Origin of the sequence: Faecalibacillus faecis (assembly GCF_003024675.1) — a bacterium.
Taxonomy (GTDB): Bacteria; Bacillota_I; Bacilli_A; order Erysipelotrichales; family Coprobacillaceae; genus Faecalibacillus; species Faecalibacillus faecis.
The window spans coordinates 1-57,671 of record NZ_PYLP01000001.1; the positions used below are offsets into that span (position 1 = coordinate 1).

The 57,671-nt window shown below is 29.4% G+C and carries 58 protein-coding genes, 7 tRNA genes and 1 CRISPR repeat array (1 of these 66 running past the window's edge); of the genes, 43 read left to right on the plus strand and 22 right to left on the minus strand.

Going from position 1 to position 57,671, the window contains the following annotated elements; genetic code table 11:
• Nucleotides 1-7: 7 nt before the first annotated feature.
• The 6 genes from C7U55_RS00005 to C7U55_RS00030 form a co-directional block, all read right to left on the minus strand.
• Nucleotides 8-83 (minus strand) — tRNA-Phe (locus C7U55_RS00005).
• A 6-nt stretch (nt 84-89) separates the two neighbouring features.
• Nucleotides 90-166 (minus strand) — tRNA-Asp (locus tag C7U55_RS00010).
• A gap of 4 nt (nt 167-170) precedes the next feature.
• A tRNA-Met gene (locus tag C7U55_RS00015) sits at nt 171-247 on the minus strand.
• Between the two features lie 18 nt (nt 248-265).
• Nucleotides 266-358 (minus strand) — tRNA-Ser (locus C7U55_RS00020).
• A gap of 67 nt (nt 359-425) precedes the next feature.
• Nucleotides 426-501: transfer RNA gene (locus tag C7U55_RS00025), tRNA-Ala, on the minus strand.
• 10 nt (nt 502-511) lie between these two features.
• A tRNA-Pro gene (locus C7U55_RS00030) sits at nt 512-588 on the minus strand.
• A gap of 144 nt (nt 589-732) precedes the next feature.
• Between C7U55_RS00030 and C7U55_RS00035 the strand changes: the two genes are divergently transcribed.
• Nucleotides 733-1,716, plus strand: a complete 984-nt coding sequence (locus tag C7U55_RS00035) for an HD domain-containing protein (protein WP_106986784.1) — start codon at nt 733-735, stop codon at nt 1,714-1,716.
• 48 nt (nt 1,717-1,764) lie between these two features.
• On the opposite strand, the gene C7U55_RS00040 is transcribed toward C7U55_RS00035, so the two are convergent.
• The 3 genes from C7U55_RS00040 to C7U55_RS00050 are packed head-to-tail and all read right to left on the minus strand — an operon-like array spanning nt 1,765 to nt 2,739.
• Nucleotides 1,765-2,373 (minus strand): manganese catalase family protein, encoded by a 609-nt coding sequence (locus tag C7U55_RS00040; RefSeq protein ID WP_106986785.1) that lies wholly within the window; start codon nt 2,371-2,373, stop codon nt 1,765-1,767.
• Nucleotides 2,331-2,612, minus strand: a complete 282-nt coding sequence (locus C7U55_RS00045) for a spore coat protein CotJB (RefSeq protein WP_106986786.1) — start codon at nt 2,610-2,612, stop codon at nt 2,331-2,333. The genes C7U55_RS00040 and C7U55_RS00045 overlap by 43 nt, the downstream gene beginning before the upstream one ends.
• A complete protein-coding gene (locus tag C7U55_RS00050) occupies nt 2,605-2,739 on the minus strand; it encodes a spore coat associated protein CotJA (RefSeq protein WP_106986787.1) in 135 nt (44 codons plus the stop codon). Before C7U55_RS00050 ends, C7U55_RS00045 begins: the two co-directional genes overlap by 8 nt.
• 107 nt (nt 2,740-2,846) lie before the next feature.
• Between C7U55_RS00050 and C7U55_RS00055 the strand changes: the two genes are divergently transcribed.
• The 4 genes from C7U55_RS00055 to C7U55_RS00070 all read left to right on the plus strand — a co-directional run bounded on the left by C7U55_RS00055 (nt 2,847) and on the right by C7U55_RS00070 (nt 5,903).
• Nucleotides 2,847-2,920 (plus strand) — tRNA-Trp (locus tag C7U55_RS00055).
• 128 nt (nt 2,921-3,048) lie between these two features.
• Complete coding sequence (locus C7U55_RS00060; protein ID WP_106986788.1) at nt 3,049-3,927, plus strand: LysR family transcriptional regulator; 879 nt, start codon at nt 3,049-3,051, stop codon at nt 3,925-3,927.
• 86 nt (nt 3,928-4,013) lie between these two features.
• Nucleotides 4,014-4,955 carry an NAD(P)H-binding protein gene (locus C7U55_RS00065; RefSeq protein ID WP_106986789.1) on the plus strand — a complete coding sequence of 314 codons (942 nt, stop codon included), beginning with the start codon at nt 4,014-4,016 and terminating at the stop codon, nt 4,953-4,955.
• Between the two features lie 9 nt (nt 4,956-4,964).
• Nucleotides 4,965-5,903: an NAD(P)H-binding protein gene (locus C7U55_RS00070; RefSeq protein ID WP_106986790.1), complete on the plus strand. Its 939-nt coding sequence runs from the start codon at nt 4,965-4,967 to the stop codon at nt 5,901-5,903.
• A gap of 63 nt (nt 5,904-5,966) precedes the next feature.
• On the opposite strand, the gene C7U55_RS00075 is transcribed toward C7U55_RS00070, so the two are convergent.
• The 5 genes from C7U55_RS00075 to C7U55_RS00095 form a co-directional block, all read right to left on the minus strand.
• Nucleotides 5,967-6,443 (minus strand): VanZ family protein, encoded by a 477-nt coding sequence (locus C7U55_RS00075; protein ID WP_162297374.1) that lies wholly within the window; start codon nt 6,441-6,443, stop codon nt 5,967-5,969.
• 49 nt (nt 6,444-6,492) lie between these two features.
• The gene (locus C7U55_RS00080) at nt 6,493-7,893 is read right to left on the minus strand and encodes a hypothetical protein (protein WP_106986792.1); all 1,401 of its coding nucleotides are present in this window, start codon (nt 7,891-7,893) and stop codon (nt 6,493-6,495) included.
• Nucleotides 7,886-8,773 carry an ABC transporter ATP-binding protein gene (locus C7U55_RS00085; protein WP_106986793.1) on the minus strand — a complete coding sequence of 296 codons (888 nt, stop codon included), beginning with the start codon at nt 8,771-8,773 and terminating at the stop codon, nt 7,886-7,888. The genes C7U55_RS00080 and C7U55_RS00085 overlap by 8 nt, the downstream gene beginning before the upstream one ends.
• On the minus strand, nt 8,770-9,138 hold the full coding sequence (locus tag C7U55_RS00090) for a GntR family transcriptional regulator (protein WP_032091623.1): 369 nt from the start codon (nt 9,136-9,138) through the stop codon (nt 8,770-8,772). Before C7U55_RS00090 ends, C7U55_RS00085 begins: the two co-directional genes overlap by 4 nt.
• 90 nt (nt 9,139-9,228) lie before the next feature.
• A complete protein-coding gene (locus C7U55_RS00095; protein ID WP_106986794.1) occupies nt 9,229-10,041 on the minus strand; it encodes an AAA family ATPase in 813 nt (270 codons plus the stop codon).
• 161 nt (nt 10,042-10,202) lie between these two features.
• Here C7U55_RS00095 and C7U55_RS00100 point away from each other — a divergent pair, with 161 nt between their 5' ends.
• The 32 genes from C7U55_RS00100 to C7U55_RS00255 all read left to right on the plus strand — a co-directional run bounded on the left by C7U55_RS00100 (nt 10,203) and on the right by C7U55_RS00255 (nt 45,144).
• A complete protein-coding gene (locus C7U55_RS00100) occupies nt 10,203-10,712 on the plus strand; it encodes an AAA family ATPase (RefSeq protein WP_106986795.1) in 510 nt (169 codons plus the stop codon).
• Nucleotides 10,705-10,998 (plus strand): Dabb family protein, encoded by a 294-nt coding sequence (locus C7U55_RS00105; RefSeq protein WP_162297375.1) that lies wholly within the window; start codon nt 10,705-10,707, stop codon nt 10,996-10,998. The genes C7U55_RS00100 and C7U55_RS00105 overlap by 8 nt, the downstream gene beginning before the upstream one ends.
• On the plus strand, nt 10,995-11,504 hold the full coding sequence (locus tag C7U55_RS00110; RefSeq protein ID WP_106986797.1) for a GrpB family protein: 510 nt from the start codon (nt 10,995-10,997) through the stop codon (nt 11,502-11,504). The genes C7U55_RS00105 and C7U55_RS00110 overlap by 4 nt, the downstream gene beginning before the upstream one ends.
• Nucleotides 11,505-11,507: 3 nt before the next feature.
• Complete coding sequence (locus C7U55_RS00115) at nt 11,508-11,906, plus strand: hypothetical protein (protein ID WP_106986798.1); 399 nt, start codon at nt 11,508-11,510, stop codon at nt 11,904-11,906.
• A gap of 9 nt (nt 11,907-11,915) precedes the next feature.
• Nucleotides 11,916-12,452, plus strand: a complete 537-nt coding sequence (locus C7U55_RS00120; protein WP_106986799.1) for a phosphohydrolase — start codon at nt 11,916-11,918, stop codon at nt 12,450-12,452.
• Nucleotides 12,453-12,526: 74 nt separating this feature from the next.
• On the plus strand, nt 12,527-13,441 hold the full coding sequence (locus C7U55_RS00125) for a hypothetical protein (RefSeq protein ID WP_106986800.1): 915 nt from the start codon (nt 12,527-12,529) through the stop codon (nt 13,439-13,441).
• 152 nt (nt 13,442-13,593) lie between these two features.
• Nucleotides 13,594-14,448: a zinc dependent phospholipase C family protein gene (locus C7U55_RS14160; protein WP_318025899.1), complete on the plus strand. Its 855-nt coding sequence runs from the start codon at nt 13,594-13,596 to the stop codon at nt 14,446-14,448.
• Nucleotides 14,449-14,492: 44 nt separating this feature from the next.
• On the plus strand, nt 14,493-15,428 hold the full coding sequence (locus C7U55_RS00135) for an MFS transporter (protein ID WP_318025901.1): 936 nt from the start codon (nt 14,493-14,495) through the stop codon (nt 15,426-15,428).
• 60 nt (nt 15,429-15,488) lie between these two features.
• Entirely contained in the window at nt 15,489-15,788 is a 300-nt protein-coding gene (locus C7U55_RS00140) for a helix-turn-helix domain-containing protein (RefSeq protein WP_158565552.1), read from the plus strand.
• 70 nt (nt 15,789-15,858) lie between these two features.
• Nucleotides 15,859-18,345: a heavy metal translocating P-type ATPase gene (locus C7U55_RS00145; RefSeq protein WP_106986802.1), complete on the plus strand. Its 2,487-nt coding sequence runs from the start codon at nt 15,859-15,861 to the stop codon at nt 18,343-18,345.
• A 2-nt stretch (nt 18,346-18,347) separates the two neighbouring features.
• Nucleotides 18,348-18,611: a metal-sensing transcriptional repressor gene (locus tag C7U55_RS00150; protein ID WP_048923456.1), complete on the plus strand. Its 264-nt coding sequence runs from the start codon at nt 18,348-18,350 to the stop codon at nt 18,609-18,611.
• A 328-nt stretch (nt 18,612-18,939) separates the two neighbouring features.
• The gene (gene cas9 / locus C7U55_RS00155) at nt 18,940-22,947 is read left to right on the plus strand and encodes a type II CRISPR RNA-guided endonuclease Cas9 (RefSeq protein ID WP_162297376.1); all 4,008 of its coding nucleotides are present in this window, start codon (nt 18,940-18,942) and stop codon (nt 22,945-22,947) included.
• Nucleotides 22,944-23,813 (plus strand): type II CRISPR-associated endonuclease Cas1, encoded by an 870-nt coding sequence (gene cas1 / locus C7U55_RS00160; protein ID WP_106986804.1) that lies wholly within the window; start codon nt 22,944-22,946, stop codon nt 23,811-23,813. Before cas9 ends, cas1 begins: the two co-directional genes overlap by 4 nt.
• Before the next feature lie 4 nt (nt 23,814-23,817).
• Nucleotides 23,818-24,123 (plus strand): CRISPR-associated endonuclease Cas2, encoded by a 306-nt coding sequence (cas2, locus tag C7U55_RS00165; protein WP_106986805.1) that lies wholly within the window; start codon nt 23,818-23,820, stop codon nt 24,121-24,123.
• Nucleotides 24,120-24,797: a type II-A CRISPR-associated protein Csn2 gene (csn2, locus tag C7U55_RS00170; protein ID WP_106986806.1), complete on the plus strand. Its 678-nt coding sequence runs from the start codon at nt 24,120-24,122 to the stop codon at nt 24,795-24,797. Before cas2 ends, csn2 begins: the two co-directional genes overlap by 4 nt.
• 34 nt (nt 24,798-24,831) lie before the next feature.
• Nucleotides 24,832-25,659: a CRISPR direct-repeat array (repeat unit 36 nt; unit sequence GTTTTATAGTTGTGTTATTTTGAATGATTACAAAAC).
• Nucleotides 25,660-25,946: 287 nt separating this feature from the next.
• Entirely contained in the window at nt 25,947-27,548 is a 1,602-nt protein-coding gene (locus C7U55_RS00175; RefSeq protein ID WP_106986807.1) for an ABC-F family ATP-binding cassette domain-containing protein, read from the plus strand.
• A 378-nt stretch (nt 27,549-27,926) separates the two neighbouring features.
• Nucleotides 27,927-28,757: a diaminopimelate epimerase gene (gene dapF / locus C7U55_RS00180; protein ID WP_106986808.1), complete on the plus strand. Its 831-nt coding sequence runs from the start codon at nt 27,927-27,929 to the stop codon at nt 28,755-28,757.
• Nucleotides 28,758-28,767: 10 nt separating this feature from the next.
• Nucleotides 28,768-29,472 (plus strand): 2,3,4,5-tetrahydropyridine-2,6-dicarboxylate N-acetyltransferase, encoded by a 705-nt coding sequence (dapD, locus tag C7U55_RS00185; protein WP_022002193.1) that lies wholly within the window; start codon nt 28,768-28,770, stop codon nt 29,470-29,472.
• 9 nt (nt 29,473-29,481) lie between these two features.
• Nucleotides 29,482-30,612, plus strand: a complete 1,131-nt coding sequence (locus C7U55_RS00190) for a M20 metallopeptidase family protein (protein WP_106986809.1) — start codon at nt 29,482-29,484, stop codon at nt 30,610-30,612.
• Between the two features lie 2 nt (nt 30,613-30,614).
• The gene (locus tag C7U55_RS00195; protein ID WP_106986810.1) at nt 30,615-31,796 is read left to right on the plus strand and encodes an aspartate aminotransferase family protein; all 1,182 of its coding nucleotides are present in this window, start codon (nt 30,615-30,617) and stop codon (nt 31,794-31,796) included.
• 63 nt (nt 31,797-31,859) lie between these two features.
• Entirely contained in the window at nt 31,860-33,905 is a 2,046-nt protein-coding gene (locus tag C7U55_RS00200) for a cysteine peptidase family C39 domain-containing protein (protein WP_106986811.1), read from the plus strand.
• Complete coding sequence (ybeY, locus tag C7U55_RS00205; RefSeq protein ID WP_048923442.1) at nt 33,895-34,356, plus strand: rRNA maturation RNase YbeY; 462 nt, start codon at nt 33,895-33,897, stop codon at nt 34,354-34,356. The genes C7U55_RS00200 and ybeY overlap by 11 nt, the downstream gene beginning before the upstream one ends.
• A 5-nt stretch (nt 34,357-34,361) precedes the next feature.
• A complete protein-coding gene (gene cdd / locus C7U55_RS00210) occupies nt 34,362-34,757 on the plus strand; it encodes a cytidine deaminase (RefSeq protein ID WP_106986812.1) in 396 nt (131 codons plus the stop codon).
• A complete protein-coding gene (gene era, locus C7U55_RS00215) occupies nt 34,757-35,650 on the plus strand; it encodes a GTPase Era (protein ID WP_106986813.1) in 894 nt (297 codons plus the stop codon). Before cdd ends, era begins: the two co-directional genes overlap by 1 nt.
• Nucleotides 35,640-36,389 carry a DNA repair protein RecO gene (gene recO, locus C7U55_RS00220; RefSeq protein WP_106986814.1) on the plus strand — a complete coding sequence of 250 codons (750 nt, stop codon included), beginning with the start codon at nt 35,640-35,642 and terminating at the stop codon, nt 36,387-36,389. Before era ends, recO begins: the two co-directional genes overlap by 11 nt.
• 77 nt (nt 36,390-36,466) lie before the next feature.
• The gene (locus C7U55_RS00225; RefSeq protein WP_106986815.1) at nt 36,467-38,299 is read left to right on the plus strand and encodes a YgiQ family radical SAM protein; all 1,833 of its coding nucleotides are present in this window, start codon (nt 36,467-36,469) and stop codon (nt 38,297-38,299) included.
• The gene (locus C7U55_RS00230) at nt 38,296-39,207 is read left to right on the plus strand and encodes an alpha/beta fold hydrolase (protein ID WP_106986816.1); all 912 of its coding nucleotides are present in this window, start codon (nt 38,296-38,298) and stop codon (nt 39,205-39,207) included. Before C7U55_RS00225 ends, C7U55_RS00230 begins: the two co-directional genes overlap by 4 nt.
• Nucleotides 39,208-39,326: 119 nt before the next feature.
• Nucleotides 39,327-40,700, plus strand: a complete 1,374-nt coding sequence (locus tag C7U55_RS00235) for a glycine--tRNA ligase (protein ID WP_106986817.1) — start codon at nt 39,327-39,329, stop codon at nt 40,698-40,700.
• Between the two features lie 14 nt (nt 40,701-40,714).
• Complete coding sequence (gene dnaG, locus C7U55_RS00240) at nt 40,715-42,466, plus strand: DNA primase (RefSeq protein ID WP_106986818.1); 1,752 nt, start codon at nt 40,715-40,717, stop codon at nt 42,464-42,466.
• Between the two features lie 3 nt (nt 42,467-42,469).
• Nucleotides 42,470-43,711: an RNA polymerase sigma factor RpoD gene (gene rpoD / locus C7U55_RS00245; protein ID WP_106986819.1), complete on the plus strand. Its 1,242-nt coding sequence runs from the start codon at nt 42,470-42,472 to the stop codon at nt 43,709-43,711.
• 1 nt (nt 43,712) lies between these two features.
• Nucleotides 43,713-44,399 (plus strand): tRNA (adenine(22)-N(1))-methyltransferase, encoded by a 687-nt coding sequence (locus C7U55_RS00250; protein WP_106986820.1) that lies wholly within the window; start codon nt 43,713-43,715, stop codon nt 44,397-44,399.
• Nucleotides 44,386-45,144 (plus strand): Nif3-like dinuclear metal center hexameric protein, encoded by a 759-nt coding sequence (locus C7U55_RS00255; protein ID WP_106986821.1) that lies wholly within the window; start codon nt 44,386-44,388, stop codon nt 45,142-45,144. The genes C7U55_RS00250 and C7U55_RS00255 overlap by 14 nt, the downstream gene beginning before the upstream one ends.
• 28 nt (nt 45,145-45,172) lie before the next feature.
• Here the strand turns inward: C7U55_RS00255 and C7U55_RS00260 are convergent, their stop codons facing one another.
• The gene (locus tag C7U55_RS00260; protein WP_048923433.1) at nt 45,173-46,024 is read right to left on the minus strand and encodes a Cof-type HAD-IIB family hydrolase; all 852 of its coding nucleotides are present in this window, start codon (nt 46,022-46,024) and stop codon (nt 45,173-45,175) included.
• Nucleotides 46,025-46,146: 122 nt separating this feature from the next.
• Here C7U55_RS00260 and C7U55_RS00265 point away from each other — a divergent pair, with 122 nt between their 5' ends.
• Nucleotides 46,147-47,499: an MATE family efflux transporter gene (locus C7U55_RS00265; protein ID WP_106987087.1), complete on the plus strand. Its 1,353-nt coding sequence runs from the start codon at nt 46,147-46,149 to the stop codon at nt 47,497-47,499.
• Here the strand turns inward: C7U55_RS00265 and C7U55_RS00270 are convergent.
• Together C7U55_RS00270 and C7U55_RS00275 are read right to left on the minus strand one after the other, a co-directional pair.
• On the minus strand, nt 47,496-48,425 hold the full coding sequence (locus tag C7U55_RS00270; protein ID WP_106986822.1) for a 4-hydroxy-3-methylbut-2-enyl diphosphate reductase: 930 nt from the start codon (nt 48,423-48,425) through the stop codon (nt 47,496-47,498). The genes C7U55_RS00265 and C7U55_RS00270 overlap by 4 nt on opposite strands.
• 20 nt (nt 48,426-48,445) lie before the next feature.
• Nucleotides 48,446-48,739, minus strand: coding sequence for a hypothetical protein (locus C7U55_RS00275; protein ID WP_106986823.1), 294 nt, complete (start codon nt 48,737-48,739; stop codon nt 48,446-48,448).
• 112 nt (nt 48,740-48,851) lie between these two features.
• Between C7U55_RS00275 and C7U55_RS00280 the strand changes: the two genes are divergently transcribed.
• A complete protein-coding gene (locus C7U55_RS00280) occupies nt 48,852-49,262 on the plus strand; it encodes a PTS sugar transporter subunit IIB (protein WP_048923430.1) in 411 nt (136 codons plus the stop codon).
• Here the strand turns inward: C7U55_RS00280 and C7U55_RS00285 are convergent.
• Complete coding sequence (locus tag C7U55_RS00285; protein WP_106986824.1) at nt 49,254-50,180, minus strand: DUF1848 domain-containing protein; 927 nt, start codon at nt 50,178-50,180, stop codon at nt 49,254-49,256. The genes C7U55_RS00280 and C7U55_RS00285 overlap by 9 nt on opposite strands.
• Nucleotides 50,181-50,300: 120 nt before the next feature.
• Here C7U55_RS00285 and C7U55_RS00290 point away from each other — a divergent pair, with 120 nt between their 5' ends.
• A complete protein-coding gene (locus C7U55_RS00290; protein ID WP_106986825.1) occupies nt 50,301-51,680 on the plus strand; it encodes a DEAD/DEAH box helicase in 1,380 nt (459 codons plus the stop codon).
• Entirely contained in the window at nt 51,667-52,530 is an 864-nt protein-coding gene (locus tag C7U55_RS00295) for a deoxyribonuclease IV (RefSeq protein WP_106986826.1), read from the plus strand. The genes C7U55_RS00290 and C7U55_RS00295 overlap by 14 nt, the downstream gene beginning before the upstream one ends.
• On the opposite strand, the gene C7U55_RS00300 is transcribed toward C7U55_RS00295, so the two are convergent.
• The 4 genes from C7U55_RS00300 to rpsT all read right to left on the minus strand — a co-directional run bounded on the left by C7U55_RS00300 (nt 52,503) and on the right by rpsT (nt 56,036).
• Nucleotides 52,503-52,757 (minus strand): hypothetical protein, encoded by a 255-nt coding sequence (locus C7U55_RS00300; protein WP_022002733.1) that lies wholly within the window; start codon nt 52,755-52,757, stop codon nt 52,503-52,505. The genes C7U55_RS00295 and C7U55_RS00300 overlap by 28 nt on opposite strands.
• A 44-nt stretch (nt 52,758-52,801) precedes the next feature.
• Entirely contained in the window at nt 52,802-53,860 is a 1,059-nt protein-coding gene (gene ispG, locus C7U55_RS00305; RefSeq protein ID WP_106986827.1) for a flavodoxin-dependent (E)-4-hydroxy-3-methylbut-2-enyl-diphosphate synthase, read from the minus strand.
• Nucleotides 53,861-53,885: 25 nt separating this feature from the next.
• Nucleotides 53,886-55,655: an oligoendopeptidase F gene (gene pepF / locus C7U55_RS00310; RefSeq protein WP_106986828.1), complete on the minus strand. Its 1,770-nt coding sequence runs from the start codon at nt 55,653-55,655 to the stop codon at nt 53,886-53,888.
• A gap of 120 nt (nt 55,656-55,775) precedes the next feature.
• Nucleotides 55,776-56,036 carry a 30S ribosomal protein S20 gene (rpsT, locus tag C7U55_RS00315; protein ID WP_022002730.1) on the minus strand — a complete coding sequence of 87 codons (261 nt, stop codon included), beginning with the start codon at nt 56,034-56,036 and terminating at the stop codon, nt 55,776-55,778.
• Nucleotides 56,037-56,149: 113 nt separating this feature from the next.
• Here rpsT and gpr point away from each other — a divergent pair, with 113 nt between their 5' ends.
• Both gpr and spoIIP read left to right on the plus strand, forming a co-directional pair.
• A complete protein-coding gene (gpr, locus tag C7U55_RS00320; protein ID WP_106986829.1) occupies nt 56,150-57,103 on the plus strand; it encodes a GPR endopeptidase in 954 nt (317 codons plus the stop codon).
• A 39-nt stretch (nt 57,104-57,142) separates the two neighbouring features.
• Nucleotides 57,143-57,671, plus strand: the 5' portion of a protein-coding gene (spoIIP, locus tag C7U55_RS00325; RefSeq protein WP_106986830.1) for a stage II sporulation protein P. The gene runs 188 nt beyond the window's last position; 529 of the gene's 717 nt are visible here — the first part of the coding sequence; the start codon lies at nt 57,143-57,145; its stop codon lies off the right edge, out of view.

The following is a 57,671-nucleotide window of genomic DNA, read 5'->3' on the forward strand; positions in this document are numbered from 1 at the left end:
AAAAAAATGGTGGTTCCGGGCGGAATCGAACCACCGACACGAGGATTTTCAGTCCTCTGCTCTACCGACTGAGCTACGGAACCATCATTTGGCGGTCTGGACGGGACTCGAACCCGCGACCTCCGCCGTGACAGGGCGGCATTCTAACCAGCTGAACTACCAGACCATTTTGGTTGCGGGAGAAGGATTTGAACCAACGACCTTCGGGTTATGAGCCCGACGAGCTACCAGACTGCTCCATCCCGCGATATTAAATTTTAATAAATGGCGGAGATTGAGGGATTCGAACCCCCGCAGGACGTTAATCCTCTGCTGGTTTTCAAGACCAGTCCCTTCAGCCAGACTTGGGTAAATCTCCGGGGTATGAACCGAATGCTCTAGCCAACTGAGCTATCCCGCCATAATATTGAATAAAAATATTTAATTGGTGGAGCCAAGCGGGATCGAACCGCTGACCCCCTGCGTGCAAGGCAGGTGCTCTCCCAGCTGAGCTATGGCCCCGATTTTTAAATGGTCGGGAAGACAGGATTTGAACCTGCGACCCCCTGGTCCCAAACCAGGTGCACTACCAAGCTGTGCTACTTCCCGTTGCTGCCCTTACAATTATACATATATTTTTATTTTAATCAATACTTATTTAAAAAATATTTAATAATTTTCTTCATTCTTTTTTATAAGGTTAAAAAAGAATGATACAATGTAGATAATTACACAGTAAGGAGAAAATAAAAAATGGATCAATTATGGAAAATTTATTATCAAGAGATGCCTGAATTTATAAAAGTACTTATACAAACACCTTCTTTGCAACGATTAAAAGATATTGGAATGAACTGTGGGGTAGAATATACAAATTTTTCCTTTTTTCAAAATATTATTCCTTATTCACGCTATGAACATAGTATCGGTGTTAGCTTAATTGTTTATCATTTTACCCATGATAAAAAACAAACTGTTGCTGGATTGCTACATGATATTGCAACACCTGTCTTCGCTCATACAATTGATTTTTATCATCAAGATCATCTTAAACAAGAATCAACTGAATTTGACACAAAAAAGATCATTGAACAAGATCAACTTCTTGTTTCTTTATTAAAAGAATACGATTTAATAATAGAAGAAGTTTGTAATTATCATCTTTATCCTCTTTGTGATAATGATTCTCCACAATTATCAGCGGATCGTTTGGAATATACATTAGGAAATATGTATAGTTATGGCTTTTGTACGTTAAAAGAGATTCAAAATATATTTAATGATTTAAAAGTTAATGATTTACAAAATGAAATTATTTTTAAACATGAAGAGATAGCACATTTCTTTACAAAAAAGATGCTTCAATGTAGTCATGTTTATGTTATGGATGAAGATCGTTATGCTATGGAATATTTATCTTATCTTATTAAAAAAGGAATCAAAAAGAATGTTGTTTCTGAAAGAGATTTTTATTTAAAAGAAAAAGAATTTATTGATATGTTAAAGAAAGATCAAGAAATAAAGAAACTGTGGAAAAATTATCAAAAGTTGAATAAAGTAGAACATGGGAAAAATACTGATTATTTTTGTGTCAAAGTTTTTGTAAAGAAAAGATATATTGACGTCTATGTAGAAAATAAAGGAATAATATCGACAATAAATCAACACATCAATAAAGAAATTCAACAGTTTTTACAGCTTGATTTTAATTATTTTATGTATGGAAAAAGTGAATAGCGTGCATAAAAGGTGAATAACGCATGCGTTATTCACCTTATTCATGTTTTATTCACATCTTGTTTGTTTTAATGCAGGGTTGTATGCATAATAATTTTTCTTATTTAATTGGCTTTTTACATATTCAAGAGCTTCTCCAAAACGTTGATAATGCACAATTTCTCTTTCACGTAAGAAACGAATAACTTTATTAACCTCTTCGTTTTTGCTTAAAGAAAGAATATTGTCATACGTTGTTCTTGCTTTTTGTTCCGCTGCCATATCTTCTGTTAAGTCGGAGATAGGATCTCCTACGGATTGGAAAGTATCTGCATTAAAAGGAATACCGGCACTATTTGTTGGATAAACGCCAAGGGTATGGTCAGTAAAGTAAGCATCCAATCCGCCATCTTTAATTTCTTTAGGTGTTAAACCATTGGTAAGTTGATAAAAAAGTGTACTAATAATTTCAACATGGGCAAGTTCTTCTGTTCCTATATCTGTAAGTAAAGCTTGTACACGAGGATAGGGCATGGTATAGCGTTGACTTAAATAACGAAGCGCAGCTCCCAGTTCACCATTAGGACCTCCTAACTGTGACATCACGATTTTTGCTGTCTTGGCATCAGGTCTTTTTACATTAACGGGATATTGCAAGCGTTTTTCGTACAACCACATGTAGATTCTCCTTTCATCCATGGAAATGGCTCATTGATATAATTCTTTAAGTTTTTCCCATCTCTATTTGTAAGGGCACCACCATTTTTTAAATACGTTTCTTTCATTTTTAAAAGACGTTTCATCCCCTCGTTATAATATTTCATTGCTTCTTGATCGTCAGGATGTGTATCTAAAAAGAGTGTAACTTCTTGAATACAAAAATCAAGTTTGCTGATTTGCATAAGTGTTTCATTCATGATACATCACCCATGGTTTATCAAGTTGTTTAAAAATTGTGCCTTTATCAAAAGCAACATTCATTTGATAAATATCTTTGAAAGGTTGTATTTTGATAGAGGCGATTGTTAATTCTAATTCATTCATATTTAACCTCCTCAAAAATACTATATGTATTAATTTTTAACATTTATAGTGAAAATACCTATTGCATATTTATTTTTATTATGATATATTAATTAGGCAAACCCAATAGGGGTATAGTTCAATGGTAGAATACCGGTCTCCAAAACCGTTGATGTGGGTTCGACTCCTACTACCCCTGCCAGTTTGTTTAAGGCACATCTTGGATGTGTTTTTTATGTGAATAGAATGTGAATGAGGTGAATAACTTAAGTTATTCACCTTTTTGTGCACAATTGTGAATAAAATGATATGATAAGTAGGGTGATATAGATGTTTAAACAAGTTATTTATTATTTTATAGCTGTCGTTGAAGAAGGAAGTTTTTCAAAAGCAGCAAAGAAGTATTATCTTTCGCAGTCTGCAATTTCTCAACAAATTACAAAACTAGAAAATGATTTAGGGTTTTTATTATTTAATCGAAAAACATATTACCCTACTCTTACAAAAGAGGGAAAAAGATATTATCAACTTGTAAAGAAATTGATGAATGATTATCAAAATGAATATGAAGATCTTAAAGAAAATTTAAAAAAGGATGTTTTAACAATTGGAATTACAGGTCCTTTTGAAAAGAAACATGTTCCATTTATTGTAAGGCATTTTAAAGAAGAAAATGCTATTTCTATTGATATTAAAGCATTTAATTTACGGACATGCATGGAAAAATTAAATGCGAGGGAGATTGATATAGGATTTGGTTTAAGTAATAATTTTAAAAAATATCCAGATTTAATTTATCATACAATTTATCATTCACATATATGTGTTGTTACTTCTTTAGATCATCCTTTATGTCATAAAGAATTTGTGATTACAAAAGATATAAAAGATGAACCCTTGATTATTCTTTCTAAAAAACAAGGGGAAGATTATTATCATGATTATATGGAAGCTTTTCGTTTGGATGGTGTGGTTCCTTATATAAAAAAGGAAGTAGATGATTTAAATGAATATATAATGGCAATTTCTTTAGGGGAAGGAATCGGTCTTTCTGCCATGGAAGTTATTAACGAAAACGATCAGGTTGTTGCCATTCCATTAAAAGAAAGTCATCATCATGCTGATTATGCAGTTGGATATCATCAAGATAATGTAAAAAGTTCTGTAAAAAATTTTATAAGATATGTAGAAGATTATTTTAGACTATAAGAAAAACTTATAGTCTTTATTACTTTTTAATGAGTGTTTCATTAAAAAAATACATGATATAATTTTCACATGAGGAGGCAATGAAAATGAGTAAAGTAATTGTTACAGGTGTAGATGGAAATTTTGGAAGCTATGTTGCAAGCCATATTGAAAAATTGACATCTAAAGAAAATTTAATATTTACATGTCCTTTTGAAGAAGGATTAACAGAATGGAAAGAAAAAGGTTATGATTGTCGAGTAGCTAATTTTAATCATTATGAAGGATTAGAAGAAGCTTTTAAAGGTGGAGATGCGATTTTAATTATTTCATCACCATTTGTTGGGGTGAAACGTCGTAATGCGCATAAAAATGCAGTAGATGCGGCTATTAAAGCGGGTGTTAAAAAAATTGTTTATACATCTTTAGTTAATGCACAAGATGAAGAAAATCCAAGTATTGAAAAAATTGATCATGCTTATACAGAAAATTATATTGCAAATAGTGGGGCTGATTTTGTTTTCCTTAGAAACTCACAATATGCAGAAGCGATGATTACAAGTTATTTTGCAGCAACACAAACTGGAAATACGATGACAAGTTGTCAAGGTGAAGGACATATGTCTTATATTTCAAGAAGAGATTGTGCTAAAGCAGCAATGTATGCTTTAGTAAGAGAAGATTTACATTATGCAACTTTAAATATTAACGGACCTGAATCTATGACATTACAAGATTTTGTAGATGCAGGAAATAAAGCAAGTGGTTTAAATATTAGCATTCAAAATGTAACTGAAGAAGAAACTTATGCTGCTTTTGATGCGATTGGTGTACCAAGAAATACAGATGGACATTTTGAAGAAGATTCACCGGCACCTTATTCATCAGATGGTATGGTAACATTTGCAAGAGCAATTCGTTTAGAAAAAATGTCAACACATACACATGTTTTTGAATGGTTAACAGGGGATCAACCTCGAAGTGTTTCATATATGTTTGAACATAGTGATGATTATCAAGTTGGTAAACGTAATAGTACAGATAAATAGGAGTTTTTTATGAGTAAAATTGTTATTAATGGTGTAGATGGAAATTTTGGTTCATTAGTTGCTCAATATGCTTTGGAATTAATGAATAAAGAAGATCTTGTGTTTACAGCACCAAAAGAAGAAAGTTTAAAAGAATATGAAAAACAAGGAATTAAAACAGCAATTGCTAATTTTAACGATCCTGAAGGACTTGTAAAAGTCTTTGAAAATGCTGATAAAGTTTTATTGATTTCAATGCCTTTTGTAGGTAAAAAAAGAAGACAAGCTCATAAAAATGCAGTGGATGCTTGTGTAAAAGCAAATGTTAAACAAATTATTTATACATCTGTTTTATCAGCAGCGCATCCATTTAATCCAAGCATTGAAAATGTTGATCATTCTTATACAGAAGCCATTATTCAAAATACATCGCTTGATTATATCTTTTTAAGAAACTCTCTTTTCGTTGAAGCTTTTACCAGTGATTATTTAAGAGCAGTAGATGCAAAAGAAACAACAATTTCTAAAAATATGGGTGAAGGACGTGTATGGTTTATTTCACGTAAGGATTGCGCTTATGCAGCAGCTTGTGCTTTAAATAATCATTTATTACATCGAGCTGTTTTAAATATTAATGGTTTAGAACCATTATCTTATGGAGATTTCTTAGCTATTGGAAACAAAGCAACAGGAAATCATATCACTTATACAAAACTTACTGACGATGAACTCTATGCTTATTTTGATTCTATTGGTGTTCCTAGAAATACAGATGGAGATTTTTCAAAGAGTCCAATCAAAGCAACATCAGAAGGAATGGTTACTTTTGGAACAACAGTTACACAAGGTTATTTAGATGTACCTGTCAGTGATTTTAGTTCGCTTACAGGAAGAAAACCTTTATCTATTCAATATATTTTTGAACATGTAGATGATTATTTATTAGGTGATCGTCATCCAACAGAATAAAAAAATGAGGGAGACCTCATTTTTTATTGTGCACAATTGTGAATAACTTGTGATTTATGTGCATTAATTGTTTATAAGAATAATAATGATCAAAGAAACAAATAAAATCGTTACAATAGCTGCTAATGCTAAAATAATTTTATTGGTCTTCTCTTTAAAAATCTTTTTTAAAAGATAATAAAGACCAACACCGACAAGTACTCCTGTTGTATTCGTAATTAAATCTGTAATATCACTTGCCCCTATACAAAAAATATATTGAGATAATTCTAATGAAAGGCTTAATAGAAAACCAAGAAATATTGTTCGATCACTATTAGTATTTAATGTTTTTAAATAAAGCCCAAAAGGAATAAAAATAATCAGATTATCAAGAACTTCTCTTATTTGATAAGTTGTCTTATTTGGATAATAGAAGGGAATTAAATTAATGCTTCTAAAATGTGGTAATTGATCAATAGAAACAGATAATTTAAAAAGTATGATCCAAATGACTAAAAATATGTAAATAGTAAATAATATATGTGTAGTTTTTTTCATAAAGACTCCTTCTATAAAAATAGGTTGATGAAGCATCAACCTATTTTAATTAACTTTTAAATTTGTAAAGATTGTATTTAGCCACTAAATCTAATACTTTTTCAATATTTTTTTCTTCGATAACATAATCACGACTTGCATATCTACCTAGATCAGTTGGTGATTGAATTGAATAAGAAACACCTATTGTATAAAAATTTTTATTGATTGGATCATTGTAAAAATCATCATATTTTGTAATGAGTTTTTGATTGATAATATCGTTTATAAAATTCACGAAATTTGTATTATCTTTAGATGATTTCTTTGGACCAGTACTATAATTAATATCAGTTACATCGATTCCTTTATATTTAAGTTCAGTTTTTGTTTCATAGTTAGTCATAAATGAAAAACTAAAACTAGCTGATCTAATTGAGGAAGTAGATGGTACTTCATAAATTGAATGAAATCCTTTTGTACTGGCATAAACACTTGAAAAACCGATACAACTTACGACTAAAAGAATAAAGATCGTTGGGATTTTCCAATTAAAGTAAACTTTTCTTTTAGAAAAATAATACATAATTAAATAAATCATAAAGATTATTGTAAATGATAGAACATTTGATTTGAAATCTGTGGTATACATAACAAGTAACATCGCAAATGTTCCAAGAATAATAATTGATGGATACATAAAGAATGATTTTGTATGTGATTCACTTTGTTCAACTGTACGCTTGATAAATAAGCGATAGTTTACAAAAGAGAGAACTAAACTGATGATCAACCAATAGATTGATGAGATATGAGTTACATGTAGTTCTATATATTTCATTTGCGCTAATCCATTATAAGGAATACTTAAATAATAAAGAATATCATTAAGACCTTGTGTATAATTTCCTTCACCAAGCATCATTTTATATACGATATTTGTGGCACAGTTATTAAGTGCAATAAAGATAAGCAAAGGAAGAAAAATATAAGCAAATGAACAAATAAAGTTATCAACACTATTTTGTGTTAAAAGAGTAATTGTTGTAATAAAAGTATTCATCGCAAACATATGGACGATTGTTATAATTATTGCTAGAATAAAGGCGCCAATAGAAATACCCATTTTATAAGCGAAAATGCCTTGTGCTATGAGTTGATAAATAACAACAGGTAAAATGGTTGCAAAATAAGAAAATAAACTTGTTGTTAAGTAAAGTGATTCTTTCTGTATTGGTAAGGAAAAGTAAAGAATATTACTTTTCTTTTTTTGTAAAAAAGAAAATAAATAAATAGGTACAATACATGATAAACTTAATCCATAAACAAGAGAGAGTGTGCCTGTTAAATCTAATGAAGGTGTATACTCATTAAATACCCAAAAAGGAATAATGATACCAACGACATAAATAAGAATAAGATATTTCTTATTTTGTTTTATTAAATATTTAAAATAATCTTTATTAATCATAGACACCATACCCCTTTCTTTCCATTTCATAAATAAATATTTCTTCTAAATTTACAGGTAAAACTTCTAACATAATTGGATTGAACATTCTTAAATAATCTTTAATTTCATTGATGTCTCCTTTAACAACCATATTAATCACACGAGATTGTTTATGAAAAGATAGAACATCTAAATGACTAAATTCTTCTTTATTTAATTCTTCTTTAAAAGCAATTTGTATTTTATGAATATGATCTTTAATATCATAGAGATCACCCGATGTTGTCATACATCCATTTTCTAAAATACCAAAACTATCACAAATATCTTCCAATTCTCTTAAATTATGAGATGAAATAATAACTGTCATATTTTCATCAATCATTTGATTTATAGCTTTTTTAAAGGCTAAACGCATAACAGGGTCTAATCCATCAAAAGCTTCATCTAATAGTAAATATTTTGGTGCAATTGCAAGTGCTAAAGCAAACATCGCTTGTCTTTTCATTCCTTTTGAATAATCTTTTAAAGGTTTATTTTGTGGTAAACGGAATAAATCGACATAATGTTGGTACGTTTCTAAATTAAATTGTGGATAAAAAGTAAGATAGAAATCTTTCATTTCATCAATAGAAGCAAAGTGGAAATAGTAAGGATCATCACTAATGAATAAAATATCTTTTTTTACATCAGGATTTTCATAAACTTCTTTTCCATCAAACAAAATACTTCCTTCATCACATTTAGAAATCCCATTTAATAAATAAAGTAAGGTTGATTTACCAGCCCCATTAGGACCAATCAAACCAAAAATACTTCCTGAGGAAATTGTGACATTTAAATGATTTAAAACATTTTTATTTTCAAAAGATTTCATCACATCTTTAATTTCAATCATACAGTTTCCTCCTTATATACTTCTTCAATAATTTCTAATAATTTATCTTTGGTAATTTGATGCTTTTTCATTTCATTGACACATCCTTTAAAATCATCTAATTTATCATCTTTAATCAATTGATCAGTTTGATTATCAGCAATAAAACATCCTTTTCCTTTAATGGAATAAATATAACCTTGGTTCTCTAATTCTTGATAAGCCTTAGAAACAGTATTAGGATTAACACCAATATCTGTTGCAAGAGATCTTACCGAAGGTAATTTATCATTAGGAAGTAAAATGCCAATAGAGATAAATTCTAAGATTTGTTTTTTGAGTTGTTCAAAAATAGGAACTTTACTTTGAATATCTATTATAAACATAGAACCCTCCTAACTGTATTAGTGTCACTAGTACACTAATACAGTATAATACATTTAGTATTTTGTCAATAAGGTAAAGAAAAAAAGAACTCAATCATTGAATTCTTTTTCGTGTTTTTTGAAAAAATCATAAAAATAGCGAACATTTTCTAATTTATACCAAGGGGTAACTTCGTATTCTCTTGCATCTAAATTATAGATTTTAGCGTTTAAAGTACCTAACATAAAAGGAGAGTGTGTCGCAATAATAAACTGACACCCTAAATAATGTGTGAGTTCATTAATTTCTTGAGCTAAAGCAACTTGATTTGCAGGAGATAAAGAAACTTCGGGTTCATCTAATAAATAAAGAGCATTTGGTAAAAGATATTCTTGAAAGAACTGTAAAGAGGTTTCACCATTGGAATACTTTTCTTGAGAAAAAATGATATTTTCAATACGTTGTTCTTTCTTTTTATTTAAAACACTTTGTGCTTTTTCTAAAGATAATCCTTCTTGCATATAATCATAAGTTAAACCATGTTCTAAAATAGCTTTTTGTTGTATTTTTTTAATTTCATATAAAATATCTTCACTTTTAATATAACGACTATTTTCAGGTAGTTGATAAAAAGGAATACCATCTTCATTGCTGCCTAAGCTATAGGCACATTCATTTTCAAATCTTTCACAATAATTTTCATAGTAAGCATTACTTGCAGGCATTTCTTTTCCTTTTATTTTTAATTTACCAGCAATGATGTTAAGAAGTGTGGATTTTCCACAACCATTATTTCCATAAAAAATGGTAATAGGTGCAAAAGAAAAAGGCTCTATGTACTTATCTCTAAAGACATTATAGGGATAAATATTAGGATTTTTGAGTGTTTGATGGCTTAATTTAAAACTACTTAAATAGATCATAGAATGAACCTCCTTTAATAATTTTATTATATTGAACTTTCAATATAAAAACAATTGAGAAAGTTAATAAAAATTATTATTTTTGTTTAAACAACTAAAGAAAGAAGTTATATAATTATTGATAAATATTTTGTATAATATTTTAAAAAGAAGGGGAAGCTATGAAAAAATTATATTTAATAGGTGGAACGATGGGTGTTGGCAAAACAACAACGTGTCAGGTCCTTAAAAGAAAATTAGATAGAAGCGTTTTTATAGATGGAGATTGGTGTTGGGATATGCATCCGTTCATGGTTAATGAAGAAACAAAAAAGTTAGTTTTAGAGAATATCTGCATGTTATTGAATAATGATTTAAAATGCAGTGTATTTGATCATATTATTTTTTGTTGGGTCATGCATGAACAAAGTATTATTGATGTTCTACTTTCACATCTTGATTTAAAAGATGTAAAAGTGATATCTATTTCTTTAGTTTGTCAAAAAGAAGCTTTGGAAAAAAGAATTCAAAAAGATATCGATCAAGGAATTAGAAAACCAGATGTCCTTGCTCGTAGTGTGGAAAGATTAGAAATGTATCAAAAATTAAATACATATAAAATTGATGTTTCTAATAAAACAATTGAAGAAATTGTTAAAGAAATAATAAAAGTAGGTGATGAAAATGATTAGACATATTTTATTTTGGAATTATACAAAAGAAGTTAAAGAAAACCATTTAGAAAAAGAAACACTTCAAAAATTAAAAGAATCGGTTCAAACTTTAGAAGAAATTGAAGGCTTATTATGTGTGGAAATGGAAGAAAACTTGACTTCAGGTTATGATCTTGTTTTTTATAGTGAGTTTGAAAATTTAGAGGCATTAAAGAATTTTCAAAATCATTCATTACATGAAGCACATAAAAAGCGTTGTAGGAATCTTGTTTGTGAGCGTTTATGTGGAGATGTTGAAAGATGAAAACAGAACATATTGAAGTTGTAGATTATGATTCGAAGTGGGTAAATGATTTCAATCAAATTAAAGGGGAAATAGAAGATGTTTTAAAAGATTTAGTACTTGCTGTTGAACATGTAGGAAGCACTTCTGTTCCTTTACTAGCAGCTAAACCAATCATTGATTTAGATGTTGTTATTGATCAAAATGATTTAAAAGAAGTTATTTTTCTTTTAGAAAATCATGGTTATATTTATGAAGGCGATTTAGATCTTAAAGATCGCGAAGCTTTTAGATATGAAGGAAAAGAGCATTTAAGAACACATCATCTTTATGTATGTCCACAAGATTCTAAAGAATTGAAACGACATCTTGCTTTTAGAAATTATTTAAGAAAACATCCAAATATTGTAAAAGAATACGGTAAAATTAAAAAAGAAGCAGCAAAGTTGTATCCAAATGATATTGAAAAATATTGTATGTATAAATCACAAATTATTGAAAAAATTTATAAGGAAATAGGTCTATAAAAAATGAAGAAAAGTTATAAAGGATTTATTGCCTGGTTGGTTTTGTTTTGTGTAGGTATGTTTGTAATCATCTTTATTGATATCAAGAATATAAATTTAGTAGGTTTGGTTTTAGGTAATTATATGTTTATAACTCTTGCCGTTCTTACGGGCATGATTTATAAAAATGAGGCAATCTATTGGTATACAGGGATTTCTTATCAAGAAGCATGTGCGGTTACAAGCAAGCAAAGAAAAGAGTATGCGTATAAACATTTTATAAGATTTTTAATGGTTTGTTTAGGTTATTTTGTTTATTCAATTATTGCCTATTTTTTATCATTTTCATTTGGCATGAGTATCATTATTTGTTGTCTTTTAATGACAGTTTGCGCATTAAGTACGGTGTCAATTAAGTTATAGGAGTATTTTATGAGTTGTATTACGACATATACAAAAAAATATTTTGATCCATTAAATGTTGATGAAAGTTTATTAGATATTAAAGATATTGCACATGCACTTTCTTTAATATGTCGAGGAAATGGACATGTTCAATATTTTTATTCCGTAGCTCAACATAGTCTTGCTTGTGCTAAGGAAGCAAAGACAAGAGGATATAGTAAAGAAGTTATTTTAGGATGTTTGTTGCATGATGGAAGTGAAGTTTATTTAAGTGATGTTACAAGACCGATAAAAAAAGAACTTACTTATTATTTAGAAGTGGAAGATGCTTTACAAAATGTTATTTGGAAACATTTTATTCAAAGAGATTTAACAAAAGAAGAAACTAAATTAGTTTTTGAAATTGATGATGAAATGTTATCTTTGGAACTAAAAGAATTATTAAATGATGAAATCAATCGGAATTATTTAAAGTTGCAAAGAAAAGTTGATTTAAGTTTTGTAGCTTTTGAAACAATTGAAAATGAATTTATAGAATTTTATAAAGAGACGATGGAAATTTAAAATCGTCTTTTTCTTTACCCTTTCCTTATTTCTGTGTTAAAATTTGAGTATATATTTTTAAGGGGGACTCTTATATGGAACATGTTACATTTGATGAATTTTTTGATTTTGTAAAGAATGAAGATGCTGATTGGTATATTCCTGGCTTAAAAGAATATTTTGAAGGTTTAAATCAAGATGAAATTTATATACAAGACAATTTTTTGGGAAAACTTGTTTTTCAATTTAATAAATTTGAAAATAATTTAAAGAAAGCTGTTTTTGATAAGTTTATCTGTTATAAAAAAATGATGGATGAAAAAGAAAAAAGCAAACTTAAAAACAGTGCTAATGAAATAGCCAATGTTGATTTAGAAAGTGCTTATTCTTACAATGAACTTTTTGACAATGTTTCTCATAACAAATTATTAGAGGATATCAATAAATATAATAATTGTGGGGATGTTGATTCTGGTTTTGGAATAGAATTAAGATTTAATGAAATACATGAAGAAGAAACTTTTAACCAAGGTTCTTTAGATATTATAGGAAGTGTTTCATTTAACTCACATAAAAGTGGAAAAGTCTTTGATTTTCCATTTACAATGACCATTGGTTTAGATTCAGACTCTTATTTTGAAAAAGAGGGGGATATCTATAAGATATATAAATTTAGGGAGTTCTATGCTTTTTCTAAAATCTATGGTACAGAAGATACAATACATTATAGATATAGAAAAAATGATTTTCCATTAGAAAAATATGGTACATATGGTGTACATGTTGATAGTGATATTCCTTTTGCTGGTGATAAGTATTCAATTTATATGTTTAGAAATGACTATGCCCCATTTAAATATGCTTTCCAATATGACTGTCTAACTCATTTAGTTAAATCTGAACTTGGGAAAGAGCTTTTAGAAAATGGTGCTAAAGAAGATTTATTAAGAATTCTATACAATAGGATAGCTTATGTTGTTGATGAAAGCCTTATGCCAAAATATGATTAAGATGTTATCTTTAAAACAATTGAAAATGAATTTATAGAGAAACGATGGGATGAATCATCGTTTTTTTACTTTTACTTAACATTTCTTTTCATAAAAATGATAGTTGATTATCTTAAAAATAAGTATGCTTTTTCTAAATTAAAGAAAGGGAAATGAAAAAAATGCCATCAACTTATGCACATTATCGATTTGGACAAGAAGTTTTAAAAGAACTACCAAACGATATCAAAAAAATAATTATAAAAAATAAAGAACGCTATGATATTGGACTACATGGTCCAGATCTCTTGTTTTATTATTTACCATTAAAAACCAATGAAATTAATTCAATAGGTTATAACATGCACGAAAAAACAGGAAAAGAAGTATTTGATACTTTTAGAAAAATGATGACTTCTAAAAAACAAATCAATCATTACCTAGCTTATTATTATGGATTTATTTGTCATTTTGCCTTAGATGCAACGTGTCACGGTTATATTGAAAAAAGAATTCATGAAAGTGGAGTATCACATGGAGAAATAGAAGTTGAATTTGATCGTTTTTTAATGATTGAAGATGGATTAAATCCTATCTCACATCATTTGACGAATCATTTAGTGGCGTGTGAGGAAAATCCAAAATGCATAGAAAGTACTAAAAAATTAAATGAGCTTTATCACATTGGTAAAGAAAGAGCGTTACAGCTTTTAACAGAAAATAATACTAATAATGATTTATATCATTACACATTCAGTGGAAAAGAGGAAAAAATGAGATTTAAAATGACAAAAGAAGAGAAAAACTGGGTCTTATATGATGTAGGAAACTCAGCATTTGTTCTTCTGGTATCAACAATCATGCCAATTTATTTTAATTACTTATCAGAAAAAGCAGGGCTATCTTCTATTGATTATTTAGCTTTTTGGGGTTATGCTGCATCAATTGTTACAATTATTGTTGCTTTTTTAGGACCGGTCTTAGGGACTTTAGCTGATACAAAAGGTTATAAAAACCCATCTTTATAATCACTTTATTAATTGGTTGTATTGGATGTTTTTTACTTGGTTTTATTAAACAGTGGCTATTCTTTTTAATTGTTTTCATTATTGCTAAGATAGGTTTTTCCAAAAGCTTGATTTTCTATGATTCGATGCTTTCTGATGTAACAACGCCTGAACGTGTAGATCATGTTTCTTCTCAAGAATATGCCTGGGGTTATATTGGAAGCTGTGTTCCTTTTGTTATCTGCCTTCTTCTTGTTTTAAATGCTGGAAAGATTGGACTATCTATGGAAATGTCAATGATGATTTCTTTTGCTATTATTGCTTTTTGGTGGTTTGGTCTTACTTTACCACTATTAAAAACTTATCAACAAAAATATTATGTAGAAAGAAAACCCCATGCGATGCAAAACAGTTTTAAACGTTTATTTGAAACGATAAAAAATGTTAGAAAAGAAAAAAAGATTTTCTTATTCTTACTTGCGTTTTTCTTTTACATAGATGATGTTTATACCATTATTGATATGGCTACAGCCTATGGAACAGCTTTAGGTTTTGAAAGTACCGGATTGTTATTAGCTTTATTATTAACCCAAGTTGTTGCTTTTCCTTTTGCTATTTTATTTGGAAGATTATCATCAAAATATGAAGCAGCTAGACTAATAAGAGTTTGTATATTAGCTTATTTGGGTATTTCAATTTTTGCGATTTTCCTTACAAAACAATGGCAATTTTGGTTGTTAGCTGTTTTAGTAGGAATGTTTCAAGGAGGTATTCAATCTTTATCAAGATCCTATTTTACAAAAATCATTCCTTTAGAAAAATCAGGAGAATACTTTGGGTTAATGGATGTTTGTGGAAAAGGAGCTTCGTTTTTAGGAACAATAGTTGTTGGTGTTTTATCACAAACAACAGGTCAAATTAATCTTTCTCTAGGAGCTCTATCTGTTTTCTTTATGTTAGGAATTGTATTTTTTAGAATGTCTGAAAAAAGAGAAGGTTAGTGAACTACAAGTTCAATGACAGTCTTCTTTTTTTATTTTAAAATAATAGTGGTGATAGAAATGAAGAAAAAATTAATAAATCCTTTAAAAATAGGAAAGAATTTAAAAAGATGTGTTGATCAAATGGGGTATAAAGTAAAAGATATTCAAGAGTATTTATGTTTAGAATGTCCTCAACCAATTTATCGTTGGTTTAAAGGAAGTACATATCCTTCAATTCATCATTTATATGCATTAAGTTGTTTATTTGGGGTAAGTATGAATGAATTAATTGAAGAAGATGAGAGAAAAGAATGGGGTTATCGTATTTATCAAATGAAAGAGGGGAAAATGACATTAGAAAATCAAGAAATTTTGTAAGCGTATTTCTTGATTATTTTTTAGTATTCAAGTATGATATAGATACCCTATAGGGGTGGGAGGTGTAGTAATGAAAAAGAAATATGATGTCGTTGGGATGACATGTAGTGCTTGTTCAGCTCATGTAGATAAAGCAGTAAGAGGGTTGGATGGTGTTGATGATGTTAATGTCAATTTATTGCAAAACTCAATGACTGTTGAATTTGATGAAAATAAACTAAGTGAAAGTCAAATTTTTGAGGCCGTAGATAAAGCAGGTTATAAAGTTCAAAATATTGGTGAAAAACAGGTTTCAAATGTTCAAGAAAATGAAAATGAGCATAAAAAGAAGAATTTGATTTTATCATTTATTTTCTTGATTCCTTTATTTTATATCAGTATGGGACATATGATAAATTGGCCTTTACCAAGTATTCTCTTAGGTCATGAAAATATGATGATCTTTGTTTTAGTTCAATTATGTTTAGTTGTTCCTATTATGTTCATCAATAGAGGTTATTATATTCGAGGCTTTAAAACTTTATTCAATCGTAGTCCAAATATGGATTCTTTGATTGCCTTAGGTTCTTCAGCAGCTTTTATTTATAGTTTATATGCTACTTTTATGATGGCTTATTATCTAGGAAGAATGGATATGGATATGACCCATCATTATATGATGCAACTTTACTTTGAATCAGCAGGAATGATTTTAACATTAATTTCTTTAGGTAAATATTTAGAATCACGTTCTAAACAAAAGACTTCAGAAGCGATTGAAAAATTGATGAAGCTGATGCCTTCAACAGCTATTGTCTTAAAAGAAGGAAAAGAAGTTGAAATAGCCATTGAAGATGTTCAAATTGGTGATGTTGTGATTGTTAAACCAGGTAACAATATTCCTTTGGATGGAAAAATCATTCAAGGACATGGTTCAATCAATGAAGCGATGATTACAGGAGAAAGCTTACCAGTTGATAAAACAATTGGAGATCAAGTTATTGGTTCAACCAATAACCTGGATGGTTATATGCAAGTAGAAGTTAGTCATACTTCAGATGATACAACGCTTTCTAAGATTATTCGTTTAGTAGAAGAAGCAGGTGCTTCTAAAGCGCCAATTGCGAAACTTGCCGATAAGATCAGTGGTGTCTTTGTACCAACCGTTATTACAATTGCAATCATTACTTTCATTTTATGGTTGACCCTTGGAAATAAAGATTTCCACTTTGCTTTAAACTGTGCGATTTCAGTTCTTGTTATTTCTTGTCCATGTGCCTTAGGGCTTGCCACTCCTACAGCAATCATGGTTGGAACGGGGAAAGGGGCTAACTTAGGTATCTTAGTTAAATCAGCACAACATTTAGAAGAACTTTCTAAATGTGATACGATTGTTTTAGATAAGACGGGAACACTTACTGAAGGAAAACCTCAAGTTACAGAAGTTTATCCAATGGGTGTAAGTGAAAATGATTTATTGAAATATGCGGGTTCGATTGAACAATATTCTAAACATCCACTTGCCAAGGCGATTCATAGTTATGTTTTAGAACAAGGTTTATCTATTGATTCATTAGATCATTTTGAAATGAAACAAGGTCTAGGACTTGTAGGTGACTTAAAAGGAGAAATTCTTTTATCAGGAAATAGACGTTTGATGGAAAAAAATGGTGTTGATCTTTCTTCGATTGAAAATCTCTATAAAGAATTATCATCTAAAGGAAAGACACCTTTATTTTATAGTTATGCCGGTCAACTTATTGGTTTAATTGTTGTTTCTGATGTCTTAAAACAAACAAGTAAACATGCTATTGATTGTTTAAAAGATATGAATATGAACATCTATATGTTAACAGGGGACAATCAATTAACAGCCAATGCCATTGCTGATGAATTAGGTATTGAAGCCATTGGTGAAGTCTTACCACAAGATAAAGAAAAACATGTAAGAGATTTACAAGAAAAAGGACATCGTGTTATCATGGTTGGTGATGGAATCAATGATGCACCAGCCCTTGTAAGAAGTGATGTTGGTATTGCAATGACTTCTGGTATTGATATTGCGATTGAATCTGCTGATATTGTCTTAATGAAAAATGATTTACAAGATGTTGTTGTGGCTTATGAACTATCAAAAGCGACAATTAAAAATATTAAAGAAAACTTATTTTGGGCATTCTTCTATAATGTCATTGGTATTCCTGTTGCTGCAGGAGTGTTCTATTCAATCTTTGGCTGGTTATTAGATCCAATGTATGGAGCAGCAGCAATGTCATTAAGTTCTGTCTTTGTTGTATCGAATGCACTTAGATTAAGATTCTTTAAACCAAAACATCAAATTATTAAAATACAAGAAAATAGGAAAAAGGAAGAAAAGAAAATGAAAAAAGTATTAGTAGAAGGAATGATGTGTGAACATTGTAAAGCACACGTAGAAAAAGCATTAAATGCTATTGATGGTATTCAAGCAACAGTTGATCTTGAAAAAAACTGTGCTTTTGTAGAAGGTGAAGCTAACGAAGCAACACTAAAACAAGCTATTGAAGAAGCTGGATATACTTATAAAGGAATTGAATAAGTATGATGGCCGATAAAAAACAGGTCACAAGACTTTTAAAAACGGCAAGAGGACAAATTGATGGTATCTTAAAAATGGTGGAAGAAGATCGCTATTGTATTGATATTTCACATCAAATCATGGCAAGTGAAGCTATTTTAAAAAGAGCCAACAAAGAAGTCTTAAAAGCTCATATGACACATTGTGTACATGATGCAGTCAATAGTGAAGATTGTGATCAAAAAGTAGAAGAAATGATTAAAGTATTAGATAATTTATTGAAATAAGAAATCTTGAAAAAGGTTTCTTGTTTTTTTGCGTAAATAAGTATAGTACCGTCTTATATAAGACGGTATTTAGAAACTTGTGGGTTTATAATGTAGATAAAAAAGAATATCTAATAAGATAAATATTTTAATTGCAAGGCGTGGATGGTACAATTTTTAATATAAAATAAAAAAAGTTCCGAAGAACTTTTTCTAATCACCTAAGTGATGTCATGTTACTGACGCTTTAGCATAAGCTTTATTTTAACTGTGTTGTGTTATTTTGAATAATCAAAACCTATTTGTTTTGACATGAATAGAATAACGCTAAAGAAAGGGGATGTCAATAGTGAAAAATAGAGAAAAGATAAAATATTATATAGGTGTAGATGTTGGTACGAATTCTGTAGGATGGGCAGTTATTGATGAAAATGGATACTTATTAAACAAAGGAAAACATCATTTATGGGGATCACGTTTATTTGATCAAGCACAAACTGCGCAAAATCGTAGAAATTATCGTTCGTCACGTAGAAGATATAATAAACGAAGAGAACGAATTAGATTATTACAAATGATTATGAGTGATATGGTATTAAAGGTTGATTCATCTTTTTTTATTCGCTTAGAAAAAACAACTTTTTTAGATAAAGAGGATAAAAAAGCTATATTAAAAGATAATTATAAAATGAATTATAATTTATTTTGTGATGAAGATTATAATGACAAAGACTATTTTAAAAATTATCCAACAATCTATCATTTAAGAAAGAAATTATGTGAAAGTGATGAAAAAGCAGAACCAAGATTAATTTATTTAGCTTTACACCATATTGTTAAATATCGCGGGAATTTTTTATATGAAGGACAAGAATTACATTTAGAGCCATCAAATAAAGAAGATGATTTAAAAATTCTTTTTGATGTTCTTGGTAAGAATAATGATACAATTTATAATATTAGCGATGAACAAATTCAATTTATATTAAAAACTGTTGTTGAAAATATTTCTAGAACAGCAAAAGTAAGTAAATGTATATCTCAATTAAAATTAAATAATGAAGATAAAAAAGTAGTTAAAGAATTTATTAATGGACTTGTTGGAAATAAGTTTAATGTAAGTAAATTATATATACGTGATGAGGATTTACAATTTGATAATGAAGATTTGAAAATGCAATTTTCAAATAAATCTTATGAAGAAAATATTACTGAATATGAAAATATATTAAAAGAAAAAATGGAATTTATAGATTTGATGCAACAATTTTATAGTTGGATTGAATTAAGCAAAATAGTTGGTTCCGATAGTCAACATGCTTCAATTTCAGATGCAATGGTTAATATTTATGAAAACCATGGAAAAGATTTAAGAACTTTAAAAGAAATGATGTTAAAAATTGGAAAAAAAGAATATGACGAAATGTTTAAACCAACTTCAAAGAATATTGTCAATTATTATAATTATATAAATCCTGTAGCGTGGTCAGGGGATAAAACGGATGGTTTCTATAAATATGTAAAGAAAGCAATTGAAAAATCAGATGATTCAAGAAAAGATGAAATTCTTGAAAAGATTGCTAATGAAACCTTTATGTTAAAACAAACTAGTAAAAATAATGCTTATATTCCTTATCAAATGCAAAAAGATGAACTTATAAAAATATTAGATCATCAAGAAAAATATTATCCTGTTTTAAAAGAAAATAGAGATAAAATTATTTCAATTCTAGAATTCAGAATTCCTTATTATTATGGACCTTTAAATGGTAACGAACAATTTGGCTGGCTAAAAAGAAAAAAAGGTAAAGAAAATGAAAGAATATTACCATGGAATCATCAAGAAATAGTTGATATACAAGAAACAGCAGCTCAATTTATTAATAGATTAACCAATTATTGTACGTATCTGCCAATGGAAAAAGTAATGCCTAAAAAATCATTAACATGTTCCATGTATGAAGTATTAGCGGAAGTTAATAAAATAAGAATTGATGGAAAATTGTTGCCTATAGATACAAAAAATAAAATGATAGAAGATTTATTTTATAAAAGTAAGAGAAAAACCGTTAAAGAAAAAGATCTAATTAATTGGTTAAAGCAAAATCAATTAAAAGTTGGTGAAATAACAGGCTATCAAAAAGAAAAAGCATTTTCATCTTCATTAGCACCATGGATTGATTTTAAAGAAATTTTTGGTGAAATAAATGATAGTAACTATAATTTAATTGAAAAAATTATAGAAGATATGACGATTTTTAATGAAGGAAGTATTTTAAAAGAAAGATTAAAAAATGTTCATAATTTAGATCAAAATAAAATCAAGAAAATTATGAAATTAAAATATTCTGGTTGGTCAAGATTGTCTAAAAAGCTTATAGATGGTATCAGAGCAGATAATAAATTTGGTTCAAGTGTTTCTGTATTAGATGTAATGAAGGAAAGCCATATGGTTTTAATGGAAATTATCAATGATAAAGAATTAGGTTTTAAACAAATCATTGAAAAAGAGAATTTTAAAGATGAAACAGGTTCTTTTACATATGAAGACATTGAAAACTTAGCAGGATCTCCAGCCCTTAAAAGAGGAATATGGCAAACGTTACAAGTTATTGAAGAAATTAAACATTACATGGGATATGAACCTAAAAATATTTATATAGAATTTGCTAGGGAAGATCAAGAAAAAGTTAGATCTACAACTAGAGTAAAAAAATTAAAATCAATATACAAAGATTTAAAGAATCAATTAGATAATCATGGAAATGAAGTATTTGCTAATTTAAATAAGCAAGACGAAAAAAACTCTATTGAAACAAGATTATATTTGTATTACACCCAACTAGGAAAATGCATGTACAGTAAAGAAGAATTGGATATAGATAAGTTATCAGATTATGAAATAGATCATATTTTTCCTAGAACACTTACAACGGATAATAGCTTGGATAACTTAGTGTTAGTTAAGAAAAAAGAAAACCAAAGAAAATTAGATGATTTAGTTTTACCTTTAGAAATAAGAAATAAAATGGAAGTTTTTTGGAAAAAACTATACGATAATGGATTAATAACACAAACAAAATATTATCGATTAATAAGAAATGAATTTAGACCGGATCAAATTGATAAATTTATTAGTAGGCAATTAGTAGAAACAAGACAGATCACAAAACATGTCGCTAATATTATTGAAAATCATTATAAAGAAACTAAAGTATTTACAGTAAGAGCAGATTTATCTCATGAATTTAGAGAAAAATATGGAATATATAAAAATAGAAATGTAAATGATTTTCATCATGCTCATGATGCTTATATTGCTTGTATTATTGGACGATACATCCAAGTAAGATTTCCGGAATTGGAAGCAAAATATATTTATGGTCAATATATGAGAAATTTAAAGAAGAAAAAGTATGATGTTGATAAAGAAAATCATGGATTTATCATAAATAGTATGAAGTATGAATGTATTGACGAAGATACAGGAGAAGTTATTTGGAATCCGGAACGAATTTTAGATTATATTAAGTGTTTTAATTATAGAGATGTACATATAACTAAAAAATTAGATACAAATAACGATAAATTATTCGATGTAAAGATTTTGAAAAATGATAAAAATAGCCTGAAAAGGGAAACGTTTGCTAAAATTCCAGTAAATAAATTACGTAAAGATATACACAAGTATGGCGGATTTAGTAGTTTAAAAAATGATATTGTAGCTGTTGAAGGAAAGAAGGGAAAGAAAATAGAGAGAAAAGTTGTAAATCTTCCTATTTTATTACGCAATGCCTCTATCGAAGAACAGCAAAATTATATCATAGAAAATAATGGATATAGTGACGTTAAAATAATTAAGAAGATAAAGAAAAATCAACTAATTGAAATAGATGGTATATGTTATTATTTAAAATCAGCTGATGAACTAGATACAGCTTATCAATTGATTCTATCAAGAGATGATAACGAGATGATATATCGTATTGATAGAGCTATTCAAAATAATGATTTTAGTTATTTTGATAACAAAAAAGAAAATATTGATGAATTATATAGATTGATTTGCCATAAAATGATAGAAAATTATCCAAAATATAAGAAAAAGGTATATGGATTTATTAAAGAAAGAGAAGAAAAATTTTTTGAATTAGATAATTCTCAAAAATGTATCGTTATTTTTGAAATGATTAGTATTATGAAAAGAGGAAAACAATATATTAACATACCATTTGAACCATATAATTTAAAAAATGAAAGAAAAGGGAGACTTAATGGGCAATCAATATTGCTAGATAATACTTACTTTTATGATGTTTCTATAACAGGTATCTATTCAAAAAAATATAAGTTATGACATGGAGAACTGTAGTTGTAACTAATAAAGCAAAATTATCTTATAAAAATGACTACTTGATTGTAAGAAATGATGAAGTAAAATTAATTCATTTATCAGAAATTAATACTCTTATCATAGATACAACAGCAGCAACCATGACTTCCTACTTAATATCTGAAATGTTAAGTAGGAAGATTAAGATAATTATTTGTGATAAAAAAAGAAATCCACAAGGAGAAATAGTACCTTATTATGGAAGTCATAATACAAGTGAACAAATTTTTAAACAAATTGAATGGGATGATTATTGTAAGACAATTTGGACAAGGATCATTGAAGAAAAGATTATTAATCAAGCGAACTATTTAAAAGAATTAGAAATTGATAGCTATAAGATGTTATATGATTATGTTGGTGACTTAGTTTTATTTGATGAAACAAATAGAGAAGGTCATGCAGCAAAAGTATATTTTAATTGTTTGTTTGGGAAAAGTTTTAGTAGAGAAAATCCAAATGATATTAATTATTCATTAAATTATGGATACACTATATTATTATCACAATTTAATAAAGAAATTGTTTCGCAAGGTTATTTAACACAAATAGGTATTAAACATCATAATGTTTATAATTGGTTTAATTTGTCTTCGGATTTGATGGAACCATTTAGACCATTGATAGATAAAATAGTGAAAGAAAATTTTAATGAAAGATTTGATGGTGGTATGAAAGTAAAATTAGCTGATGTATTAAATCATAAGGTTAGAATAAAGGGAAAAGATCAATATGTTTCTAATGCTATTAGCATATATGTTAAAAGTGTATTTAATGCTATAGAAAAGAAAGATGTTGACTTATTAACTTTTTTTGAATATGAGTTATAGGTATATGAGAATAATTTTATTTTTTGATTTACCGTCAGTTACATACAGCGACCAAAAAGAATACAGTAAGTTTCATAAATTTTTGATAAAAAATGGTTATATAATGATGCAAGAAAGTGTATATGCTAAATTGGCATTAAATAATTCTGTAGTATTAAGTGAAAAAGAAAAATTAAAGAAGAATAAACCAGCTAAAGGATTAGTGCAAATATTGGTAATAACTGAAAAACAATTTTCACGAATGGAATATATCATTGGTAATAAAAAAACAGATGTAGTAGATACTGAAAGTAGGTTGATTATACTATGATCATGAAAATATCAGGATTTGATATGGAAATAGATATTAATAATGAAAAAACGAATATATTATTAATTAGTGATAGTAAGCTTTTTGGTAGAATTTGTTTTGATCTTACTAGGAATAATGATGAAAATATTGTTTTCGTATTAGATAATAAAATAGTTAATACGAAAGATATTTTAATTATTAGTGACATTATGAATTTTGATATTAATAATAAAATGATTATTTCTAAATTATATAATCAAATGTCAAATGATCTGATTTCAGATAGTGATATTGAAAACGAAATTAAGAAGCATTATATAGAAATAGTGAAAAAAATATATGATGAAGTTGATAATTATAATGTTGATATAAATATAAATGAAGAATTAGATTTCATAAAGCTTTTTAAAATGATGGGTGTTGAAATACATAATAGTTATGATTGTCTAATAAATAAAATCATTGACTTATTAGAGATTTATTCTGAATTATGTAATCAAACAATTGTATTTATAAATATTTTAAATTATTTTTCAAATGAAGAAATCAACGAAATATTAAAATATATTGGTTATAAAAAAATAAGTGTTTTATTTTTAGAAAATAGTTATAATAAAGATGTGTATTTTGAAAATAAATATGTCATAGATGATGAATTCTATGATTATATCGTTCATAATAACAAAAAGTAGTGTTGGCTTTTAACGTTATAAAACCTAATTTGAGGTTTTATAGTTGTGTTATTTTGAATGATTACAAAACAAAATTCAATCAAAGCTTCTACTTTTCTAGGTTTTATAGTTGTGTTATTTTGAATGATTACAAAACATATTCAAGATAGTTCAACATCGATAGAGTGTTTTATAGTTGTGTTATTTTGAATGATTACAAAACTACTAATTATCGTTTAGTTGTTTATGATAGGTTTTATAGTTGTGTTATTTTGAATGATTACAAAACAAGACAATGCTTCGTCAACTGATTTCTAAAGTTTTATAGTTGTGTTATTTTGAATGATTACAAAACCTTTTCAAAGATTGTTGAATGACTACCACCGTTTTATAGTTGTGTTATTTTGAATGATTACAAAACTAGGAAAGGGTACAAATCTCTGGGCAGAAGGTTTTATAGTTGTGTTATTTTGAATGATTACAAAACGTCTTTATTTTTTGGATTATTTACAACAGTGTTTTATAGTTGTGTTATTTTGAATGATTACAAAACGTTATTTAGCTATATCTAAACTTCTAGAAGGTTTTATAGTTGTGTTATTTTGAATGATTACAAAACTAATAATCCTACTAAATATCAAGTTGTAGAGTTTTATAGTTGTGTTATTTTGAATGATTACAAAACTTCGCCAATATACAGAAATATCTTTGCGGAGTTTTATAGTTGTGTTATTTTGAATGATTACAAAACATATTCAAGATAGTTCAACATCGATAGAGTGTTTTATAGTTGTGTTATTTTGAATGATTACAAAACAAAAATCAAAACCAAAAGAGGATTAGTTAAGTTTTATAGTTGTGTTATTTTGAATGTTATGAGACGTGAAAAAATTATATTTATAATTGGATTAAGAAATAAATTTCCTTTCTAGCAAAAATCCATAGTTTTAAAGTTGTGTTGTTTTGTATCGGGTATCTGATAATAATTTGTTGTTGTCACTAAATACTAGTGGCAACTTTGTTAGATACAGATTTGCCTGTATAAAAAATCTTTGTTTTAAAATTGAATATACGAAATGTAGCGATAAACACTACATTTTTTTATTTCTAGACAAGAATATGAATTTATGTCATAATAGTCAAGCTATTACAAAAGAAAGGAATGACGTTATGATATCAACACAAAATGTATCTTTAAGATATGGAGATAGAGCTTTATTTGAAAATGTTTCTGTTAAATTTACTGAAGGAAACTGTTATGGAATTATTGGTGCTAATGGGGCTGGTAAATCTACATTTTTAAAAATCTTATCAGGAGAAATTGAACCTAATAAGGGAGAGGTTATTATTGAACCTCATAAAAGATTATCAGTATTAAAACAAGATCACTTTGCTTATGATGAAAATAAAGTTGTAGAAACAGTAATTATGGGTAATAAAAGACTTTATGAAATCATGCAAGAAAAAGAAAGATTATACGCAAAAGAAGATTTTAATGATGAAGATGGTATTTTACTTGGTGAATTAGAAGGTGAATTTGCGGATATGGATGGATGGAATGCAGAAGCTGATGCAGAAACAATGTTAAATGGTTTAGGAATTACTTCTGAATTTCATGATATGTATATGAAAGATCTTGATGGTAATCAAAAAGTAAAAGTTTTATTAGCGCAAGCTTTATTTGGTGATCCTGATATTTTATTATTAGACGAACCAACAAACCACTTAGATTTAAAAAGTATTAATTGGTTAGAAAACTTCTTATTAAATTTTAAAAATACTGTCATTGTTGTTTCTCATGACCGTCATTTTTTAAATAAAGTATGTACACATATTGCGGATATTGATTATAGCCGTATTCAATTATATGTAGGAAACTACGATTTCTGGTATGAATATAGCCAAATGCAAATCCAACAAGCAAAAGATCAAAATAAAAAAGCAGAAGCTAAGAAAAAAGAATTAGAAGAATTTATTGCACGATTCAGTGCCAATGCTTCTAAAGCAAAACAAGCTACATCAAGAAAAAAATTATTAGATAACTTAGAAATGGTAGATATTAAACCATCTCTTAGAAGATATCCTTTTATTGGTTTTAAACCAGGGAGAGAAGTTGGAAATATTGTTTTAAATGTTGAAGGTCTTACTAAAGTAGTTGATGGAGAAAAACTTATTAATAATGTTTCATTCTCTATTCAACCAAATGAAAAAGTCGCTTTTGTGGGAGATGATAAAGCAACTGAAGCTTTCTTTAAAATCATTATGGGTGAAGATGAAGATTATGAAGGAGAATTCAAATGGGGAATTACGACATCACAATCTTATTTTCCTAAAGATAATTCAAAATACTTCAATGATTGTGAATTAAGCCTAGTTGATTGGTTAAGACAATTTACTGATGGTAATGTTTATGAACAAGATTTAAGAGGATGGTTAGGACGTGTTCTTTTCTCTGGAGAAGAAGCGTTAAAGAAAGCCAATGTCTTATCTGGAGGAGAAAAGGTAAGATGTATGCTTGCTAAAATGATGATGGAAGATGCGAATGTTCTTGTTTTTGATGAACCAACAAACCATTTAGATCTTGAATCAATTCAAGCATTAAACCAAGGACTTATTCAGTTTAAAGAAAATATTCTCTTTACATGTCATGACCACCAATTTGTACAAACGATTGCAAATAGAATTATTGAATTTAATAAAGAGGGAATTATTGATCGTTTATCAACTTATGATGAATATTTAGAATATAAAGAAGACTTAGAAAACAAATAGAGGACTTCATTGAAGTCCTCTATCTTTTTAGTGTTTTTATAAGGGAAGGAAATTTGAAAAAAATTCTAAGAAAGATGTTTAAATATTATTTATCTTTCTTGACTATAATATAAACATTGATTGTGAACTGAATATTTCTTTTCAAAACAAAAAAGACTTTTTCAAGCCTTTTTGTTTAAATAATAATTTGGGAAGGGAATATGAATTTATTATTTAAGAAAGATGATTTATCTTTCATGACTACAATATAGTATAAAAATATACCAAGAAAATGGTCATATTATGTGTTTTTATGGGACGAGTAAAAATAAATGATAAAGAACATTGAAAAAAATTATCGATTTGGTAAAATTGTCTTAAATAATGTGAGGTGATAAAGTGGAATTACATTTTACAAAAATGGAAGGTATTGGCAATGATTACATTTATGTTGATGGAATCAACCAAGATGTCAATATGACACCAGAGTTTATTAGTCGTATTTCTGATCGTCATTTTGGTATCGGTGGAGATGGTATGATTGTTATTTTAAAATCAGATATTTATGATTTTAAAATGCGTATGTTTAATCTTGATGGAAGTGAAGGAATGATGTGTGGTAATGGAATTCGTTGTTTTGCAAAGTTCTGTTATGATCATCATTTAACGGATAAAAAAGTATTGAATATTGAAACAAAAGCAGGGTTACGTATCGTTGAACTTGTTTTTGAAGGTGATGAAGTCGTTGGCGCAAAAGTGGATATGCAAGAACCAATTTTAGACTGTAAAGAAATTCCGGTAATTTTTAATCAAGAAAAAATGATTAATGAAAAAGTAAAAGTAGGGGACAAGGAATATTCTTTAACAGCTGTTTCAATGGGAAATCCTCATGTTGTTACATATGTTGACTCATTGGATTTTGATATTGAAACAATTGGAAAACAATTTGAACATCATGAAATGTTTCCAAAATCTGTCAACACTGAATTTGTAGAAGTAATCAATGATCATTATTTAAAAATGCGTGTATGGGAAAGAGGCAGTGGTGAAACAATGGCTTGTGGAACTGGTGCGTGTGCCGTTATGTATGCAAGTTATATCAATGGTTATTGTAAAGAAAAAGCAACAGTTGAATTGCTTGGTGGTAAGTTAGAAATTGAACTAAAAGAAGGACATATTTTTATGACAGGACCAGCAACAACTGTCTTTGAAGGAAAAATAAAAGTATAAGGAGAGAAATATGTTACAAACTGCAGAAGAAATTATTAAATATATTGGTGATGCAAAGAAACAAACACCAATTAAAATGTATTTAAAAGGGGAAAATTTACCTGATACAGATGCATTCCATTTATTTGGAGACAGTCATTTTAAAATCGCTATTGGTGATTTAGATGCAATCAACGCTTATGTTGAAGAAAATAAAGATTTAATCAAAGATTCATTTATTGAACAAGATCGTCGTAATAGTGCAATTCCAATGCTAGATATGAGAAATATCAACGCACGTATTGAACCAGGATGCTTCATTCGTGAAAATGTTTCTATTGGAGATAATGCCGTTATCATGATGGGAGCTGTTATCAATATCGGTGCTAAAATTGGAGAAGGATCAATGATTGATATGGGTGCTGTTTTAGGAGGACGTGCTGAAGTAGGAAAACATTGTCACGTTGGTGCCGGAGCAGTGCTTGCAGGTGTCATTGAACCACCTAGTGCGTCACCTGTTATCCTAGAAGATGATGTTTTAATTGGTGCTAATGCTGTTGTCATCGAAGGTGTTCATATTGGTAAAGGTGCTGTTGTTGGTGCAGGAAGTATTGTTACTCAAGATGTACCTGCCGGAGCTGTTGTTGTAGGTAACCCAGCAAGAATCATCAAAGAACAAAAAGATGAAAAAACAGAAGGAAAAACACAATTAATGGATGATTTACGTAAAATCTAGGATAAACTTATGAAACAATTATTAGATCAAATCAAGGAATGGCGTCGTCATTTACACACCATTCCTGAAATTGGCTTTCAAGAATATAAGACATCAGCTTATCTTTATGAACAATTAGAAAAGATGGGTTATCAACCACAAAAAATAACAGAGACGGGAATCGCTGTTTATTTAGATTTTCATAAAGAAAAAACGATTGCTTTTCGTAGTGATATTGATGCTTTAGAAATTACTGAACAAACGGGTGCAGAGTTTAAAAGCACACATCAAGGAAAGATGCATGCGTGTGGTCATGATGGACATATGGCAGCTCTTTTAGGACTTGCTTATAAATTAAAAGATGTCAAAGACTTACCAAATAATGTTTTACTTATTTTTCAACCTGGTGAAGAAGTCGTTGATGGAGCACCATCAATTATTCGTACCGGTATTTTTGAAAAATACAATGTTAAAGGAATTTATGGACTTCATATGTTTCCTGATGTTGATGCTGGGAAAATTGCTTGTCGTAAAGGACCATTGATGGCTGAAAGTGGTGAACTTGATGTGACGATTCATGGTAAAAGTGCCCATGCGGGTAAATATCATGAAGGTATTGATTCGATTGTGATTGCTAGTTTTCTTATTAGTAATTATCAAAGTATCATTTCGCGTATGATTTCACCTATGCAACCTTGTGTTTTAAATATTGGTGAAATTCATGGTGGAACAGTAAGAAATATTGTTGCAAGTCAAACAGAATTTCATGGCACATTAAGAACTTATAGTGAAGAAGTCTTTTCACGTATTGTAGAGGCAATGAAAGGCTTTAATCAAGGAATGGAACAAGCTTATGGTTGTACCATTGATTTTGCTTGTCAACCATTTAATCCACCGGTTTTAAATGATGCTCATTTATATGAACAATTAAAGAAAAATGCAGGTGAAAACTACGAAGAACTTGAAGAACCTGTCATGTTGGCTGAGGACTTTGCGCATTATCAAAAAGTAATACCAGGTGTTTTCTTCTATGTGGGAACAAGATGCAAAGAATATACATCTGGCTTACATACACCAACTTTTAATTTCCACGAAGAAGTCTTAGTACAAGCTGTTGAACTTTATGAAAGACTTGCAAAAAATGTACAATTGGGGGACTAGATATGAATTATTATGATAGATCATTAGATGCATTAATGCATGCTTATGGAAGATATGATATCACATTTGATCATGGTGATGGCATTCATTTATATGATGTAAACCAAAAAGAATATATTGATTTCTTTTCAGGAATTGGGGTTAATTCTTTTGGCTATAATTATCCAGCTTATGTTGAAGCAATGGAAAAACAACTTCATCGTTTAATGCATATTTCAAATTATTTCAATACTGTAGAAACAATTGAAGCAGCTGAATGTGTTAAAAAAGCAACTAAATTAGATAAAGTATTCTTTACAAATTCAGGAGCTGAATCAACAGAAGGTGCTTTAAAATTAGCGCGTAAATATTATTATCAAAAACATGGAAAAGCGGACAGTGAAATTATTTCATTAAATCATTCTTTCCATGGTAGAACAACAGGATCTGTTAAACTTACTGGAAATGCTCATTATCAAGAAGCTTTTGGACCATTAATTGAAGGGGTCAAATATGCTGAGATTAACGATTTAGATAGTGTTAAAGCATTACTGAATGAAAAAACAGCAGCTATTATTGTTGAACCAGTTCAAGGTGAAGGTGGTGTCTATGTTTGTTCAAAAGAATTCTTAACAGGTTTAAGAAAACTTTGTGATGAAAGAGATATTGCTTTGATTTTAGATGAAGTACAATGTGGAATGGGGCGTACAGGAACAATCATGACTTATTTCCAATACGATATCTTACCTGATATTTTATGTCTAGCAAAAGGAATCGGGGCAGGTTTTCCAATGGGAGCTTTTGTTGCTAATAAAAAATTTGCGGCAGCTATGGAACCAGGAGATCATGGTTCGACTTATGGCGGAAATCCAATGGCTGGGCAAGCATGCCGTACCGTTTTTAAAATCTTAGAAGATACTAAAATGATTGATCATGTTCAAGATATTAGTGAATATTTAATTGAAAAATTAGATGATTTACAAGAAGAATTTCCATGTATTAAAGAAAGACGTGGTTTAGGTTTAATGATTGGTCTTGAATTTGATAAACCAGTTAAAGATATTGTAAAAACATGTTTAGATTTAGGTTTAATTGTCGTTACGGCTGGACCTCATGTTGTAAGAATGCTTCCACCGTTTATTACAACTGAAAAAGATGTGGATCAAGCAATTGCAATTTTAAAAGAAGCAATTGAAAAAAATTAAAAAATTTAAAAAATAAAAAGAAAAAATGGATATTTTGGCGTATATAAGGATGAGGTGATCAATATGTCAAAGTATCCAATTTTTTTACAAGACAATGAAAATAGCTGTGGTGCTTATTGTCTTAAAATGCTTTTAAATTATTATAAAAGAGATGACGAAATAAAAAACATCAAAAAAAGATGTCGCCTTTGTAAAGAAGGTATCAGTGTTTATGGCTTAATCCAAGTCTTAAAACAATATCATATTGAAGCAAAAGCTTATCAATGTGATTTTAAACATCTTGAAGAAATTCAAACTCCTGCCATTGTTCATTTAAAACAGGGAGAACTCTATCATTACGTCGTACTTTATAAAATAAAGGAGACTTATTTTGTAGTCGGTGATCCTGCTAAAGGTCTTATAAAAATGAGTTATGAAGTGATGTCAAAAGAATTTACAGGAATTCTTATTACAATTCATCATGTAGGACGTCCTATTGAAGAAAGAGAGTCATATACATTAAAAAACTTTATAACGTATCATTTAAAACAACATTATCAAGCAATCTTATCAATTCTTTTAAAAACAATTATTATTTCTTTACTAACAATGATTTTTTCTTATTACTATCAAATCATGATTGATTCTTTTTCAAATTACCCTTATTTAAAAATTCTTCTTATTTCTGGTGGTTTTTGTTTACTTTATGTTTTTAAACTTTTATTAGATTATTATCGACAACATCATATTTTAGAACTCAGTCGTACATTAAATGATGAATATGTTTCTAAGACTATGCAAAATATGATTTATCAAGATTTTCAATATTTTCAACAACTTGAAAAAGGAGCTCTTCTTTCAAGGGCACAAAATCTATTTGAACTTAGTCAGTATTTTATTGAATTTTATCATGTAGTTTTTATTGATTGCGTGATGCTCCTTTTTATTTGTGGTGTGTTACTTTTTATAAATGTGTTTTTATTTGTTGTGATATTTATTATGATGGGAATAATTTTTATTGCTTTTTATTTTTATAATAGAAAACTTCATATTGAAAATAAAAAGATTATGGAACAAAAAGAAAGACTTAATGATGGTATTTTAGAATATCAAGAGAATTTTTTTCAAACAATCCAGTTTAAAATAAGAAAAATGATGAAAAATAAATTAGCTTTTCATTATGATGAATATTTTAAAAATATATATAATCATGATGAAATAACACTTGCGCATCAAATTAAACTTGAATCTTTAATTCAACTAATGATTATGTTTTCTTTATTAATAGCCTTGTTTCTTTATAAAAAAGAAATAATGACTTTAGGAAATGTCATGTTTGTATACTTATTGCTTTCTTATATGATTGATCCTTTAATGAAGTTTTCTTTATTTATTGCGATGCATGATGAATTAAAGATCATTTTTGAAAGATATAAAGAAATGATTCCAGAAAAGAAGGAAAGAAAAAGAAGAATTAAAAAAATTAAGAATATTGAATTAAGACATGTAAGTTTTAGTTATGGTTATACTCGTCCTTTTTTCGAACATCTTCAATTAAAAATAGATCATTCTTTATGGATAAAAGGAAAAACTGGAAGTGGAAAATCAACGTTATTAAAGATAATTATGGGACAATATGAACCAAGCAAGGGAGATATTTATATTAATAACTATCGTTTACAAGATATTGATTTCAATAGTTATTATCAACATATTAAATATTTAGATAAAACACCTGTCTTTTATAAAGAAACTTTACGTACGAATTTGATTTTTGATCGTCAAGAACTAGAAGAAGAAATGAAAGAATTGCTTTATTATTTTAAAATGGAAACATTCATTTCAGCCCTAGATCTTTATCTAGATGAAGCAGGAGGTTTCCTTTCATCAGGACAAGCACAATTAATGATGATTATTCGTGCGTTGTTATTTAAACCAGATGTTTTGATTTTAGATGAAGCTTTTAGTAATATTGACCAAGAAAGACTTGAACTTTTAATGGATTATTTAAAGAAACAAGAGATGATTATTCTTGTTGTTAGCCATCAAATAAATATGATGAACTGTTTTCCAGACTATGTTATAATTGACTCAGGAAAAATAGTGGGTGAGGAAGATTATGGAAATTGATTTAGCGCTTATTAATGAATTAGAAGATTTTAATGAAGATTATGAAGAAGTTTATTTAAAGATTATTAGAGAAGCATGTAAAGAGCTTGATATTCAAGATGATCTAGAGTTATCGGTCATTTTTGTAGATGATAAACGTATTCATGAAATCAATCGTGAATATCGTCAAATTGACCGTAGTACAGATGTTATTAGTTTTGCCTTAGAAGATAGCGAACAATATTATATTGAAGGAATGCCAAGAGAAATTGGAGATATCTTTATCTCAATTGATCATGCGAAAATGCAAGCAGAAGAATATGGACATTCTTTCTATCGAGAAATGTGTTTTTTATTTACACATGGTTTATTACATCTTCTTGGTTTTGATCATATGAATGAAGAAGATGAAAAAGTTATGTTTGGTAGACAAAAAACAATTTTAGATGCTTTAAATATTACAAGGGAGTAATTAAAATGGATCAAGAAAAATTGATAGAACTTGCATGGTTGGCAAGAGAAAATGCGTATACACCTTATAGTCATTTTAAAGTAGGGGCTTGTGTTGCTTTAAAAGATGGAAATTATGTACAAGGCTGTAATATTGAAAATGCAGCTTATGGTTCAACGATGTGTGCTGAACGTAATGCTGTCTTTGGAACTTATTGCAAAGGCTATCGAAAAGAAGATATCGTCGCTCTTGCTATTGTGGCAGATTGCACACCGATTGCATCCCCATGCGGAGCTTGTCGACAAGTTTTGTCAGAACTTGTGGCTTTAGATATGCCCATCTTTCTAGCAAATAAAGAAAAAGTAGAAAAACATACAATTGGTGAATTATTACCGATGGTATTTATAGGAGAAAGTTTATAATGTTTAAATCAGGATTTGTCAGTATCGTGGGACGTCCTAATGTAGGAAAGTCTACACTTTTAAATCAAATTTTAAAAACAAAATTAGCAATCATGTCTGATGTTGCACAAACAACACGTAATACGATTCAAGGTATTTATACAGATGATGAGGCACAAATTATTTTTATGGATACACCTGGTATTCATAAACCTCAAGATGGTTTAGGAAACTTTATGAATACAACAGCTTTAAATAGTATTTATGGAGTAGATATGGTGTTATTTATTGCACCAGCCAACGAAACTATTGGACGAGGGGATCGATTTATTATTGAAAGATTAAAAGAAGCTGATGGTCCGGTTTTCCTTTTACTTAATAAATGTGATCTTGTTTCTAAAGAAGAAGTCGTTAAGAAACTTACAGAATGGAAAGAACTTTTTGATTTTAAAGAAATTATTCCAATTTCTGCTTTAGAAGATCAAAATGTCGATACACTTATTTCTACTATTAAAAAATATTTAAATGAAGGAATGATGTATTATCCTAAAGATCAAATGACAGATCATCCTGAAAGATTTGTCATGGCTGAATTTATTCGAGAAAAAATACTTTATTTTACTAGAGAAGAAGTTCCTCATAGTGTAGCTATTGTTGTTGAACGTATGTCAGAACAAGAAGATGGCAGTGTTGAAGTCATTGCGACCATTGTCGTTGATCGTAAATCACAAAAAGGAATTCTTATTGGAAAACAAGGATCAATGATTAAAAAGATTCGTCAAAATGCTCAAAGAGAAATGAAACGTTTCTTACAAACACCTGTTCATCTTGAATTATTTGTAAAAGTTGAAAATAATTGGCGTAATAAACAAAAATATTTAAAAGAATTTGGTTATAACGAAGATGACTATTAAAAAAGAAGAAGTTGTTTGTCTAGGAATTGTCTTAAAGACACAATCTTATAAAGAAAGTGATGCTTTAGTTACTGTTTATTTTAAAGATTATGGAAAGATGACATTAATTGCACGTGGTGTAAAGAAATTAAAAAGTAAAAATGCTGCAGCTTGTCAAAGTTTGACATTGTCTGAATTTACTTTTATCCCACGTAATGGACTTTCAACTCTTATTAAAGCAAGTTCGGTTGATTTCTATCGCTATCTTAAAGAAGATATCGAATTAGAAGCTTACGCGAGTTATTTTATGGAATTTGTTTTAAGAAACGAAGAAGAAAATCAGCCTGATTTAGATGTATTCAATCATTTAAAAGAAGCACTTGATGCTCTAAATCATGGTTACCCACCTCAACTTGTTTATTTACTTTACAATGCGTATATCTTAAAAAGATGTGGAGTTGCTTTGCAAGTAGATGGTTGTGTTCGTTGTTTAAGACAAAATCGAATTGCTGGGTTAAGTTTGGAAGACGGGGGCTTTGTTTGTTTAGATTGTTTATCACTTCGTGACAAACAACTAGATAAAGAAACTTTAAAAGCTTTTCGCTACATTAATAAAATTTGCTTTAAACAAATCGATCAATTAAAGATTTCTCAAGAATCAATCGATCAATTGATTGAAATTATGGACTATTATGTAGATGAAATGACTGGAATTTTATTTAAGACCAAGAAAATGATAAAAAGTCTTGAAAAATTATGACAAAAGTCGACACTTTTGTCTTTTTTTATATACATTTTTTGACTATAATAAAAATAAATTCAAAGGGGGAGATACATATGGGGCAGTTTTTACCGATAAATAGAAAAGAAATGGACGAAAGAGGATGGCAAGAGGTTGATTTTGTCTATGTTTGTGGAGATGCCTATGTGGATCACCCGTCATTTGGTGCGGCGATTATCTGTCGTACATTAGAAGCCAATGGGTTTAAGGTGGCTTTTTTATCACAACCAGATTGGCATAACGTGGAAGAATTCAGACAATTTGGTAAACCTAAATTAGGTTTCTTGATTTCTTCGGGAAATATTGATTCAATGGTCAATCATTATACAGTTTCTAAAAAAAGAAGACATAAAGATTCCTATACACCAGGAGGTAAAGGTTTTAAAAGACCAGATCGTGCCGTTATTGTTTATAGTCAAATGGCAAGACAGGCTTATCCGGATACAAACATTATTCTTGGTGGTATTGAAGCTTCTTTACGACGTTTAGCACATTATGATTATTGGAGTGACAAAGTTAGAAAATCAATTATTATTGATGCCAATGCCGATTTATTAATGTTTGGTATGGGAGAAAATAGTATTATTGAAGTGGCAGAAGCTTTAGAAAGTGGTTTGGAAATTAAATATTTAACCTATTTAGATGGAACTGTTTATAAAACAAAGAATATAGATGATCTTTCAGATTATATTATGCTTCCTAGCTATGAAGAAATTACTTCTTCTAAAAGAAAATATGCTGAATCTTTCCAAATACAATATCTTAATACCGATCATTACAACGCTAAAATATTAGTGGAGCCTTATCAAGGGTGGTATGTGGTTCAAAATAGACCAAATAGACCGCTTACTCAAAGAGAATTTGACCGTGCTTATGGTTATGATTACAGCCGTACATATCATCCAAATTATGAACATGTTCCTGCAATTGATGAAGTGAAATTCTCCCTTATTTCTAACCGTGGGTGCTTTGGTTCGTGTAACTTTTGTGCTTTAGCTTTTCATCAAGGACGTATTATTCAAGCAAGAAGTCATGAATCGATTTTAGCTGAAGCAAATAAAATGGTATGGGATCCTGATTTTAAAGGATATATTCATGATGTTGGAGGACCAACAGCAAACTTTAGAGATACAGCATGTGAAAAACAAAAGACGAAAGGAGCATGTCCAACAAAACAATGTTTATGGCCTCAACCATGTAAAAACTTAAAGGTAGATCATGAAGACTATCTTTCATTACTTACAAAATTAAGACAGCTTCCTAATGTTAAAAAAGTCTTTGTTCGTTCAGGAATCCGCTATGATTATTTAATGTATGATAAAAACGATCATTTCTTTGAAGAACTTGTCCAACATCATATTTCTGGACAATTAAAAGTGGCTCCTGAACATATTAGTAATCATGCTTTAGATAAAATGGGAAAACCAAGACGTGGACTTTATGAAAAGTTTGTAGATAAATATTATCGTTTAAATGAAAAATACGATAAGAAACAATTCCTTGTTCCCTATTTAATGTCATCTCATCCAGGATGTCGTTTAGAAGATGCCATTGAATTAGCAGAATATTTAAGAGATATTCATCATCAACCAGAACAAGTCCAAGATTTCTATCCAACACCAGGAACTCTTTCAACAACAATGTATTATACAGGATTGGATCCTCGTGATATGACAGAAGTCTATGTTCCAAAAGATCCAAAGGAAAAAGCAATGCAAAGAGCGTTGATTCAATATAAAAACCCTAAAAACTATGATCTCGTCTATGAGGCTTTAATCAAGGCAAATCGAAAAGATCTTATTGGTTTTGGTAAAAACTGTTTGATTAGACCACGTACGAAAAGATCAAACTATAACCGTCCTTATCAAAAAGGAGGCGCTAGACGATGAGATTTACAGAAACCTATACGTCGGGAACACATACCTCTATTAAATTTGATATCTATCAGCCCAATGTAATCTTAAGATATAAGGGCATTATTCAAATACATCATGGTTTATGTGAATATTCTGAACGTTATAAAAAGTTTGCGGAATATTTAAGTCATGAAGGCTTTATTGTGGTAGTATCTGATTTTCCAGGACATGGAACTTCTCTTTATAAATTTGAACAAGGTTATTTTGGAAAAGGAAATGCACTTGATACATTAGTTGAAGATATTCAACGTTTACGTCATATTATTACTAAACGTTATGAAGATCTACCTTACTTTATGCTAGGTGTTGATTTAGGCTCGCTTGTTTTATTAAAATATGCTGGTGTGTATGGAGACTATATTAATGGCATGATTCTATTAGGTACATGTATGAAAAATAGTTTTTATTATCGGATGAAGATGATTGTTGATTTCAATATTTTATTACATGGACAAATGAATCACTCAAGAGTCATCAAAAAAGCAATTGATTTATTTCTACAAAGAAATTTAAATGGAAACTATAAAATGACTAATACAAAAGAAGTGAACCTTTACATGGAAGATCCACTTACGGACTTTGTTTACACAAATCAAGCTTATCGAGATATTTTAGATTATATAAAATATACGAGTGATGAAGAACATTTAAAACAAATTCCCCAATATTTACCTGTATACTTGTTATCGGGTGGATTTGATAATTTGACACGCAATGGAAAAGACACGATAAAACTTTATAAAATATTAAAGGAAAATGGATTAAAAGATTTAAGCTATAAGATTTTTGATAATCGTCGACAAGATATTTTACATGAAAATAATTATCGCGAAGTTTATCATAATATTATGAATTGGCTTGATGAAAGAACTTATATGTAGCACCCTTATAGTTGGTTGACAAATATCCACTATAAGGGTATTTTATTGATACGCGAAAAGGGTATAAAAGACTTGGAATGCCAAGTCTTTATTCATTTTTACACAAAAAGGAGAAAAATATGGCAACTAAAGATATGGACAAATTAGTAAATCATGCAAAATCAACAGGTTTTGTATATCAAGGTTCTGAAATCTATGATGGACTTGCAAACACATGGGATTTTGGACCATTAGGGGTTGAAATGAAAAACAATATTAAACGTTTATGGTGGAAAAGATTCATTCAAGAATCTCCTTATAACGTTGGTTTAGATTCAGCTATTTTTATGAATCCAAAGGTATGGGAAGCTTCTGGACATGTTGGTGGATTCTCTGACCCATTAATTGACTGTAAAGAATGTAAAACAAGACATCGTGCAGATAAATTAATTGAAGCATACGATCCTTCTGTACATAGTGAAGGTTGGAGCAATGAACAAACAATGTCTTATATTAAAGAACATAACATTGTTTGCCCTAACTGTGGAAAAAGCAACTTCACAGATGTTAGACAATTTAAATTAATGTTTGAAACACATATGGGTGTTGTTGAAGACGATAAATCTGTGGTTTATTTACGTCCTGAAACAGCACAAGGTATTTTTGTAAACTTTAAAAATATTCAAAGAACATCTCGTAAAAAAGTACCATTTGGTATTGGTCAAATCGGTAAATCATTCAGAAATGAAATTACACCAGGTAACTTTATTTTCAGAACAAGAGAATTTGAACAAATGGAATTAGAATTCTTCTGTAAACCAGATACAGATTTAGAATGGTTCGATTATTGGAAATCTTATTGTAAAAAATTCTTATTAGATTTAGGTTTAAAAGAAGAAAACTTAAAATTTAGAGATCATGAAAAAGAAGAACTTTCTTTCTATTCAAAAGCAACTTGCGATGTTGAATACAAATTCCCATTTGGATGGGGAGAATTATGGGGAATTGCAGATCGTACAGATTACGATTTATCTCGTCATATGGAACATTCTAAAAAATCATTAGAATATTTAGATCCTCAAACAAACGAAAAATATATTCCTTATGTTATTGAACCATCTGTAGGTGCAGATCGTTTATTCTTATCTGTTTTATGTGACAGTTATCAAGAAGAAACTTTAGAAAATGGAGATACAAGAACAGTGATGAAATTACATCCTGCTATTGCTCCATATAAAGTAGCAATCTTACCATTAACTAAAAAACAAAGCGAAAAAGCAGAAGAAGTTTATGCAACTCTTGCTAAACATTTCTCTGTTGAATATGATGTTGCCGGACAAATCGGAAAAAGATATCGTCGACAAGATGCTATCGGTACACCATATTGTGTTACTGTTGACTTTGATACAATGGAAGACAATGCTGTTACTGTTCGTAATCGTGATACAATGGAACAAGTTCGTTTACCAATTGATGAATTAGTTGCATATATTCAAGATAAAATCGCATTCTAATAAAGGAGGAAACTATGCCAAGACTTTCACAAGAAAAAATCAATGAAATAAGACAATCTGTCGACATTGTGGAAGTTATTGGCAATTATCTTCCACTTGAAAGAAAAGGACGAAATTATATTGCCTTATGTCCTTTTCATAATGATAGTCATCCCTCTATGTCAGTATCACCAGAAAAACAAATCTTTATGTGTTTTGTCTGTCATCATGGGGGAAATGTCTTTACTTTCTTACAAGAATATTTAAAAATTTCTTATTTAGAAGCGGTAAAGATGGTTGCACAAATGGGAAATGTCGATTTAGGTGATTTTACCTTTTATGAAGAAAAGAAACCTGTTAATAAAAAAACAGAACCTTTCTATTTAATGCATGAAGAAGCCAATCGTATTTATAAACACTACTTGTCAACCAAACTTGCTTTAGAAGCAAAAAACTATTTAACACAAAGAGAACTTTCACAAGATATTATTGACCATTTTGAAATTGGTTATGCACCTGATCAAAATATTTTATTATCCGCTTTTGAAAAGTCGGGTTTTACAAAGATGCAAGCCTATGCTTCAGGTTTAGTCATTGAATCACAAGTTGGTTATGATCGTTATCATGATCGTATCATGTTTCCTTTACATAATAGTGAAGGACGCGTGGTAGGATTTAGTGGACGTATTTATCGTTCAAGCCAAAAAGAAGCAAAATATATGAACTCACCAGAATCCTCAATCTTTATTAAAGGTGATACGCTTTATAATTATCATCGTGTCAAAGAATCGGTAAGAGATGCAGGTAAAATTATTGTTCTTGAAGGATTCATGGATGTAATTGCATTATACAAGGCAGGAATTAAAAATGCTGTCGCAATTATGGGAACAGCACTTACTTCAAATCATTTAAGGATGTTGAAGAGACTTTCTAATGATGTTGTCTTATGTTTAGATGGAGATCAGGCTGGAAAAAATGCCATGATGAAATGTATTGATGCAATGGCTTTAGCGGGTTTTAATATAGGAGTTGTTGTTATTCCTGATCAAATGGATCCAGATGAATTTTTAAAAGCAAAAGGAAAAGATGAACTGAATGCTTTATTTAAAAATCCACAAAGTGCGATTGATTTTAAAATGAGTTATCATTATGAAAGAATCAATGTAGAAAATTATGAAGATCGAAAGAAATATTTAGAATCAATGGTTGAAATGATTGCAACATTAGATGATCTAGTAGACCGTGATTATTATATAGAACAATTGGTTAAAAAGTCGGGCTTTTCTAAAGAAATTATTTATCAGTTATTAAGCCAAAAACCTCATGAAAAGCAACCGATTCCGTTTCAACCAATCACTTATGATCAATCAACAAAGATGATTGATAAGTATCAAAAAGCAGAGAGAAACTTGCTTTATTACATGATGCAAAATAAAAGCTATGCGATGCAATATGAAGCAAAAGCAGGCTACATGTATGATAAAATTAATCGTTTGATTGCTTCTTATATTATTGATTATTATCGTCAATATGTTGTCTTAGAAATTGCTGATTTGATTAGTATGATCGATGATGATGAAATCGTTAAAAGAATATTAGAAATTTCTTCACAACATTTACCCAAAGAAACATCAAATCAAGCAATTGATGATTATATAAAAATTATACAAGAAAAAATGGAAGTAGAAAGAATCAAACAGCTTGAAAGTGAAATGGCGCAAACTTATGATCCACGGCAACAAGCGAAGATTCTACAAGAAATTATTAATTCAAAAGAGAAGGAGTAAGATATGGCAAAGAAAAAAGTACAAGCTGTTTCATTTGAAGACTTAAAGGCTTTAGTTGTAAATGAAGCGAAACAAAATGGGAATGTATTAACCCAAGAACAAATTGACGAATATTTAATGAATTATGATTTAAGTGATGAACTTGCAGAAGAATTATTAGAACATATCCAAAAAAGTGATATTACAATTTCTGATGATGATTTAGATTCATTAGATGTTGATGATGATGTTTTATTAGCGGGTGTTCCAGATTTAGGGGATGACCTCGATTTAGATATTGATGATAGTGATGATACTCCTGATTTAGACTTTGATGGTGATTTCGACATGATGACGGGAGATACATTACATATGTATCAAGAACATGATGACGATAAAGAAAGTGAAAGCACACAATTAGGAAGCAATGTTAAAATCAACGATCCTGTAAAAATGTATTTAAAAGAAATCGGTCGTGTTGAATTATTGAATCATGATCAAGAAATTGAACTTGCAAAACGTATTTTAGAAGGTGATGAACAAGCTAAAAAAGAACTTGCTGCAGCAAACTTAAGATTAGTTGTTTCTATCGCTAAAAGATATGTAGGACGTGGTATGTTATTCTTAGATTTAATTCAAGAAGGAAACATGGGATTAATTAAAGCGGTAGAAAAATTTGATTATACAAAAGGATTCAAATTCTCAACGTATGCTACTTGGTGGATTCGTCAAGCAATTACACGCGCGATTGCCGATCAAGCTCGTACAATTCGTATTCCTGTACACATGGTGGAAACAATCAATAAATTAACACGTATCCAAAGACAATTGATTCAAGAATTAGGAAGAGAACCTACTGCGGAAGAAATTGCGGAAAAAATGGATGGTATGACACCTGAAAAAGTACGTGAAATTCAAAAAATTTCATTAGAACCTGTTTCTTTAGAAACACCAATTGGGGAAGAAGATGACTCTCATTTAGGTGATTTCATTGAAGATGAAGGAGCTATGTCACCAGATGATTATGCCGCTAATGAATTATTAAAAGATGAATTAAATGATGTTTTATTAGAATTAACAGATCGTGAAGAAAAAGTATTAAGACTTCGTTTTGGTTTAGATGATGGAAGAACAAGAACACTTGAAGAAGTAGGACGTGAATTCAACGTAACACGTGAACGTATTCGTCAAATTGAAGCAAAAGCTTTAAGAAAATTAAAACACCCATCTCGTTCAAAAAGATTAAAGGATTTCTTAGATCGTTAATATGAAACTTTCAGGGCGCTTATTAGAACTTGCACAGCTCGTTGATAAACATAAAAATGGTACTATTTTAGCGGATATAGGAACAGATCATGCCTATCTTCCTTGCTATTTAATAGAAAAAAATATTATAGAAAAAGCCTATGCTTGTGATGTGGCACAAGGGCCTTTTAAAGCTTCTCTTTCGACTATTGAGCACTATCATTTTGAAGAAAAAATTGAAGCTTTATTAGGAAATGGTCTTAATCCCATTTTAGATAAAGATGTTTCTATGATTACAATAGCTGGAATGGGAGCCTTTCTTATAGGTGATATTTTAGAAGAAAATAAAGATTACATTGATCAAAATAAACGTTTATTCTTACAACCAAATGCCAATAGTGATCATTTAAGAGAATATTTATTCAAAAATAATTTTACTATTCTTGATGAAAAAATGATTCAAGATGGACATCATATCTATGAAATGATGGTTGTAAAAAAAGTAAATGATGTACAAATGACAAAAGAAGATCTTCTTTTTGGTCCTGTTTTAAGAAAAGAAAAATCTGATTTATTTATCCAATATTGGAAAAAGCAATACAAAACATATCAAAGAATTCAAAAAGATTTACCAAAAGAACATCAAAGATATCAAGAAATTGATCAAATATTAAAACTTATTGAAGGTGAATTAAATGAAAGCTTATGAAATTATTAACTATTTAGAAAACTATTTTCCACTTGAACTTCAAATGGATTTTGATTGTTGCGGTTTACAAATAGGAAATAGAAATAAAGAAATCAAAAAAGTGTATATAGCTTTAAATGCAGATAATGAAACATTACAAGCTTGCATTGAACAAGATTGTCAAATGTTAATAACACATCATCCATTTTTACTTGAAAAGATTAAGAATATGGATGTCAATGAACATCAAGGATATTTTATTTCACTTGCAATGAGACATGATATTGTTGTTTATAGTTTACATACTTGTCTTGATCGAGGAAAAAATGGTATTTCTATGAATGATTGGTTAGTTAATCAATTAGGTGTTCATGGTATTGAATGTTATGATCACTATGAAGTTGGTAAAAAGGCTATTTTAAATCAACCAATGGAAGGAAATACTTTTATTAAAAAAGTAAAAGAAACATTCCATCTAGAACATGTAAAATACAGCAAAAACACGAATAAAACAATTGAGAAGATTGCTATTTGTGGTGGAAGTGCCGCAGATGATTTAGAAATTCTTGCAGATCAAGTCGATTGTTATATTACAGGTGATAGCAAATATCGTCATGCCAAATATGCCATTGATCATGATTGTTTATTGATTGATCCAGGACATCACTTAGAAGTGATTTTTGAAAAAGAGTTACAGAAACTCTTAGATAATTTGCCAATCGATACCCAAATTCATGAAAGTAAAGATTATTTTAATTATGAATAGAAAAAAATGCTAGAAAATCTAGCATTTTTTATATAAGTTGATGTTTTTTCATGGCTTTATAAATACCATCTTTTGCAATATCATCACAAACTTCATCCGCAATTTCTTTTAAGCCCTCTTTTGCGTTACCTACAGCAATTCCTACATGGCAATATTCAAGCATATCGGTATCATTCATTCCATCTCCAAAAGCAAAAGTATTTTCTTTAGGGATATTTAAATGTTGAATAAGGGTTTCAATAGCGCTTGCTTTATTGACACCAACAACAGATAATTCACCTGAATCATCACCAAAAGCAGGAACAGTACAATGAATGACATTGAAAGCATCTGAAAAATGATCATTAATTGTTTGAAAAGGAATATCTTTATTTTCTAAAAAACAAATCTTATTGACATCACTACGGTACATACTTTCTCCTTCAATCAAGGATGTAATAAAATGACTTGGTTGTTCTTCTTTTTTCTTTCTCGCATTTTCATCATTTTCCAAATCACCATAAGTTATTTTTTCTAAACGAGACACAAGATTTTCACTTGCAAATAAACCACCATTACTTTCAAGATAATAGTCATAATCATTTTCTTCAAAGAAATCAACAACACGATGAACATCGTTATCAGAAACTTTTTTATGATAAAGCATTTCATCACCGATTGTCACAAATCCACCACCAGCACCAATAATTCCATCAAAACCAACGTCTAATATATGAGGATAGATTTCAGCAAGAGATCTTCCTGTACATAAAAAACATAAATTTCCTTTTTTTCTTGTTTCTCTTACAGCTTTGATTGTTGATTCAGGTACATATTCTCTTGCTGGTCTTACATCAACAAGGGTACCATCAACATCAAAAAAGATAATTTTTTTATTCATAATAAACCTCCAATTTAATTTTATTATAATGGATAGAAAATAAAAAAATTATTTTTTTCATTTCATGCAAATAAAAATGATTTTATTAAAATAAGAGTAAAATAAGCATGGAAGGTGAATATATGAAAGGAAATACACAAGATCTTACAAAAGGAAGTATTGTTAAAGCAATTATTTTATTTTCGGTTCCTTTATTAATAGGAAACTTATTTCAACAACTTTATAATGCGGTTGATTCATATGTAGTAGGAAATTATGTAGGGAAGGTTGCTCTTGCTGCAGTTGGGGCAAGTACACCTATTATTAATATGCTTATTGGTTTTTTTATGGGAATTTCAACAGGAGCAGGAGTTGTTATAGCACAATTCTTTGGTGCAGGCGATTTATCTAAAATGAAGAAAGCAATTCATAATAGTATTGCCTTAACGCTTGTCATAGGGGTTGTTTTAACTGTTATTGGGCTTGTTTTTAATGACCCTATCTTGAAAGCAATTGGTGTTCCAAATGATGTTTTTTCTGAAGCTTCAACGTATTTGTCTATTTATTTTTGGAGTTTGATTTTTGTTATGATCTATAACATGGGATCTGGAATATTACGTTCAGTTGGAGATTCTAAAAGACCACTTTATTTCTTGATTTTTTCAAGTATTATTAATATTGTTTTGGACTTTTTATTTGTTAAAAACTTTGGTTTTGGGGTTGCGGGAGCAGGCTATGCTACTTTAATTGCTCAAGCGATTTCAGCTATTATGGTTATGTATGTTTTAATGAAAACAGAGGACTCTTATAAAGTTGTTTTAAAAGATATTAAATTTGATAAGGAAATCTTATTAAAAATTATAAAAATTGGTTTACCAACGGGTTTCCAACAAAGCATTGTTTCTTTATCGAATGTCATTGTTCAATCATATATAAATATTTATGGGGCATCCGTTATTGCTGGATATTCTGTCACAATTAAAATTGATGGTTTTGTCAATTTGCCTTTACAAGCTTTCAATATGGCAATTACAACTTTTGTAGGGCAAAATATCGGTGCTAAACAATATAATCGTGTTAAAAAAGGAGCATATATTACAACATTCCTTGCTATGGTTACCATAGGCTTCTTTGTTGTTATTATGTATTTCTTTGGACGTGATTTTATTGCTTTATTCAATCAAGAAAAAGATGTTATAGATGCAGGAAGATTGATGCAGTTAACTTTCTTGCCATTCTATATTTTCTTACCAATCAACCAAGTTATCAATGGGGTTTTACGAGGGGCAGGACGTTCGGCTGTACCAATGTATGTTATGATTTTCTCATTTGTATTTTTAAGACAAATTTATTTATTCTTGGTTACAAAAGTAACGAGTGATGTTGTTTATGTCTTTTTAGGGTGGCCAACTACATGGGTTGTTTGCAGTTTGATTTTTATTGTTTATTTTTTCAAGGTACAATGGTTGCCACAAGAAAAAGGTGCTGAAGCTTAAGCACCTTTTTGAGTAAGTATTTTTGTTTTATCAATAAATGGTTTTTGATGAGTTTTAGAATCATTGAAATCAAATTGTTTCAAATATTCAATAATTTGATTTGTAAGATAAGTTGGTGTCGAAGCTCCAGAACTTATAGCTGCATAATTTTTATCTTTTAACCACTCAATTTCAATACCATCAATACTTTCTATCATATAGACATCACAATGATGACTTTCTTTAGCGATACTGGCAAGTTTTCGTGTATTGTTTGAGTGAGGGTCACCTACGATAAAAATCACATCAACACTCTCTTCAATATTTTTAATAGCTTCTTGGCGTATTTTTGTAGCCGTACATGTTTCTTTTTCAATTTCTACAAAAGGAAGTAGTTCTTTAGCTTTTTCGCATAAATCATAGACATCATAAAGGGACATAGTCGTTTGGTTTGTCATGACATATTTTTTAGTAGGATCGATTTCTTTTAAATCAGCTAAAGAAGTAATCAAATGAATTTTATCTTCATCAATAGAAATAGCACCCTCTGCTTCAGGATGTCCTTTTTTACCAATATATAAAATTTCATAACCTTCATTTAATTTGCCTTGAATTAAATCATGGGTTTTAATAACATCTAAACAAGAAGCATCTATCACTTCTAAACCTTTTGCTTTGGCTTTATCAAAGACTTTTTGACTTGCTCCATGAGCCGTAATAATGACTTTACCATGATCGATTTCATCTAATAATTCCAAACGTGTTTTGCCTTTTCGATCAATTGTTTGAATTCCTAAATCTTCTAAAGCATTTACAATATATTGATTATGTACAATCATTCCTAGAATATAAACAGGAGTTTCTTGATGTGCTTGCTTTTTCGCAATTTCAATAGCTCTAACAACTCCTTTACAATAACCTCTAGGAACAATACCTTTTACTAACATTCCAATCACCTCAAAAGCTATTATACCATATTTTCAAATAATTCTTCATGTTCGATAGGTTTAATTTCCTTTTCAACTTCATCTAAATCTATATCATCAAGATGATTCATGGCTTTTAATAAAGCCATGCCTTGTCGTGTGTTATTAATTAAAGGACGTACTTGGTTAATAACAGGAATGACTTGATTTGCGATTTGAATACCTCTAATAGTCGTATTTAAAGTTCTTTGTAAATTAAAACGACGAGGTCTTAAATAATAGGGATACATTTGAGGTCGATAGACATAATAGGGATTATCATAGAATGGATTCATTTTTCTCACCTAATATAAAATATGTAATAAAAATAAAAAGGTGAAAGATAAAAATAAAGCCCTTACATTTTATAGAGGTGTATGTTACACTAATATTCAGTGAGGTGTCAAAATGATTAGAATATTATTATGTTGTGGTGGTGGCTTTTCTTCAAGTGCCATTGCTTCAAGAATGGATAAAGAAATAAAAGAAAAGAATTTAGAAGAAAAATACAGTATTGAATTTTTACCATTTGGTTTGGGATTAAAAGAATTAGATCGTTTCGATGTTGTTATTTTATGCCCACATCTAAAAGTGGAATTAGATAAAGCTTTAAAAAATCAAACAATTAATAAACCACTTTATTTACTTCCACCTAAAATGTATGGACTCATGAAGTTTGATGAAATTATCGTTGATATCGAAGATGTTATGAAAATGTATCAAGAAAATCCTGTAGTACCTGTAAAATTCCCAGGTGAAGATAATTTACTTCGTATTACAAGAGGCGTTGCTTATCGCCATGTTCATCCTTCAAAATAGGGAAAGTTGTTTGTCAAGATAGGAAACTTGTTTTGCTTCTTTGATGATGTCGTCTTTTTGAAAGTCGCCAATTAAAAAAGGTGACTTTTTGTTATGTTTTTTATAATTATTTAAAACAGTAGAACGATCATAGTTGGCATAACAATAAAGACAACCATGCAAACAGGTATTATAAACCCCAATGTCATTATTTAATAAACAGCGACAGCCTTGTCTTGCTTCACTTATTTTAGGAAGTTTTAAAGAACAGTCTAGGGCTTTTTCAATAATTTGTTGATTCATACAACCACTTGTATGAACACCTGTTGTTTTTAAAGTTTCATTTTCATGGCATGTATAAATTTCAATATGATATCTTTTTCCAATTTCTACAAATTTTTGACAAAGATAGATTTGGTCATTTTCATTTACTTCTTGAACATCTTTAAAATTCTTTTTTGTTTTTTGATAAAGATCAATAAAGCTAATGACACATTGATGGGTATAGCCTGATAGTTTTTGACACATCTTTTCAAAGATGTGAAGATGATAGTCAATGGTATAATAATCATTTAAAAAGATAGGATCATAACGCCAACCAATACAATGACTTCCTATCTTTTTAGAAAGTTCAATGAAACTACGAATGATTTCATTTTTATTGGGAACATGAGGTTCAATAGATTGATTATAAGGCGTAATTGTTACAAACCAAAATTGTTTATAGCCTTTAATTAAATCAAGACGAGAAAGCATCGGCTTTGGATTTTTAGTACAAAAACAAATAATATCAATAACCTGAGGATCTAAGCGATACTTTGTAACTTGATTAGGAAAATAAGGATTACGAACACAGACATACCCTTCTTGAATACGACTATAAAACCAATCACTAAAAAAAGCAGGAATATCTGTGCGATTACCTGTATTTAAAATCATCTAATCACCCCCAGTAAGAGTATTATAGAATAATTATAAAAATCCATCCATAATATTTGTTGAAATGTATCAAAAATATGGTATAATAACGTGACTAAAAAAGAAAAAAAGGAGGATTTTATGGCAACTTTTCAAGATTTTAAATTACAAGATTATTGTAATGAAGTAATCAAAGAGTTAGGTTTTCAAAAACCAACCCCAATACAAGAAAAAGTCATTCCCCTTGTATTAAAAAATAGAGATATTATCGGGATTTCACAAACAGGGACAGGTAAATCACATGCCTTTTTATTACCAATCATGTCCCGTATTGATGTTAATAAAGATTGCGTGCAAGCGGTTATTACTGCACCAACAAGAGAACTTGCTGCTCAATTATTTAATAACGCCAAAACATTTACAAAATATTTACCAGAGTTACGTGTTTCATTAATTGTTGGAGGAAGTGACCGTCAAAGAGCCGTCAACAAACTTTCAACACAACCTCATGTTGTTATTGGAACACCAGGACGTATTAAAGATTTATCTTTAGATGCCCAAGCTTTACAAATTACAACAGCTAAAACATTTGTAGTCGATGAAGCAGATATGACGTTAGAATTTGGTTATTTAGAAGATATTGATGCGGTGGCAGGTAAAATGTCTGATGATCTACAAATGATGGTTTTCTCAGCAACAATTCCACAAAATCTAAGACCATTTTTAAAGAAATATATGCAAAGTCCAGTTACTATTGAAATTGATAGTAAACTTGTGACAACAGCGAATGTTGAACATATCTTACTCGCAACAAAGCATCAAGATCGTTATGATGTTTTAAAGAAAATTATGGCAACAATTGATCCTTATATTTGTATTATTTTTGCGAATAAAAGAACAGAAGTATCAAAGATTACCCGCCAATTAAGAGAAGATGGTTATAAAGTTGGAGAAATTCATGGAGATTTAGAACCTCGTGAAAGAAAGAAAATGATGCGTCAAATCAACAACAATGAATATCAATATATTGTTGCAACAGATATCGCGGCACGTGGAATTGATATTGATGGTGTTTCTCATGTTATTAATATGCAATTTCCAACAGAACCTGATTTCTATATTCACCGTAGTGGGCGTTCGGGACGAGGAAACTATACAGGAATCTGTTATAGCATGTATGATACAACGGACGAAAAAAATATTGCAATTCTTGAAAGAAAAGGCATTGAATTTAAGAATATGCAACTTAAAAACGGACAATTTGCGGATTTGGGACAAAGAGAAAAACGTAAAAAACGTATTCGTCAACAAACTGAACTTGAAAAACAAGTACAAATGATTATCCGTAAACCTAAAAAAGTAAAACCAGGATATAAAAAGAAACGTAAATATCAAGTCGAACAAGTTGTACGTAAACAAAAACGTGCGATGATCCGTGAAGATATCCGTCGTCAAAAGAAAGAACGTGCTCGTCAAGCACAAATCGCAAAACGTATGGAGGAAGGCAATGATAATTGGTAGTCATGTCTCAATGTCTGGAAAAGACATGTTGTTAGGTTCTGTTAAAGAAGCTTTATCTTATGGGGCCAATACTTTTATGTTTTATACAGGAGCTCCTCAAAATACGAGAAGAAAAGCAATTAGTGAATTAAAGGTAGAAGAAGCAAAAACTTTAATGAAAGAAAATAACATTGATTTAAAAAATGTGGTCGTTCATGCACCTTATATTATTAATCTTGCCAATACTATTAAAGAAGAAACTTTTGAATTAGCGGTTAACTTTTTAAAACAAGAATTGCAAAGATGCCAAGATATTGGAACATCGATTCTTGTTTTACATCCAGGTAGTCATGTAAAAGCAGGAGAAGAAGTAGGACTTCAACAAATCATCAAAGGTTTAAATGAAGTTTTAAAGGATACGCCTTACCAAGGAAAGATTGCTTTAGAAACAATGGCAGGAAAAGGCAGCGAGTTAGGAAAGACTTTTGAGGAAATCCAATACTTGATTTCGCATTGTGATTATCCTGAAAAACTAGGTGTTTGTTTAGACACATGTCATATTCATGATGCAGGATACGATTTATCAAATTTTGATGCAATTTTAGATGAATTTGATCGTATTATTGGTTTAAATCGTTTACTTGTTGTTCATTTAAATGATTCTAAAAATGTTCAAGGAGCTCATAAAGATCGTCATGCAAATCTTGGTTTAGGTGAAATTGGTTTTGATATTTTAAATGGGATTGCTCATAATGAAAGAATAAAAGATGTTCCTAAGATTTTAGAAACACCTTATATTGATGGTAAAGCTCCTTATAAAGAAGAAATAGATATGTTGAAAAATCAAGAATTTAGAAATATTGAAGTATGATTTTGAAACAAAGATTTCAATTTCAAACTAGTGGAAACACTAGTTTTTTTCATAATTGATTGAAATAGAATAGGTAAATAATGTTCACTACAGAGTAAAAAACGGTTTTGATCAATCACTTGATAGATCACTTTCAAATCTTCTTCATTTAGCTCTAAAGCTTGTATTTCTTTATTGCTTCTAAAATCTTCATACGATAAAAAATGTTCAATGAATAAATTTTCCATAGTTTTACGCCTCCATAGTTATATATATGAAAAAAAGATGGTTATTATGAATTAACCATCTTTAAAATTTCATCTTTGAGCGTTTGAACCATATCTTCTTGTTTTACTTTTTTAATAATTTGTCCTTTTTTAATCAATAATCCTTCTTTAACACCACCAGCAATACCAATATCAGCATTTTTTGCTTCACCAGGACCATTGACTGCACAACCCATAATTGCAACAGTAATATCTTGATGAATATTATTTAAGAAATCTTCGATTTCTTTAGCAACAGGAATTAAATCGTATTGGATTCTTCCACATGTTGGACAAGAAACAAGGGTAGGTACATTTTTAATGAGTCCCAATTCTTTAAGTAATGTTTTTGCTACTTTAATTTCTTCAACAGGATGGTCACTTAAAGAAACACGAATTGTATTTCCAATACCTTGATACAATAAAGTACCAATACCTAAAGAAGATTTAATTGTACCACCGAGCTTTGTCCCTGCTTCTGTAACACCTAAATGAAGTGGGCAATCAAAGGTTTCACTGGCAAGGGTATAAGCTTCAATTGTAAGCATGGTATCAGAAGATTTTAAAGAAATACAATAATCATGGAAATCTAAACTTTCTAAAATATCAATATGTTTCTTTGCACTTTCAATCATACCTTCAGCAGTAGGACGACCATATTTTTCTAGAATATCTTTTTCTAAAGAACCACCATTGACTCCAATACGAATAGGAATATGATGTTCTTTACAAGATTCCACAACTGCTTTAACTTTTTCGATGCTTCCAATATTTCCTGGATTAATACGAATTTTATCAATTCCTGATTCAATTGCGATTAAAGCTAAACGATAGTCAAAATGAATATCTGCGACTAATGGAATATGCACTTGTTTTTTAATATCTGCAATCGCATAAGCATCTTCTTTATCAAAGACTGCCATTCTAACCATTTCACAACCGGCATCTTCTAATTCTTGGATTTGTTTAACCGTTGCTTCTATATTTTTTGTTTTGGTATTTGTCATTGATTGAATAATGACATGATTATTACCACCTAATGTAAGATTTCCTACTTGGAACGCTCTTGTTTGTTCTCTTTTCATTTTTATCACCTAATACTATTATAAATTATTTTACCAGCTTTTCAAATTCATTTAACAAATCTTCAAAATAATGGAAAGCATCGTCATAAATAGCGTCATCTAAAGGATCAACACCTGCATGACTTAATAAGTCAACAGGAGATTCTTTTCCCCCGGATTTTAAGAAGTTTAAGTAACGTTCTACTTGTTGCGTGTCACCGTTTAAAATACGTTTAACGATAGCTAAAGCCACAGTCATTCCTAAAGTATATTTATAAACATAATAATCATAATAGAAATGAGGAACATAATAACAAGACCAACCAACAAGTTCATCCATTTTTACCTCTTTACCAAAATATTCTTGGTTTAATTTTCCATAAAGATCTGTCATGATTTTGGATGACATTGGTTCATTATTTTTAGCCATTTCATGAAGACGGTGTTCAAAGTCCGCAAACATTGGTTGTCTAAAAATAAGACCAACACAGTTTTCTAATTGTTCATAAATATAATAAGCTTTTTCTTCTTTAGATGAAGCATGATCCATCATATAGTTGATAAGTAAAGTTTCATTAACGGTTGAAGCGACTTCAGCGACAAAGATACGATAATTACTATTAATATAATCTTGATTATGACTTGATAAATACGTATGCACACTATGACCTAATTCATGGATCATAGTTGATAAAGAATTATAATCGCCAATGAAATTCATTAAAATATAAGGTTGTGTTAAGTAACTTCCGCTACTATAAGCGCCACCACGTTTACCAACAGTAGGATAGTAATCGATCCATCTTTCCTCTTTAGCACGATTAATAATAGCTAAATAATCTTTACCAAAAGGTGTTAAAGCTTGATTAATGATGTCAAAACATTCCTCAATTGTAAATTTCTTAGAAACACTTTTTACAAGAGGAACCGATAAATCGTAATTATAAATTTCATCAAGTCCAAGAAGCTCTTTCTTTAAATGATTATAACGATGGAATAAATAGCGATACTCATTATTTGCTTTATCTAAAATTTTAAAGAATAAATCAGTAGGGACATCATCATTAAAAACACTTGCTGCAAGTGGTGAATCAAAATGACGGATATCACTATAAAAAGCATCTTTTTTCATAACCCCTGAAAGCGTAGAAGCAAAAGTATTTTCAAAACGTTGGTATTCTTTAAAGAAATGATGATATGCTTGTTTTCTTACTTCTCTATCTTTATTCTTTAAAAATTCATTAAGTGTTGCTTGATTTAATGTTTTCTTTTGTCCGTTTACTTCAACATCTTCAAATTCTAAACGTAAAGAATCAAATACTTGTTCTGCAAGTTCAGAGATATTGTCTACTTTTGCGACAAGTTCTTCTTGTTCTTTATCTAATAAATGAGGTTTAAAAGCTAAAGCATTTTTTAAAGAATAACGATAAGATTTTAAACGATCATCTTTTAAATATTCTTTTACTTTTTCATCATTTTCCACAATTTCATTATCTACAAAAACAAGTTTAACACTTGATTGTTGAATGAGTGACATCACTGTTGCCAACATCTTTTGATATTCTTGATTTTTAGGTTCTACATCGCAGTTTAAATGCGCAAAGCAATAGGCTTTACTTACAAGCATGGACATTTCGTCACGTTTTGATAAAAAGCGTAGAAGCGTTTCAATGCTTTCTGTAAGCTTTCCTTGAAATGAAGTCAATTCATCAAGTAATTGTTCACTGACTTCTATATCGTGATAAAACTCTTGAGGATCTTGATAGATTTTAGAAAGATCCCAAGTATATTTTTCTTCTATATCTTTTCTTTCCATAGACAGGTCTCCTTTTAATGTAAAAATATTTTACTCTTATTTTATTTCAAAGTCTATTAACATTATAATCAAGAAAAAAAAGAATAAACAAAAAAACCAGACATTGTCTGGTTTCAATGATTAGATTGAGTTAACTAATTTAGCTAATTTAGATTTTTGTCTAATAGCGTAGTTTTTATGATGGATTCCTTTGTTTACATAAGAATCTAATTTACTAGAAGCGATTACTAATGCTTTTTCAGCAGCTTCTTTATTTCCAGCTTCAACTTCAGCTCTTACGTTTTTGATTGCAGTTTTTAAAGCTGATTTATAAGAAGCGTTTTTAGCTCTTTTTTTGTTATCGTTTTTATAACGTTTAATTTGTTGTTTCATATTTGCCATGATCTTTCACCTCGCTTTGCAATTTGCCATTTCATTATATATAAAAAGTCAAGTAATTGCAACAATTTTGTGTAATTTGTTGGAAATAAGGTAATAATTTTTAAGGTGAGAATATGAATAAGTACAATACACATAGTGATTTGGCGAAAGAATCTTTAGAATTATTAAAGGAAGGAAAACATTATAAGCGTTTTATTGAAAAAATGGATAATTTTTCAATAGAAACCTATGAATTTTTAGAAGATACGGATTATTTGAAAAAGGGAAAGTATATCGAAATTTTTTTTAAAGAATCTTTTATGTCAATTAGTCAACATGTGACTCGACTTTTAAAAGAGATGATAGATCAAAATGATTATCCCCGCATTTTAATTATTGGACTAGGAAATCCTTATTTAACCAGTGATGCCATTGGACCACGTACCTTAAGAGACATTCGTGTGACTCATTATTTAGATGATGGTCTTAAGTTAGAAAACCATTATTATGATATTTTATCATTGACACCAGGTGTGATGTATCAAACAGGAGTTGAGACAGTTGAAGTGATTCAAGCAATGGTTGATCAGTTTCAAATTGATTTAGTGATCGCTATTGATGCTTTATGTGCAAGAGATTATCAAAAATTAGGACATGTGATTCAAATTAATAATGTCGGAATTCATCCAGGAAGTGGTATTGGTAATCATCGTCAAGCCATTCAAGAAGAAACTTTAGGATGTCCTGTCATCGCAATTGGCGTTCCTACAGTGATTTATGCCAGTTCCATTGTAAGAGATGTTTTTCAATTAATGAAAGACTATTTTGGGGATGCTTTGGATATAAAAAATAAATTAAAGATTGGTAAAAGAAAGAAATATGAAGGAGAGCTTACTGCAGATCAACAACAGTATTTATTAGGGCATGTAGGAAGTCTTGAACAAGAAGAATTAGAATCGTTGCTTTATGAAATACTGACACCAGTTGATCGTAATTTTGTTATGTCGGATAAACAAATTGACGAAACAGTAGAAAAGGTAAGTGCCATTCTTTCAAAGGCTTTAAATGACTTAAGGTATAATTCTTGATTTATTTCATATATTTGAATAAATACAAGGAGAGCGCCTATGAAAATAAAAGTATCTATTCAAATTATTTTCAAACTTATGATCATTGCTTTAATGATCTTTTATTTACCTTCTTATAGTCATCAAAACGTTAAACTTTTTAAGGCAATTTCAACAACAGAAGCCTTACCTGCAAGTATTCCCGTTACTTCTAATAAAAAGATTCATCTTTATAATACCCATCAAGGAGAACAATATGTAGGCTACAATGTAAGAGATGGAGCAGAATATTTAAAAGAATGTTTAACGAAAGAAGGATACTTTTGTGATGTTGAACAAAATGATTTTGAAAATTATAAAAATGTTCATCGAATTGCTTATAATCAATCTTATGTGGTTTCTAAGATGTATTTAGAAAATACACTAAGAGAAAATGGAAATTATGATTTAGTTATTGATTTTCATCGGGATAGTCTTGATAAAAAATATTCAACATTGATCTATAATCAAAAAAGTTATGCCAAGATTTTATTTGTTGTAGGAAAAAGCAGTGGAAAATTTGATATGGTTAATCAGTTATCAACCGAAC

Excerpts from the sequence above, each read along its gene's own strand:
- C7U55_RS00035 (WP_106986784.1), top strand. The coding sequence starts at position 733 with ATGGATCAATTATGGAAAATTTATTATCAAGAGATGCCTGAATTTATA.
- C7U55_RS00040 (WP_106986785.1), bottom strand. The coding sequence starts at position 2,373 with ATGTGGTTGTACGAAAAACGCTTGCAATATCCCGTTAATGTAAAAAGA.
- C7U55_RS00045 (WP_106986786.1), bottom strand. The coding sequence starts at position 2,612 with ATGAATGAAACACTTATGCAAATCAGCAAACTTGATTTTTGTATTCAA.
- C7U55_RS00050 (WP_106986787.1), bottom strand. The coding sequence starts at position 2,739 with ATGAATGAATTAGAATTAACAATCGCCTCTATCAAAATACAACCTTTC.
- C7U55_RS00060 (WP_106986788.1), top strand. The coding sequence starts at position 3,049 with ATGTTTAAACAAGTTATTTATTATTTTATAGCTGTCGTTGAAGAAGGA.
- C7U55_RS00065 (WP_106986789.1), top strand. The coding sequence starts at position 4,014 with ATGAGTAAAGTAATTGTTACAGGTGTAGATGGAAATTTTGGAAGCTAT.
- C7U55_RS00070 (WP_106986790.1), top strand. The coding sequence starts at position 4,965 with ATGAGTAAAATTGTTATTAATGGTGTAGATGGAAATTTTGGTTCATTA.
- C7U55_RS00075 (WP_162297374.1), bottom strand. The coding sequence starts at position 6,443 with ATGAAAAAAACTACACATATATTATTTACTATTTACATATTTTTAGTC.
- C7U55_RS00080 (WP_106986792.1), bottom strand. The coding sequence starts at position 7,893 with ATGATTAATAAAGATTATTTTAAATATTTAATAAAACAAAATAAGAAA.
- C7U55_RS00085 (WP_106986793.1), bottom strand. The coding sequence starts at position 8,773 with ATGATTGAAATTAAAGATGTGATGAAATCTTTTGAAAATAAAAATGTT.
- C7U55_RS00090 (WP_032091623.1), bottom strand. The coding sequence starts at position 9,138 with ATGTTTATAATAGATATTCAAAGTAAAGTTCCTATTTTTGAACAACTC.
- C7U55_RS00095 (WP_106986794.1), bottom strand. The coding sequence starts at position 10,041 with ATGATCTATTTAAGTAGTTTTAAATTAAGCCATCAAACACTCAAAAAT.
- C7U55_RS00100 (WP_106986795.1), top strand. The coding sequence starts at position 10,203 with ATGAAAAAATTATATTTAATAGGTGGAACGATGGGTGTTGGCAAAACA.
- C7U55_RS00105 (WP_162297375.1), top strand. The coding sequence starts at position 10,705 with ATGATTAGACATATTTTATTTTGGAATTATACAAAAGAAGTTAAAGAA.
- C7U55_RS00110 (WP_106986797.1), top strand. The coding sequence starts at position 10,995 with ATGAAAACAGAACATATTGAAGTTGTAGATTATGATTCGAAGTGGGTA.
- C7U55_RS00115 (WP_106986798.1), top strand. The coding sequence starts at position 11,508 with ATGAAGAAAAGTTATAAAGGATTTATTGCCTGGTTGGTTTTGTTTTGT.
- C7U55_RS00120 (WP_106986799.1), top strand. The coding sequence starts at position 11,916 with ATGAGTTGTATTACGACATATACAAAAAAATATTTTGATCCATTAAAT.
- C7U55_RS00125 (WP_106986800.1), top strand. The coding sequence starts at position 12,527 with ATGGAACATGTTACATTTGATGAATTTTTTGATTTTGTAAAGAATGAA.
- C7U55_RS14160 (WP_318025899.1), top strand. The coding sequence starts at position 13,594 with ATGAAAAAAATGCCATCAACTTATGCACATTATCGATTTGGACAAGAA.
- C7U55_RS00140 (WP_158565552.1), top strand. The coding sequence starts at position 15,489 with ATGAAGAAAAAATTAATAAATCCTTTAAAAATAGGAAAGAATTTAAAA.
- C7U55_RS00145 (WP_106986802.1), top strand. The coding sequence starts at position 15,859 with ATGAAAAAGAAATATGATGTCGTTGGGATGACATGTAGTGCTTGTTCA.
- C7U55_RS00150 (WP_048923456.1), top strand. The coding sequence starts at position 18,348 with ATGATGGCCGATAAAAAACAGGTCACAAGACTTTTAAAAACGGCAAGA.
- cas1 (WP_106986804.1), top strand. The coding sequence starts at position 22,944 with ATGACATGGAGAACTGTAGTTGTAACTAATAAAGCAAAATTATCTTAT.
- cas2 (WP_106986805.1), top strand. The coding sequence starts at position 23,818 with ATGAGAATAATTTTATTTTTTGATTTACCGTCAGTTACATACAGCGAC.
- csn2 (WP_106986806.1), top strand. The coding sequence starts at position 24,120 with ATGATCATGAAAATATCAGGATTTGATATGGAAATAGATATTAATAAT.
- C7U55_RS00175 (WP_106986807.1), top strand. The coding sequence starts at position 25,947 with ATGATATCAACACAAAATGTATCTTTAAGATATGGAGATAGAGCTTTA.
- dapD (WP_022002193.1), top strand. The coding sequence starts at position 28,768 with ATGTTACAAACTGCAGAAGAAATTATTAAATATATTGGTGATGCAAAG.
- C7U55_RS00190 (WP_106986809.1), top strand. The coding sequence starts at position 29,482 with ATGAAACAATTATTAGATCAAATCAAGGAATGGCGTCGTCATTTACAC.
- C7U55_RS00195 (WP_106986810.1), top strand. The coding sequence starts at position 30,615 with ATGAATTATTATGATAGATCATTAGATGCATTAATGCATGCTTATGGA.
- C7U55_RS00200 (WP_106986811.1), top strand. The coding sequence starts at position 31,860 with ATGTCAAAGTATCCAATTTTTTTACAAGACAATGAAAATAGCTGTGGT.
- ybeY (WP_048923442.1), top strand. The coding sequence starts at position 33,895 with ATGGAAATTGATTTAGCGCTTATTAATGAATTAGAAGATTTTAATGAA.
- cdd (WP_106986812.1), top strand. The coding sequence starts at position 34,362 with ATGGATCAAGAAAAATTGATAGAACTTGCATGGTTGGCAAGAGAAAAT.
- era (WP_106986813.1), top strand. The coding sequence starts at position 34,757 with ATGTTTAAATCAGGATTTGTCAGTATCGTGGGACGTCCTAATGTAGGA.
- recO (WP_106986814.1), top strand. The coding sequence starts at position 35,640 with ATGACTATTAAAAAAGAAGAAGTTGTTTGTCTAGGAATTGTCTTAAAG.
- C7U55_RS00225 (WP_106986815.1), top strand. The coding sequence starts at position 36,467 with ATGGGGCAGTTTTTACCGATAAATAGAAAAGAAATGGACGAAAGAGGA.
- C7U55_RS00230 (WP_106986816.1), top strand. The coding sequence starts at position 38,296 with ATGAGATTTACAGAAACCTATACGTCGGGAACACATACCTCTATTAAA.
- C7U55_RS00235 (WP_106986817.1), top strand. The coding sequence starts at position 39,327 with ATGGCAACTAAAGATATGGACAAATTAGTAAATCATGCAAAATCAACA.
- dnaG (WP_106986818.1), top strand. The coding sequence starts at position 40,715 with ATGCCAAGACTTTCACAAGAAAAAATCAATGAAATAAGACAATCTGTC.
- rpoD (WP_106986819.1), top strand. The coding sequence starts at position 42,470 with ATGGCAAAGAAAAAAGTACAAGCTGTTTCATTTGAAGACTTAAAGGCT.
- C7U55_RS00250 (WP_106986820.1), top strand. The coding sequence starts at position 43,713 with ATGAAACTTTCAGGGCGCTTATTAGAACTTGCACAGCTCGTTGATAAA.
- C7U55_RS00255 (WP_106986821.1), top strand. The coding sequence starts at position 44,386 with ATGAAAGCTTATGAAATTATTAACTATTTAGAAAACTATTTTCCACTT.
- C7U55_RS00260 (WP_048923433.1), bottom strand. The coding sequence starts at position 46,024 with ATGAATAAAAAAATTATCTTTTTTGATGTTGATGGTACCCTTGTTGAT.
- C7U55_RS00265 (WP_106987087.1), top strand. The coding sequence starts at position 46,147 with ATGAAAGGAAATACACAAGATCTTACAAAAGGAAGTATTGTTAAAGCA.
- C7U55_RS00270 (WP_106986822.1), bottom strand. The coding sequence starts at position 48,425 with ATGTTAGTAAAAGGTATTGTTCCTAGAGGTTATTGTAAAGGAGTTGTT.
- C7U55_RS00275 (WP_106986823.1), bottom strand. The coding sequence starts at position 48,739 with ATGAATCCATTCTATGATAATCCCTATTATGTCTATCGACCTCAAATG.
- C7U55_RS00280 (WP_048923430.1), top strand. The coding sequence starts at position 48,852 with ATGATTAGAATATTATTATGTTGTGGTGGTGGCTTTTCTTCAAGTGCC.
- C7U55_RS00285 (WP_106986824.1), bottom strand. The coding sequence starts at position 50,180 with ATGATTTTAAATACAGGTAATCGCACAGATATTCCTGCTTTTTTTAGT.
- C7U55_RS00290 (WP_106986825.1), top strand. The coding sequence starts at position 50,301 with ATGGCAACTTTTCAAGATTTTAAATTACAAGATTATTGTAATGAAGTA.
- C7U55_RS00295 (WP_106986826.1), top strand. The coding sequence starts at position 51,667 with ATGATAATTGGTAGTCATGTCTCAATGTCTGGAAAAGACATGTTGTTA.
- C7U55_RS00300 (WP_022002733.1), bottom strand. The coding sequence starts at position 52,757 with ATGGAAAATTTATTCATTGAACATTTTTTATCGTATGAAGATTTTAGA.
- ispG (WP_106986827.1), bottom strand. The coding sequence starts at position 53,860 with ATGAAAAGAGAACAAACAAGAGCGTTCCAAGTAGGAAATCTTACATTA.
- pepF (WP_106986828.1), bottom strand. The coding sequence starts at position 55,655 with ATGGAAAGAAAAGATATAGAAGAAAAATATACTTGGGATCTTTCTAAA.
- rpsT (WP_022002730.1), bottom strand. The coding sequence starts at position 56,036 with ATGGCAAATATGAAACAACAAATTAAACGTTATAAAAACGATAACAAA.
- gpr (WP_106986829.1), top strand. The coding sequence starts at position 56,150 with ATGAATAAGTACAATACACATAGTGATTTGGCGAAAGAATCTTTAGAA.